Origin of the sequence: Paenibacillus sp. SN-8-1, assembly GCF_050995535.1 — a bacterium.
Lineage (GTDB): Bacteria > Bacillota > Bacilli > Paenibacillales > Paenibacillaceae > Fontibacillus.
Map to the genome: position 1 here is coordinate 3,892,501 of NZ_CP194782.1, position 56,973 is coordinate 3,949,473.

The following is a 56,973-nucleotide window of genomic DNA, read 5'->3' on the forward strand; positions in this document are numbered from 1 at the left end:
GAACACGCCTGTTCCCATATAATTCATCATTAGATAGGCAAAGAAACCCATTTGTGAGTAAACACTTACCATAATCCCTACACCCATAAGTATTCCCATATAAATAAAAAAGTCCGCTGTATTCTTAAATCCTGTACCCTGACTCAGTTTGAGGATTTCTCCTGCAATCAGTGCACAACCCGCTCCTAATGCAAGCGTTGTCCAAAATAAATAAAGCCATCTTTTCAAATTCAATGTCGTATCGCCCCCCACTCCGATTTATTTTACCAACGTTTATGACAAAAAACCATTCCTTTACCGACATAATTCCTTTTTGACGTTCACATACTACCAACAATGATTATTAGAAGGAGGCAAGGAACGGATGAAATGGACGAAATCCCGCCCATTATTGTGTATTGTATGTATGATTATTCTCCCGCTCACAGCATGCGGTTCAGACCAAGGATCCTCCTCTTCTTCGCAAGGTGGGGGCTATAAAGACACTAAGACGATGGTACTTGATATTCTTAAGACGGATGACGGAAAAAAAGCAATCATGGAGGCGCTAAGCTCAGGCAGCCAGGGTAGCAGTGGTGGCGGAAGCAGCAGTGGAGGTGGCGGCAGCGACAGCGGTGGTGGATCAGGCTCAGGTGGTGGTGAAGGCTCAAGCTCCGGAGGAAGTATGGGGATTAAGATGCTACTGGCACCTCAGACTGCTGACCAAGTCCGAACAGCGGTAAAAGATACAATCACTTCTCCTGAGTATAAGAAAGAAATTGAGAAGATCATGACGGATCCAAAATTTGCGGGTGATTTCGCGAAGGTGATCAATTCACAAAGTAAGCAGCTTCACATGCAGCTGATTAAAGATCCAACCTATCAGAAATCGGTTAGTGAAATTATGAAATCCCCGGAAATTTCGAAAATGTTCCTGGATCTCATGAAAACACCGGATTACCGGAAGCAATCCATGACTGTCATGCAGGAATCTATGCAAAGCCCTCTATTCAAGATGGAGGTCATGGATTTGTTAAAAACAGTGGTTCAGGAGCAATTGATACCTAAGGTCGAAAAGCCACCTGGGGGTGAGCAAGGTCAAGGTGGCGGCCAGGGGGACAACCAGTCGAAGCAAAGTAACGGCGGGGGCAGTGGCAAAGGCGGCGGCGGTGGTGGTGGCAGCAGTTAAGTGAGAATGTACAATTTTAAATAAGTATAAAAAACAGACTGGCCCATAGGGTCAGTCTTGTTCACATTTCTGAATGATCTGAGCAGCTACATCTGCATATATTTGCCCTGTATTACTGTTCTCTTTGTATACCGAGGGAGAATAATCCGCTTCTGAAATGTGATTATCCGGTGCTCCAAGTGGGATCTGGGCAAGCAGCTCGCTATGAAGATCCTCCGCTAGCTTGGCTCCACCACCACGCCCGAATATATAGTCACGCTTTCCGCAGCCGGAGCATTCATAATAAGCCATATTCTCTACGACGCCGAGTACCTCATGTTTGGTTTGCACTGCCATTGCTCCCGCTCTTGCAGCTACAAATGCTGCAGTAGCATGAGGGGTTGTTACGATAATCTCCCGGCTCTGCGGCAGCATTTGATGCACATCCAGAGCGATATCGCCTGTACCTGGTGGAAGATCCAGAAGAAGATAATCCAGTTCTCCCCACTTTACGTCGGTCAAGAACTGACGAAGCATCTTTCCAAGCATTGGCCCCCGCCAGATCACCGGGCTATTCTCCTGAATGAAGAAACCCATGGACATTACCTTCACACCATAGCGCTGGACTGGCTTGATCGCTCCGTCCACTACTACAGGCGACTCTTCAATGCCCATCATGTCAGGCACACTGAATCCATATATATCGGCATCAATCAAGCCGACCTTCTTCCCCTTACGGGTAAGAGCTACAGCCAGATTAACGGTTACGGTTGACTTACCTACCCCGCCTTTACCACTGGCTACAGCAATAAAATTCACTTTAGACGCCGGGTCTAGCAAAGGCAAGTCCTCAAGGCCCTCTCCACGCCCTTTAAATCTTTCATCGGAGGACTCGGGCTGTTTGATACCAGCTTCTTCTTTCTCATGCTCTGAGGCTTCTCTGAAGCGGATATGTACATCACCCACACCAGCTGAGGCGAGCCGATCCTTTATTTGGTGCTCAAGCGTAGACTTTATCTCCTCATCCGCCTTAACACACACTACGGTTAGTGAAACGCGGTCTTCCTTTACCATGATATCTCGAATCCACTGCAGCTGGACTAAGCTCGTCTTTGTTGCAGGCTCCACAACTGCAAGCAGCGCTTCCTGTACTTGTTCTCTTGATAACAATATTAGCACCTCGACTTTATTTCAGAGATATATGTCCTAATCATACCCAGTCCATTATACCACTATAAGTCGCCTCCTGCGGAAGAACTAGTTTTCTCTCCTGAACTGTATCTGAGAATGCCTTTATAAATGGATGCGGCTACTTTACGTTGGTACTCCTGCTCAGCCAGCAGCTTCGACTCCACCGGGTGAGACAGGAAACCAACCTCGACAAGTATCGAAGGGATCTTTAACGCTTGCAGTATATAGATGTGATCTGCACTCTTGGCCACCCGGTCTGTATTCTCCAGGTTCCGTCTAAGCTCCTGCTGCACTAAATCGGCCAGGGTTCCACTCTCCACCTGCTTACCCGGGTAGAACGTCTGAGCTCCGCTCCACCGGTCGGAGGGGAAGCTATTCATGTGAATGCTGACGAACATTTTGGCTTCCTTCTCCTCAATAAAACGAAGCCGCTGCTGAAGATCCTCAGTCTTTCGCTTACTATATCCCTTGGTGCTAGGACTCGCAAGATCCTTGTCTTCTTCTCTCGTCATGACCACAACGGCCCCGGCCTGCTGCAGATAGTCACGCAAATAGAGCGCTACAGCCAGGTTAATATCCTTCTCGATTAACCCCTGCTTGCTTACAGCCCCGCCATCTACTCCGCCATGCCCGGCATCCAGAGCGATAACCTGACCCGCCAGCGGAAGCCCCCAATAGTTCCAAACCTTGGAGGAGGATGGCACCTCATAAGCTGTTATTCCAATTACCACTGCAAGCAGAGCAAGTCCAATCAGGGCTCTCTTAATATGACTTAACTGGATCCAGACCGTAACCTGATTCTTCTCTTGTCTCATCAAAAAAGTCCACCTCCGTACCTATAAATGATTCTAATCATCTATATGGGACGAGGTGGACAAATATAACCTTAGGAATTGACGTGTTCTTTCATACCTTCAATCAGTACCTGGGCTACTTCAGGACGTGTGAACTCAGGTGGAGGGCAAACCCCTTCACGCAGAAGTCCGCGTACTTTCGTTCCCGAGAGAGTCATATGATCTTCTTTCGGATGCGGGCAGGTCTTGCTTGAAGCCATATTCCCGCAGGTTGTGCAGAAAAAGCTGTGCTCGAAGAACAGCGGAGAAATACCGAGCTCATCAGCAGTAAAGTTGGAGAAGATCTGCTGAGCTTCGTAGGTTCCGTAGTAGTCACCTACACCAGCATGGTCACGTCCAACGATGAAATGCGTACATCCATAGTTTTTACGAACCATGGCATGGAAGATCGCCTCGCGAGGTCCTGCATAACGCATAGCAGCCGGGAAGACTCCAAGGAATGCTCTGTCTTTTGGATAATAATGCTCGAGAAGCACCAGATAGCTCTTCATCCGTACGTTAGCTGGCACATCATCAGATTTGGTCTCACCTACAAGCGGGTTCAAGAACAAGCCATCTACAATCTCCATAGCACTCTTCTGAATGTACTCATGAGCACGATGTACCGGATTCCGGGTCTGGAAGCCAACAACAGTTCTCCAGCCTTTATCGGCAAATATACGGCGCGTCTCGGATGGAGTGAAGTAAAATTCTTCAAATTTCGCTGGCTTTGGACGATTCAAGACCTGAATAGGTCCTCCAACGTAAGTAGAAGATTTCTCGAAAAGTTTCTTGACTCCAGGATGCTCTGGATCATCAGTCTTGAATACGTTCCTAGCTTCTTCGGCTTGGTCTACCTGATAAATACTTTCGACATCAATCAGACCGTAGGTGACACCGTCTTCACCGATTAAGGCAACTTTGTCCCCAATCTTAAGCGAAGCAGCATCAGTCTCATCGACTGCCAGAGTGATAGGAATACTCCACACTGTGCCGTTCGCGAGACGCATACGACTTACAACTGACTTATAGTCTTCTTCATTAAGGAATCCGGTCAGTGGGGAGAAAGCGCCCACTCCAATCAGATCAAGATCAGATATAGCCCAAGAGCTGATCGTTAGAGATTTAAGCTCCTTAGCAGTCTGTAAAAGCTTGTCCCGTTCATCACCCTCTACAACACGTTGTACGAGGGTGCCTCCATGTGGCAAAATCGCTGTCATGACATTCTCTCCTGTTCTATTATTTATGAAGTCCACATTCTGTTTTCTCGGAATTAGACCAACGGCCTGCACGTGGATCTTCACCCGGCATTACAGCACGTGTGCAATATTCGCATCCGATACTTGGATAGTTCTGATCATGAAGCGGGTTATATAGAACATTATTTTCACGGATATAATTCCATACGTCTTCTGTGGTCCAGTCAGCAATAGGATTGAATTTGATCAGACCGAATTTGTAGTCGTATTCCACTTTCTTGGCATTAGCCCGAGTAGGAGCTTGGTCACGGCGAATCCCTGTAATCCAAGCATCATAGTTAGACAGAACGCGAGTCAGCGGCTCTACTTTGCGGATATTACAGCAGGCATTTGGATCGCTAAGCCACAATTGGTCCCCATGCTGTGCAGCCTGTTCTTCAGGTGTCAATTTCGGTGACACACGCACAAAATCGATGTTATATTTCTCCGCCATCTTGTCACGAGTCTCATAAGTTTCTTTGAAATGGAAGTCGGTATCCAGATAAAAAATGTCCGCTGTAGTGCTGATCTTACGCAGCATATCCACGATAACTACATCTTCTGCGCCGAAGCTGCAGGCAAAGGTGATATTAGGAAAAGTCTCAACAGCCCAAGAGATAATCTCTTGAGGAGTAGCCGTTTCCAGCTCCTCTGCTTTGATCTTCACCAGATCTTCTTTCTCCATCAAGTTCATATTGTGTACCCCCAATTTGTTGTAATAAAGAAATAAAGCAATAAAGTCCAACTAAACGAATAAGAATTACTGTTAATAGTATAAATCACTTGAATTTGATGTCAATGGCTTAGCAAGAATTCGGATATAAATCTAATCAGAAATTGACTTATGTCTGTCAAAAAGATAAACACCTCCTCTAAATCATATACACTACGACTTAGGGAGGTGTCTTTGATAATCCTTTATAACTTCGTATGAAGGGTCCTACAACTTATGAATAAGGTTATACATCACTTGGGAAGCCTCCGCCCGAGTTGCCTGCTTCTTAGGTGCAAAGGTATCCGCAGAGCGTCCTTTAAGCAGTCCTTCCTTCACCGCAGTACCCACGTAATCCTGGGCCCAGGTACTAATATCCTTGCTATCCTTGAATGAAACCGACCCTGACCCGCTATTCTTACCGGCAGCGATGTTGTAAGCTTTGACGATCATTACGCTCATTTCTTCGCGGGTAATTTTCTTGTCAGGACCAAACTGAGTCTGGCTAATACCGTTAACCAGCCCGTTACTGTATGCTGCCGCAATGGCATCCGCATACCAGCTGCCTTGGCTCACATCATCTAACTGAACCGTCTTCGTGGGCTTCAGGTTCAGCTGTCTAACGAGCATTGCCGCGAACTCGGCGCGGGTAATCTCTTTTTCCGGAGCAAAGCTTGTATCGGTAACCCCATTCACAACGTGCTTGGCTGTGAGTTCCTTAATGACCTGGTTAGCCCAATGACCCGCCGCCACATCACTATAGGTTTTATCATAAGCGAAGACACCATATTTACTAAAATGGGTAACCTCGGCGGTCATTGTATTCCCTGTAATCTTCCCGCCAATGTACTGCATACTTCCGCTATCTGGAATGTAATACACACCAAGCAACGCTTGATTCGCTTGTCCAGTTAACTGAAAGGTTAATACGATCGGTTTGGAGAATTGATCCAATCTGGTCGACTTCCCACTGCTGTCTTTAGCCGCGAGAGTTAGTTCCAGGATCGGACTGGCAGGCTGTACCGTTCCGCCATTTGTGCTGTTCGCTTTTGAAATTTGACCTGCCTGCTCTGAAGAAAGCTGATTAATCTGTAAAGATATTTGTGAATCGTTCTGCTTATCTGACGGAAGCAGCTTGGTAATACTCTCCACTACTTCTTTCGGGATTACCAGTGAAGCTACTCCAAAATTAAGCTGGACATTGCTGTCTCCTGCAAGCTGGCTCAGATTACCCGGCAGCAGAATTTCTGTGCTGGATTGGTTCTGCGGAATGCTGACATTTACACTGAGCAGTCCATTCTGAGGCTTAGGCAGATCTGCCGGCTTAATGACCACTGAACTTGGAGCCGGATTCGGCTGAGGTGTTGTTGTTCCTCCCGTACTTGGAGTACTTGGAGTACCGCTGCCATTGTTGCCTCCGTTATTGCCGCCGTTGTTGCCGCCATTACCTGAACTATAAATATTCGTAATTCTGCCTTGTAAACTAGAAGTAATCACGCCACCTTTGAACTTTTTAACAATGTAATTATAGAATGCATCTAAATCGTTCACTGTTGTACCTGTAGTAATATCTTTTCCTTCGGTAAGAACCTTATAATTGTCTCCACCTGCAGCCATAAAGTTATTCACAGTTATAGTATAAGATGTTTTATCATCAATCGGCGTCCCGTCCTCTTTGGTGAGAACTGTAACTCTTTGCTCTAATGGTCTTCTAAAATCAGCTGTGTACTTCAACCCTGAGATTTGGAGAGTTTTGAAATTATCGCTGCCATCCGCATTCTTACCCCACTGCTGTTTAAGAAGTGTTTTTATTTGGGCTCCAGTCACTTGAAGCTTCACTAGGGAATTACCAAACGGTTGAATTTTGGCCAAGTCCGAGAAGATGATTTCCCCTTTCGGAAGATCCGCACGAATTCCCCCTGGGTTCATGAAAGCGAAGTCTGTTCCCATTGTATCCCGCATAGCATCCGCAATTAAGTTCCCAAGTGCCGACTCAGCATTGTAAGCATCCGTTTTGGTGATAGCCGCTGCAGTAGTACCCACAGGCTTTGTAAGCTCCGGATGTCTGGCAAGTGCATCATTAACAAGCTTGGTAACCTGAGGGTCCGGGGTGATCCCTTCCTGCTTCACGTCCACAACATCCGCCTGTTTCTTAACAATATCATGTGTCTTAGGGTCAATCTCCAAATCAACATCAGCATATGCGGTTCCATATGAATAAGCTTGTACAATCAGCTTGTTGTTGACAACTGCATTCACCTTGGCATGATTGTCTCCCGCAAAAATAACATCGACATCCGGATCGACAGCATTAGCCAAATCTACAGCCTCGCCAGTAGTAACACCATTCTTAGTACTAGCCGGGTCATGGGCAAGCACTACGATTGCATGCACTCCTTGATCCTGCAGTTCTTTTACAGCTGCATTAACTACCGGGGCCTGTTCCACCAGCTTCACCCCTGCTAGCGCACTAGGAGATACTTTCGTAACTGTTGCCATTGTTACTACACCGATAAATCCAACCTTCTCCCCGCCAATTTCCTTAATAACATAGGGTTTAACAATAGGCGCATAGGTATCATCAGTTGCTGAAGGAGATTTATATAGTGCATTGGCATTAATGTAGTCAAAATTCGCTTTGTTAAATACCACTTCCGGTTTAACCGGATCTGCTCCCCCGTTCACTTGAGCGAGGAGTGCAGGAACACCCTGGTCAAATTCATGATTGCCTAGTGTACCTACATCGAATTTCATCATGTTCAAGAAATCCATCGTAGGCTTGTCCCGCTCTAGGGAGGATACTGGTGCGCTTGCACCAACGGAATCTCCATTATGAACCAGAAGTGTATTCGGGTTGGTCGCTCTAGCTTTATTCAAATAGGCAGCCAGGTAATCGGCTCTACCCACATTTCCAGCACCATAATTAGAAGTCGTATCAAGCTGCCCGTGGAAGTCATTAATACCCAGGATCTGAACCTTCACATTAGAACCCGGATCTACTGGAGGCGTTCTCCCTGTCAGTGAAAGTGAGTAGATCCCAAATCCCTTATCATCTGTCTTGTTCGTGTATTTAATATTAGGATTGTTATCCAAGTATTTCACTGCATCAGGAGAAGTTGTAAAAGTTACATTCACCTTGTCATTCACTGGCAGGATCGACCAGTTGTTATCTGCAGCCGGGTCAATGTCTTTATGCTCCGTGATATAGTTCATAAGAATTTGACGGTTCTCATCTGCCGAGTCAACAACTAATTCAGCACCCTTTAAGCCAGGGAAATTCCCCCCACCACCAGCGCGATAGTTGTTCGTCACTACGATGAATTCCTGGTTAGGATCGATGTCCTTGCCACCATATTTGAGATTCATAATTCGGCTTGAATCTGCATTATTGGTGCTGCCATCTGCATTGTATTTAGCCGGCTTGGTTACATCAACCTGATAAGTTACCCCATCAATGATGTCAAAGTTAAACACGGCGAACTTCGGATTTAGTAGTGACTGTTCCTCTGTCTTGGCAGGATCGATCTGATTGAACATTCCCGCCGACATCTCGAGCCACTCTTTTATCGCCCTGCCTTTGATTTTAACAGCTTTTAACGTGTTATCGTAGAGATACAAGTCACTTGCGCTCTTAATCGCAATCGGGCCTTTAGCGATATCCGTGTACTCGGCTGGACCGTTTCTACCCGCTTTAAAAGGCGCTCCTACGGATAGGATCGGCAGATCTTTATATTGAGGTACATTTTTACTGATGTAGTCCTTAACAAACCATTCCTGTGCTTTAGTCACGATCTGTACAGAAGGATCATCCTTCACTAATGCGAAATAACTATAAATCGGTGCCGAGGTCTCTCCAATTGGTCCGTTCGCATATTGTATCGTTGCCTCATGTTCTGGCTTAACCGCCTCCTCAATTGCAGGATCAGCGTCCACTAGAGGCTTCTTATTCACCTTATCATAGATTTCTCTGTTAGAAGATTGCGAGTTGGATACTTTCCAATGACCCTCAGCATCCTTAGTAAGCGTTAGATCAATAATGCCAAGCTCAGCACCACCGTAACCGGCTTGTACCGCTGCTACACCATTAATTGTACCTTTTACATTATCCACACCTGCAACCGGATTGCCACTAGCGTCTTTAAAAATAACATCCAATGACTTGTTGTCCCCTGTAGGGAATACCTTATGGGTATGGGAGAAGGTAATCGCATCAATCCCTTTCACTTTACTCAAAGGAAGGATTGCATTCTCAGCCATGGTGTTGGCCTCAGCACTTGCATCAAAACCTGAGTGTGTAAGAGCGATAACGATATCGGCTCCATTGGCCTTCATCTCGGGGACGAATTTCTCAGCAGTAGCTACAATATCTTTTGTAGTCACTTTACCTTCAAGGTTGCCTTTGTCCCAGTCCATAATTTGTGGAGTAACTAAGCCAAGCACCCCGACTTTGACAGTCTGTTGGTCACCATTCTCATCGACATAGGATTTATCTAAGATCTTGTATGGAGTAAAGTTGTTCTCATCATTGTCCGGGTTATTATCATGATCATCAACGTACACATTGGCGTTCACATATGGGAACTTTGCTCCCTTAATCGACTTGTCCAGAAAATCAAGGCCATAATTGAATTCGTGATTACCAAACGTAGCGATGTCGTAGCCCATCAAATTCATAGCTTTATATACAGGGTGAACTGCATCGGCTTCTTTCAGCTGATCTACCTTAGCCATGTAGGTTCCAAGTGGAGTTCCTTGAATCAAATCACCATTGTCGACAAGCAGTGTGTTCTTTACTTCTTCACGCGCCTTCTTAACTAAGGTAGCTGTTTTGACCAATCCTACTGTAGGTGAAACCTGGTCCTTATAATAATCATATGACATTAGATTCGTATGAATATCGGTTGTTTCCATGATTCTTAACTTAAGTTCAGAATTATCAGCGGAAGTAGTATCTACAGATGGAGTATTACCTGGATCCTGATTGGTTGAAAGGGATGCGGCAGGTAATGTCTGCTCAGATGACGAGATTCCAGAATCAGAAGCAGCAGCCGCATAGATCTGTCCCGCCAAAAATTGGCTTGATAATACACAGACAGCAAGTGTGCTGGTTGCTGCCTTTCTGAATCCTTTTCGAAAATTGAATTCCATTCCTTGTTTTCCACCCTTCTAGATTACTGTTACTTGGGGGACTTATCCCCTATTATTAATTTAATTTTTGTATGTTAACTGGGTTCACTTTAATTGTTTGTTTAAGTAGTTATGTAAGTAAAATTAAGTAGTTTATTTAAAATATGACAAAAAAGCCACTGTTATGATCAAGTCAGTGGCCGTAAAAATAATTATACATCTAAGCTTCATATAACAAAGAAAGCCCCTGACCAAATGGCCAAGGGCTTTGCTGTTGATTAACGTTTCGAGAACTGTGGAGCGCGACGAGCGGCTTTGAGACCGTATTTCTTACGCTCTTTCATACGAGGGTCACGAGTCAGGAATCCTGCTTTTTTCAAAGCTGGACGGAACTCAGGGTCTGCTTTAAGCAGAGCACGGGAGATACCATGACGGATCGCACCCGCTTGACCAGAAATACCGCCACCATGTGCAATAACGATTACATCATAGTTAGTCAGTGTTTCAGTCAGGTTCAGAGGTTGTTTAACGATGAGTTTGAGTGTTTCCAAACCGAAATATTCATTGATATCACGTTTATTGATGACAATGCGTCCTTCACCCGGTACAAGGCGAACACGAGCTACCGAATGTTTACGACGACCTGTCCCATAGTATTGTACTTGTGCCATGAAACTGTCCTCCCTTTTAATTATCCGCGAAGTTCGTAAACTTCAGGTTTTTGTGCTGCATGTGGATGTTCAGTGCCAGCGTATGCTTTCAGTCTCAGCTTCATTTTCTCACCTTGGCGAGTTTTAGGAAGCATGCCGTGAACAGCAGATTCAATCATACGTTCAGGTCTAGTTTTCAGGAGATCCTGAGCAACTGTCACTTTCAAACCACCTGGGTGCAGGGAGTGACGATAGTATTTCTTATTCTCCAGTTTCTTACCTGTCAAATGAATCTTCTCAGCGTTGATAACGATAACGAAATCGCCAGAGTCAACGTGAGGTGTGAATTGTGGCTTGTGCTTGCCGCGGATTAGAGCAGCAGCTTCACTTGCCAGACGGCCCAAAGTTTTGCCTTCAGCATCAATAATGTGCCAATTGCGCTCTACTTCATTTGGCTTAGCCATATAGGTGGTACGCATGAAAAGATCCTCCTTCATTCTCGTCCGAAATCTAAGTTTCTATGATACAAATGTTCAGCTGTGAAGCTTATCATTCCATCATATATATCTTCGTTCGTTGTTAGTTGTTGTAGTTAGTAAAGCTATAAAAACTTGTTTTGGTGGCTTTCTTGATTGGGGGCTGTGGGATAGCCGTCAAGAAAACACAAACTTTATTTTACAGCATACAACTTTATTAAGCAAGTGGTTTTTCTAAAACTAAGTACATGTTTTCGCAAAATTATTCAGGTTAATCAAATAAGTCTCCGAACACATCAAAAACGGACTTTTTCTTCTTAGAATGTCCATAGTTCTTGTGACTTCCCTGCTGTGGATAATGCGAATTATGACGGTCATTGCTATGCTCAGATCTATAGTTATTCTCGCGAGGATTGCGATACTGTTCCCGATTACGTTCGCCGTACCATTCATCAAAAGCTGGACGTGCCTCATTGACCTGACTCATCAGCTTATCCAGCTCTCCTCTATCCAGCCAAACCCCTTTGCAGCTCGGACAAACATCAATCAGAACACTATTCTTCTCCACTTCTCTCAACTGTACATTATCGCAGATTGGACAAAGCATATGAATTCCCTCCTAGAGTAGACGCATTATATCCTTCTAAATACGTCCAAGGCATTCTCCAGGTTTCACTCGGGGGAATTAGCCCCATCCTCCTCTTCATCCAAGGCAAAAGAAGGCGGCTGTGGCTTGTCCTCCAAAAAGTTGTACTCTACATTCCAGAGCATTAATCCTTTGCTCTCTGCCGTAGGTCCAGCGCTACTCCGATCTCTAGCCTGCAGAATCCCCTGAATGTCGCGAGGATTACGCTTGCCTTCTCCCACTTGAAGAAGTGTACCCACAATAATCCGCACCATGTGCTGCAGGAACCCATTACCAGTGATGAAGAGTTCGATGACCCCCTGATCTCTGGGATGACCCTCGCGGCACTTCGATCTATCTACTTCGATATGAGCTTCATATATGGTCCGCACATGATTCTGCTTGGTAGAGTGACGCGAAGCGAAAGATGTATAGTCGAATGTTCCAACCAAATACGCCAAAGCCTCCTTCATAGCACCAATGTCCAGAATGCCAGGGTGATGCAGTTGAAGATGACGATGGAACACATCCGGAAATTGATTTGCGTTTATCGTGTAGCGATAGGTTTTTCTCTTGGCTGAATGACGGGAGTGAAAGTTCGGCTTCACTTCCCTAGCCTCGAGAATAACAATGTCTTTGGGAAGTCGGCCATTTAGAGCAAGACACCAGCGTTCAAGAGGAATAGCTGAATGTGTGTGAAAATTAAATACCTGCCGATAGGCATGTACACCGGCATCCGTTCTACCTGAACCAATAACCTTGATCTTCTCTCCTGTTAGTTGACGTATTGCTTCTTCCAAATGATCCTGAATGGTGTTCCCATCAGGCTGCGATTGAAAACCGTAATAATTCGTCCCCTCAAAGCTGACAGTCATACAGAGATTGCGCAAATAAAAACCCTCCTTAGTCCCCCAAGGGGGATTCCAAAGGGCTGCGCCCTCTGGACACCTATTAAAGGATGGTGATCCTTAAAACCAATTTTCACAACCACTTTCACAACCCTCCCAAACCCTCCCTTGCCTAAGGGAGGGCCCCAAGGGCTCTGCCCTCTGGACACCCTGGTGAGTGACTAAAGAGTAACAGAGATGGAGTTTGGCAAGTGCGTGCTTGGATTCGCTTGTCGTCCCCTCTGGGGACCCGCTTGGTTTAGTGGTGCCTAGTTACAAGCTGGATTGTGGCGGTGAGAGGCTTTGTTTGCGCGGGAAGAGCCGCATAGTGCAACGAGCCGCTTGCCGTCCCTACGGGACCCGCTCCACTTCTTCGAGTTCACTCCCAAGCTTGCCCCTCGGGAGGTCGGGTCCGCAGGACGCGCTGAGCGAGAGGTGCTCTTCCTTCTCGAGAAGGCCCGCGTAGGTTACTCCCTGGAGGTCGTGGCCGGTAAGGTCACGCTGAGCTGGGAGCCACACGCTCCCTGAACTCACCCTCAAGACTTGCCCCTCGGGAAGTCGGGTCCGTAGGACGCGCTGACCGAGAGGTGAGCTCTTCCTTCTCGAGAAGGCCCGCGTAGGTTACTCCCTGGAGGTCGTGGCCGGTAGGCCACGCTGAGCTGGGAGCCATACGCTCCCTGAACTCACCCTCAAGACTTGCCCCTCGGGAAGTCGGGTCCGTAGGACGCGCTGACCGGGAGGGGCTCTTCCTTCTCGAGAAGGCCCGCGTAGGTTACTCCCTGGAGGTCGTGGCCGGTAAGGTCACGCTGAGCTGGGAGCCACACGCTCCCTGAACTCACCCTCAAGACTTGCCCCTCGGAAAGTCGGGTCCGTAGGACGCGCTGACCGGGAGGTGAGCTCTTCCTTCTCGAGAAGGCCCTCTTAGGTTACTCCCTGGAGGTCGTGGCCGGTAGGCCACGCTGAGCTGGGAGCCATACGCTCCCTGAACTTGCCCCCAAGACTTGCCCCTCGGGAAGTCGGGTCCGCAGGACGCGCTGACCGAGAGGTGCTCTTCCTTCTCGAGAAGGCCCGCGTAGGTTACTCCCTGGAGGTCGTGGCCGGTAGGTCACGATGAGCTGGGAGGCTCCCCTCCAGATTAGCCCCAGACAAACTAAAACTCTCTGGAAGCTGGGTCCGCAGGGCCCGCTGACAGAGAGTAACTTAGCTTCGGAGCTACACTTGTACAACATAGGAGCAGCTCTATAATAGAGCAAACCCCGCGCAAACCAGAAGGCTCGCCCGGGGCTGAAAGCCGCGGGAATGAGCCGGGCTCCACCGCGAAAGTCGCTCTCTATGAGTATCCCTAATCCATCCACAAGAAACTTGCGGGTGTCCAGAGGGCTGCCGCCCTTTGGGGTCCCCCTATTAGGGGGATTTAGGGGGTAATCTCAAAATTTATGCGCGGTCTACCAGTTCCAAGTAAACCATAGGTGCGCCGTCACCACGACGAGGTCCCAGTTTCAGGATACGAGTGTATCCGCCTGGACGCTCAGAGTAACGAGTTGCGATTTCCGAGAACAGTTTTTGGATTGCATCCTGTTTACCATCAACGGATTCGCGGCGTACAAACGCAGCCACTTGACGACGAGCGTGCAAATCACCACGTTTTGCTTTCGTAATCAGTTTTTCCGCAATAGAGCGAACTTCTTTCGCTTTTGCTTCAGTAGTTTGGATACGTTCATACAAGAACAAATCTGTTACCAAATCGCGGAACAATGCTTTACGAGCGCTGGAATCACGTCCCAATTTTTGATAAGCCATGTTTTTCCCCTCCTTTGCTAAACGCTAGTAGGCTATTCTTCTGTACGGAGTCCCAAACCAAGTTCCTCAAGCTTCTCTTGAACTTCTTCCAAAGATTTGCGTCCGAGGTTACGGACTTTCATCATATCTTCTTCAGTCTTCGTGGTCAGCTCTTGTACTGTGTTAATACCAGCACGTTTGAGGCAGTTATAAGAACGAACGGAAAGATCAAGCTCTTCTATCGTCATTTCAAGCACTTTTTCTTTTTTGTCTTCTTCTTTCTCAACCATGATTTCAGCGTCCTTCGCTTCATCCGTGAGGCCCACGAACAAGAAAAGGTGCTCGGTCAAAATCTTAGCGCCGAGGCTAACCGCTTCTTCCGGTCTAATACTTCCATCAGTCCATACTTCAAGCGTAAGCTTGTCATAGTTGGTTACTTGACCAACACGCGTGTTCTCAATGGAGTAATTGACACGGGAAATCGGAGTATAGATAGAATCAACAGGTATCACACCAATCGGTTGATCGTCGCGCTTGTTCTTATCTGCTTGAACATAACCACGGCCACGATTGGCAAAGATACGCATGTGGAGTCTGGAACCCGGTGCCAGGGTCGCAATGTGAAGTTCTGGATTCAGAATCTCCACATCACTATCTGCACGGATATCACCTGCAGTGATTGCTCCATCGCCATCAGCATCAATCTCGAGAACTTTCTCCTCGTCAGAATGAATCTTCAGGGAAAGAGCCTTCAAGTTCAGAATGATTTCCGTAACGTCTTCCATAACACCTGGGATCGTAGCGAACTCATGCAGAACACCATCGATTTGAACCGAGGTTACCGCTGCACCTGGAAGCGAGGAGAGCAAAATCCGGCGTAAAGAGTTGCCGAGAGTTGTTCCATAACCACGCTCAAGTGGTTCCACTATAAATTTACCATAGGTGCCTTCCACGTTAACGTCTACGGTCTCAATTTTTGGCTTTTCGATTTCTATCACTGCAATACCCTCCTTCGAAACGTCGTTTCTTCTGAAACTGTCACCTTTTTGTGAGTCTATCATGTAGTATGCCTAAACAACCATTCTTACCAAGTTGCGACGGGGTTATACCACACTAGAGGTTGACTTCATTAGACACGACGACGTTTTGGAGGACGGCATCCATTATGCGGCACTGGAGTAACGTCTTTAATCATGTTAACTTCGAGTCCTGCAGCTTGAAGCGAGCGGATTGCAGCTTCGCGGCCGGCGCCAGGACCTTTAACCATGACTTCAACGGACTTCATTCCATGCTCCATTGCAGCTTTAGCAGCGGTTTCCGCAGCCATTTGAGCGGCAAAAGGAGTCGATTTACGAGAACCTTTGAACCCTTGACCACCAGAACTTGCCCAAGAGATCGCGTTACCGTGTGGATCCGTAATAGTAACGATCGTATTGTTGAAAGTGGAGCGAATGTGCGCCACGCCAGATTCGATATTTTTACGGTCACGACGTTTAGTACGTACGACTTTTTTCGGTTTAGCCATTGTCTGTTATCCCTCCTTCTTATTTCTTCTTGTTCGCTACAGTACGACGAGGTCCCTTACGAGTACGGGCATTCGTTTTAGTACGTTGTCCACGAACCGGCAATCCACGACGGTGACGAACACCGCGGTAACAACCGATCTCGATAAGACGTTTGATATTTAAAGAAATTTCACGACGCAGGTCACCTTCTACTTTAACCGTTTTGTCGATAGATTCCCGGAGTTTGCTTACTTCGTCTTCTGTCAAATCCCGAACGCGAGTGTTCGGGCTGATGCCTGTTGTGCTCAAAATTTTCTGGGAAGTCGTTTTACCGATTCCGAAAATGTAAGTCAAGGCGATCTCAACGCGTTTATCACGTGGCAAATCCACACCAGCTATACGAGCCATTTTACGCTACACCCCCTTCTTAACCTTGTCTTTGTTTGTGTTTCGGATTTTCGCAAATAACCATTACATTGCCTTTACGACGAATGACTTTGCATTTTTCGCAAATTGGCTTTACAGAAGGTCTTACCTTCATATCAATTACCTCCTAAAAGTTTTACCTGAGTAAAACTAATTTCGAAAGCATACGGCTGGTTTTGTCTAGCAAAACCCACCTCCAAAGTTGTTAACATGGTTTACATTAATTCACATTAATAAAACCCAACTTTGCTATCATACCACGAAACTATACTCATGCGGTATGGAATCTATTTACGGTAAGTTATACGACCCTTAGTTAAGTCATAAGGTGATAACTGTATAACCACTTTGTCCCCTGTCAGAATACGGATAAAGTGCATCCGCAGCTTACCAGAAACATGAGCTAGAATCTGATGACCGTTCTCAAGCTCAACCTTAAAAGTAGCATTCGGCAACGGCTCAATGACCGTACCTTCAACTTCAATGACATCTTCTTTAGCCATAAGTCAGTCTCCTTTCTCTTCAGCTTTGGTTGCGGTGAATTGAACAAACGTACTTACCGCATGACGCAATTTTCCGTTTGTTACCCGACCACTTTCACTTAAACTATTAACAACTTCGCTGCTAATCAAGTCCTGAAATTCTAAATGCTGAATGTTCTTCCGTTTTGCCTGATCAAACTTTCGTTTGTTCCCATCAGCGATCCGGACAAACTTGTCATCCAGAAGCTCTACAACAACTCCGATCCCTCCAGCATCCTTGCCTTTGAGAATTCTTACGATTTGACCGATCTGCGGGTCTGTGCGGTGTGTCAAAGGGTTCACCTACGCATCCAGTTTCGTAAAAATTTCGAGGCCGTCAGCTGTGACAGCAACCGTATGCTCAAAATGAGCACACCAGGAACCATCAACTGTGACAACCGTCCAATTATCTTCCAGCGTCTTGACATAACGCTTTCCAATATTGACCATCGGCTCTATTGCAAGCACCATCCCAGGCTTGAGCCTAGGACCACGATCGGGAACTCCGTAGTTTGGAATCTGAGGTTCTTCATGGAGCTTGGCTCCAATCCCATGACCTACATACTCTCTGACAACAGAAAAGCCTGCATCTTCAATCACTTTTTGAATCGCATGCGATATTGTAAATAAGCGGACATCCGGTTTAACAAGTTCAAGACCGGCATACAGGGAACGCTCCGTTACATCAAGAAGCTTTTGAACTTCGTCAGTAATTTTACCTACTGGATAAGTCCACGCCGAGTCACCGTGGTAACCCTTGTATTCCGCTCCGATGTCAAGACTGATGATGTCGCCTTCGTTTAATTTACGCTTGCCGGGGAATCCATGAACCAGCTCTTCGTTAGTCGAAGCGCATATGCTGTAAGGAAAACCATTATAGTTTTTAAAAGATGGCACTGCATTTTGACTCCGAATGTACTTGTCAGCGATTTGATCAAGTTCTCCCGTCGTAATACCGGGCTCGATCGCTTGTGCCAAGATCCGGTGCGTTTCCGCAACGATCCGCCCTGCTTCTCTCATAAAGCCAAGTTCCGTTTCGGATTTACAAATGATCATTCAGCTAACCTCTCATTAAAGATACGATCTCTTTGGATACCGTATCGATTTCCAGTTCACCATCGACTTCACGAAGCAAACCTTGTTGTTCATAAAAGTTAAGGAGCGGTGCTGTTTTGGTGATATATTCGTCCAGTCGTGTTCCTACGCTCTCTTCGTTATCATCAGAACGTTGGTACAATTCACCGCCGCATTTATCGCATACACCTTCCTGTTTAGGAGGATTAAAGAGCACATGATAGGTAGATCCACAAGATTTGCAAATACGTCGTCCTGTGAGACGAGCCAGCAGCTTGTCACGATCTACTTTCAGGTTGACCACATGATCCAGTTTGCGGCCCAGTTCAGTAAGCAGTTGGTCCAGCGCTTCCGCTTGCGAAAGGGTTCTTGGAAAACCATCCAGTAAAAAACCTTTTTCGCAATCGGACTGCTGAAGACGCTCACGAACGATGCCGACTGTCACATCATCAGGTACCAGCAGGCCTTGATCAATGTATTCTTTAGCTTTAATCCCAACGGGAGTTCCTTGTTTGATCGCTAGACGAAATGCATCGCCTGTTGAAATATGAGGAATGCCGAATTCACCAATAATGACTTCTGCTTGTGTTCCTTTTCCTGCCCCAGGAGGCCCCATAATTAAGATGTTCACGTCTGCCACTCCCTCCATAACTAGCTTGAGTGCAAGAACATAACAATAGGTGCCGGTTCGAGTCTAGAAGAGCCCGGCCGGAACCTATCGCCTACTTATTAATAAACCCTTTGTAGTGGCGCTTCATCAATTGGCTTTCGATCGTCTTCATCGTATCCAGTGCAACACCGACTACGATAAGAAGAGATGTACCTCCAATTTGAATTGAGCTAGGTAATCCAGCCCATGTGCCCAAGGCTATCGGAAGCAGTGAAATAAGTGCCAAGAAGATTGCACCGGTCATAGTCAAACGTGTCATTACACGTGTGAGGTAAGTGGCCGTTGTTTTCCCTGGACGAACTCCCGGAATATAACCTCCGTTCTTCTTCATCTGATCCGCCATTTGAGTTGGATTCATTTGAACAAAGGTATAGAAGAACGTAAAACCAATAATCATTATGACATACAGCACCATAGCAAGCGGTGCGCCCTTTTGCATGGAGAAATTGTCAATGATCCACTTAGCCCAAGCATGCGTTGACCAGAAACCAGCAATGATAGATGGGAACTGGAGGAGAGACACAGCGAAGATAACAGGGATAACGCCAGCCGCATTGATTTTCAATGGGATATGCGTATTTTGTCCGCCATACATCTTGTTGCCAACCACCCGTTTCGCATACTGCACCGGGATCTTGCGGATCGCCTGTTGGATGTAGATAACACCGACAATAATCAACACTACAACCAAGGCAATGATTATAAATTTAGTGATATTCATGAAGGTTTGACCTTCAGCAATGAAATCAGAGTTAATCAAACTTTGAATGTGACCCGGAATACCTGCAATGATACTCGCAAAGATAATCAGCGAAATACCATTACCAATTCCCTTCTCCGTGATTTGCTCACCCAGCCACATCAGGAATGCAGTTCCTGCTGTTAGCACGATTGCAATCAAGGCATAGTCCGCAAATGTAGCATTTGGAACCATTTGAGTGCCGTAGAGTCGGTTGAATCCGATCGACATTGCAAAAGCTTGAATCACACCCAGCACAATCGTCAAGTAACGTGTGAGCTGTGCTGATTTCTTTTTCCCCATCTCACCCTGTTTGGCCCATTCCGCAAGCTTTGGAACGACATCCATAGACAGGAGCTGAACGATGATGGAAGCCGTGATATATGGATAGATCCCGAGCGCAAGTATTGAAAACTGTTTCAATGCGCCGCCCGAGAACGTGTTCAGGAGACCGAACAGTGCATTACCTGCTTGATTTGTTGCCGTGAACACATCCGTGTTAACACCCGGAACCGGTACAAATGTACCAATCCGGTATATCAAGAAAATAAACAGAGTAAACAAAATTCGGTTGCGTAAATCCTTCACATTCCATATATTCTTGAGGGTTTTAAACATTAGATCACCTCGGTTTTACCGCCGGCAGCCTCGATCTTCTCTACCGCAGATTGAGAGAACTTATTTGCTTTTACAGACAATTTCACTGTAACTTCACCGTTGCCAAGAATCTTGATTCCGCTCTTAGCGTTCTTCACGATACCTTGTTCAAACAACAGTTCAGGAGTAACTTCCGTATCCGCCGCAAAGTTGTTAAGTTCCTCGATGTTCACAATCGCATACTCTTTACGGGTTGGGTTAACAAAACCACGTTTTGGCAAGCGACGATAGAGCGGGTTTTGTCCGCCTTCGAAGCCCGGACGAACACCACCGCCGGAACGAGCGTTTTGACCTTTGTGACCACGTCCAGATGTTTTACCCATACCACTGCTGGTACCGCGACCTACGCGTTTGCGTTCTTTGCGGGAACCAGGAGCTGGGGAAAGCTCATGTAACTTCATCGTTCGTTGCACCTCCTTCATAATTGTAAGCTGAATCTATATGTCTTAGTCTTGAATTTCTTGTACAGATACCAAGTGAGTCACTTTGTTAACCATACCACGAATAGCTGGGTTGTCATTGTGAACTACTTGTTGATTGATTTTGCGAAGTCCCAAAGTGTTAACGGTTGTACGTTGGTCTTCTGGACGGCCAATCAAACTCCGTACGAGGGTAATTTGAAGTTTTGCCATTTAGATTCCCTCCTTAACCGAGAAGTTCTTCGACGGTTTTACCGCGCAATTTCGCAACATCTTCAGCACGTTTCAGACGGGACAAGCCCTCCAAAGTCGCATTGACCATGTTCATGGAATTCGAAGAACCTAGGGATTTTGTCAAAATGTCGCCTACACCAGCAAGTTCAAGAACTGCACGAACTGGTCCACCAGCGATAACTCCGGTACCTTCCGATGCCGGTTTCAAGAGAACGCGGCCGGCACCAAAGTGTCCGGTCACAAGGTGAGGAATCGTCGTTCCAACCAGGGGAACGTGTACCAGATTCTTCTTCGCATCTTCAATACCTTTGCGAATTGCATCTGGAACTTCGCCTGCTTTACCAATACCAGCACCAACCCAGCCATTGCCGTCGCCGACAACTACCAGTGCACTGAAACTAAAACGACGTCCGCCCTTTACAACTTTAGCTACACGATTAATATTTACAACTCTTTCAGTCAGTTCTAAAGCGTTAGGATCTACACGCAAGTCGTTAACCTCCTTTTAGAAATAGTCTTAGAATTCAAGTCCTGCTTCGCGAGCTGCATCAGCCAGCGCTTGAATCCGTCCATGGTACAAGTAACCTCCGCGGTCGAATACCACGTTTTTAACGTTTTTATCTTGAGCACGTTTAGCGATGAGTTCTCCAACTTGACGAGCAGACTCAACACTACCTCCGTTTTTAACATTCGGGCTAAGCTCTTTATCAACTGTAGAAGCAGACACAAGAGTTACGCCTGCTACGTCATCGATCAATTGAGCATAGATATGTTTAGAAGAACGGTATACGTTAAGTCTTGGGCGTTCAGCCGTTCCTTGGATTTTTTTACGCACACGCAAGTGTCTTTTCAGACGCGCTTTGTTTTTATCCGCTTTTGTAATCATGACTTCCATTTCACTCCCTTCGGTTTACCATACAAGCTGTTTCAATTCAAGCCGCAATCGGGTTAACTGAATTAAGAAGCTTACTTCTTCTTACCAGCTTTACCTTCTTTACGAATAATACGTTCGCCTTCATACTTGATCCCTTTACCTTTGTAAGGTTCAGGTTCGCGTACGGAACGGATTTTAGCAGCGTATGCACCTACGCGCTCTTTATCAATTCCTTTAACGATGATCTTTGTGTTAGCTGGAACTTCAAATTCGATGCCTGGTTCAGGTGAAATTTCAACCGGGTGGGAGTAACCCACGTTCAGGACGATCTTGTCACCAGATTTGCTTGCACGGTATCCAACCCCAACCAATTCAAGGTTCTTAGAGAAACCGTCGGTTACGCCGCTCACCATGTTGCTAACAACGCTGCGCGTTGTGCCATGAAGGGAACGGTGAAGTTTATTATCGGAAGGACGTTCAACTGTGATTTGGTTCTCTTCCACAGTTACTTTCATGTCCTTATGAAGTTCACGAGTCAAAGTACCTTTAGGTCCTTTTACCGTAATCACGGTGTTATCAACTTTGATATCAACACCACTTGGTACATTTATTGGTTTGCGACCAATACGAGACATTTGCTGCACCTCCTTGTTTTGTGACTTTTATTACCAAACGTAGCAGACAACTTCGCCGCCAGCTTTGGATTGACGAGCTTCTTTGTCGGTCATAACTCCCTTGGATGTGGAGATGATCGCAATACCCAAACCGCCGAGGACACGAGGAACTTCATTGCTCTTCGTGTACACGCGAAGGCCAGGCTTACTGATTCTTTTCAATCCGGAAATAACGCGCTCGTTATTGGATCCGTATTTCAAGAAAATGCGGATAATCCCTTGTTTATTGTCATCGATATATTCTGCATCACGGATAAAACCTTCACGCTTCAAGATTTCAGCGATTTGTTTTTTGATCGTGGATGCAGGCATTTCCACAGTTTCGTGACGCACTACATTCGCGTTACGAATACGTGTAAGCATATCAGCAATTGGATCTGACATAGTCATTCGTGTAAACCTCCTTCCCGTTGTTGATTGTTTACCAGCTTGCTTTTTTCACGCCAGGGATCTGGCCTTTATAAGCTAATTCACGGAAACAAATTCTGCAGATTTTATATTTTTGCAGCACCGAATGTGGACGACCACAACGCTCGCAACGTGTATATGCACGTACTTTAAACTTAGGTGTGCGTTGTTGTTTAACTTTCATCGAAGTTTTTGCCACTTAGCCTGACACCTCCCGAATCGATTCCAAGAATCGAATTTTTCCTTACTTTACAAAAGGCATTCCGAGTTGAGTCAGCAATTCGCGGGACTCTTCATCAGTTTTAGCCGTAGTTACGATAACGATATCCATACCGCGCACTTTGTCAACTTTATCATATTCGATCTCAGGGAAGATCAATTGTTCCTTGAGGCCAAGTGTGTAGTTACCACGTCCGTCAAACGCTTTGTTTGATACACCGTGGAAGTCACGTACACGTGGAAGAGTTACATTGAACAGCTTATCGAGGAAGTAGTACATACGCTCACCGCGAAGTGTTACTTTCACACCGATTGGCATGTTCTCACGAAGTTTAAATCCGGCAATGGATTTCTTCGCACGAGTGATTACTGGCTTTTGACCAGAGATCAACTGCAGATCATTCACCGCAGAATCAAGTACTTTCGAGTTAGACACAGCGTCACCAACTCCCATGTTGATAACTACCTTCTCGATTTTTGGCACTTGCATAACTGTTGTATAGTTAAACTTTTGAACCAAAGCTGGGGACACTTCATTCAAATAACGTTCTTTCAATCTTGCTGCCATGAATCATGGACCTCCTTTCATTCAATGCTGGATTAGTCGATCACTTCTCCGGATTTCTTAGCTACACGAACTTTTTTGCCGTTATCCAATACTTTGTAACCGATACGAGTTACTTTTCCGCTCTTTGGATCGACATGCATAACGTTCGATGCGTGAATCGGAGCTTCTTGTTCAATAATTCCGCCTTGTGGGTTCAGTTGATTTGGCTTTTGGTGTTTCTTAACCATATTAACGCCTTCCACAAGCACACGGTTCTCACGAGGATAAGCAGCGATGACACGGCCTTTTTTACCTTTGTCTTTACCACTAATCACGATAACCGTATCGTCTTTTTTGACGTGCAGTTTATTGTTGTGAGACTCCAGAATCTTTTTCAATCTAGGCATTTGTTACACCTCCCGGTTGCATGGATATAAGGGACTAACTTTATTTAGATAACTTCCGGAGCCAAGGAAACGATTTTCATGAAATCTCTATCACGAAGTTCGCGAGCAACAGGTCCGAAAATACGAGTACCACGTGGGCTCTTGTCATCTTTTACTACTACAGCTGCGTTCTCATCGAATGCGATGTAAGAACCGTCTTTACGGCGTACGGAACGCTTAGTGCGAACTACTACCGCTCTAACCACATCACCTTTTTTGACAACGCCGCCTGGTGTTGCTTGTTTTACAGAGCAAACGATCAAGTCACCGATTTGAGCAGTACGACGACCAGTACCACCCAGAACGCGGATACACATCAATTCCTTCGCACCGGAGTTATCAGCAACATGCAAACGTGTAAATGGTTGAATCATTCTAAGTTCCTCCTTTCAACTTCACTGACAAGTTCAACTAGATAATAACCGCTTGTTCTACGATTTCAGTCAATCTCCAGCGTTTATCTTTGGAAAGTGGGCGAGTTTCTGTGATTTTCACAGTATCACCAATTTTCGCTGTATTGTTCTCATCATGTGCTTTGAATTTCTTAGTGTGCTTAATGCGTTTATGGTACAAATCATGCTTTTTGTAGGTTTCAACAGCTACTACGATGGTTTTATCCATTTTGTCGCTGACGACTTTACCAATTTGAACTTTACGAGTATTACGTTCGCTCATGGTTAGCCTCCTTCCTGATTTCAAGCACTGCTATTGAAGCTGCACTTTGATAATTAGCTAGTTATGCCAAGTGCTCTCTCATGTAAAATGGTTTTAGCACGAGCTATATCCTTACGCACGTCACGGATTCGAGTTGGGTTGTCAAGCTGGCCAGTAGCCAGTTGAAAACGCAGGTTGAAAAGTTCTTCTTTGAATCCAGTGATTTTTTGTTCTATCTCAACAGTGGTTAAGTTGCGAAGTTCATTAGCTTTCATTTGCTTCACCACCCAATTCTTCACGTTTCACAAACTTAGTTTTAACAGGCAGCTTGTGAGCGGCAAGACGCATCGCTTCGCGAGCGATTTCCTCCGATACCCCAGCAAGTTCAAACATGATCTTACCTGGTTTCACAACTGCAACCCATTTTTCAACGTTACCTTTACCACTACCCATACGAACCTCAAGAGGCTTTTGAGTAATAGGCTTATCTGGGAAAATCTTGATCCAAACTTTACCACCACGTTTGATGTAACGCGTCATCGCAATACGAGCTGCTTCGATCTGACGGTTAGTGATCCATGATGGCTCAGTTGCTTGCAGGCCGTATTCACCGAAGTTAAGTTCAGTGCCGCCTTTAGCTTGACCTCTCAAACTACCGCGTTGTTGTTTGCGGTGTTTTACACGTTTAGGTACCAACATGATTAGTTGCCTCCTTCCTGAGCAGCTTGCTTCTTAGCTGGAGGAAGAACCTCTCCACGATAGATCCATACTTTTACGCCGATACGGCCGTAAGTTGTATGTGCTTCAGCTGTGCCATAGTCGATGTCAGCACGAAGTGTATGAAGTGGAACAGTTCCTTCACTGTAGCCTTCTGAACGAGCAATTTCAGCACCGCCAAGACGGCCGCTTACTGCTGTTTTAATCCCTTTAGCACCGGAACGCATAGTTCTTTGAATCGCTTGTTTCAATGCACGACGGAAGGAAACACGACGCTCCAATTGTTGTGCAATGCTTTCTGCTACTAGAATTGCATCCAGTTCAGGGTGTTTGATTTCAGAGATATTGATGTGAACTTTTTTACCGCCTGCAATTTGAGTGATTTCGTTACGAAGGTTCTCAACTTCAGAACCGCCTTTACCGATAACCATACCCGGCTTCGCAGTGTGGATAGTTACATTCACACGGTTAGCTGCTCTCTCGATTTCAACACGAGATACTGCAGATTCTTTCAATTTGCCTTTTAAGTGTTCACGAATTTTAACGTCTTCCATAAGAAGATCACCAAAATCTTTACCTGCATACCATTTAGATTCCCAATCACGGATAATACCTACCCGCAATCCGACGGGATTTACCTTTTGGCCCACACGTTTTCCCTCCTTATTTTTCGGATACCACCAAAGTAATGTGGCTGGTGCGTTTGTTGATCCGGCTTGCACGTCCCATTGCACGTGGACGGAAACGTTTCATTGTCGGACCTTGGTTAACGAAGATTTCCGAAATAACCAATTTATTTACATCCATAGAATAGTTATGTTCAGCATTCGCAATCGCCGAGTTCAAGAGCTTCTCAACTACCGGTGAAGCTGCTTTAGGAGTATGGCGAAGAATGGCGATGGCTTCACCCACTTGTTTGCCGCGGATCAGGTCAACAACGAGTTTAACCTTACGAGCAGCAATACGGATGGATCTTGCATGTGCTTTTGCTTCCATGTTTGTTACCTCCTCTCAAACGAAGAACTCATCTTAACGTCTTGTTTTCTTATCGTCGTCCGTATGTCCTTTGTAGGTACGTGTTGGAGCAAATTCACCCAATTTGTGTCCTACCATGTCTTCCGTTACATATACTGGCACGTGTTTACGTCCATCATATACACCGAAAGTGTGTCCGATAAATTGTGGGAAAATCGTGGAACGACGGGACCATGTTTTAATCACGGTTTTTTTGTTGCTTTCGTTCACTTCATCCACTTTTTTGAGTAGGTAGCCATCGATAAATGGCCCTTTCTTCAAACTGCGACCCATAGCTTGAATCCTCCCTTCATGAAACCATCATAAGTCTCTAATCCGTTAACCGGAGAAGTAATGCGCCTAAGCGTATTACTTCGTGCGACGGCGAACGATGTATTTATCAGAAGCTTTACCTTTTTTACGCGTTTTGTAGCCAAGGGTTGGTTTACCCCAAGGAGACAATGGCGATTTACGACCGATCGGAGCGCGTCCTTCACCACCACCGTGAGGGTGATCGTTAGGGTTCATGACAACACCGCGAACTTCCGGACGTTGTCCGAGCCAGCGACTGCGTCCAGCTTTACCGATTTTCACAAGCTCGTGGTCTCCGTTACCTACGGAACCGATTGTAGCACGGCAAACTTTAAGGAGCTTGCGAACCTCACCGGAAGAAAGACGAACTGTGACATATTTTTCTTCTTTACCAAGAAGTTGAGCTTCAGTACCAGCTGCACGAACAAGCTGTCCGCCTTTACCTGGTTGAAGTTCGATGTTGTGGATAACTGAACCTACTGGAATGTTCTCCATTGGAAGTGAGTTACCAATTTTGATATCAGCTGTAGGACCTGATACTACAACATCATCAACTTTCAAACCTTTAGGAGCGATGATGTAACGTTTCTCACCATCTGCATAGTGGATCAAAGCGATGTTGGAAGTACGGTTCGGGTCATACTCGATTGTAGCAACGCGGCCCGGTATTCCATCTTTGTTCCGTTTGAAGTCGATAATACGATATTTACGTTTGTGTCCACCACCATGGTGACGAACCGTAATTTTACCTTGGTTGTTACGACCAGCAGTTTTGCTTAGTGGTGCAAGCAAGGATTTTTCCGGCACATTTGTAGTGATTTCTTCAAAAGTAGACACGGACATTGCGCGTCTTGCCGGGGAAGTCGGTTTATACTTTTTGATTGGCACTTATGTTCCCTCCTATCTTCAGAAATTTCTTATACCGATTCAAAGAACTCAAGCGGTTTGCTGTCTGCCGTAAGAGTAACGAACGCTTTCTTCCATTCTGGTGTATAACCAAAATGACGTCCGTACCGTTTAGGCTTCGCAGGAACACGCAAAGTGTTAACTTTGTTTACCTTCACGCTGAAGATCGCTTCAATTGCTTGTTTGATCTCAGTCTTATTAGCACGGATATCTACTTCGAATACATATTTTTGTTCACCCATGTATTCAGCCGTACGTTCCGTAATCACTGGACGTTTGATAACATCACGAGGATCCTTCATTACGCGAGCACCTCCTCTACCTTCTGAACTGCTTCTTTCGTAATGATCAGTTTGTCGTACGTAAGTACGTCAAGAACATTGATGCCGTCAGCTGCTACGAATTTTACACCTGGAATGTTACGTGCAGACAGCGCAACTTTATCATCATAGCTAGAAGCTACGATCAAAGCTTTGCGTTCTACTTTCAGGTTATTCAGGATAGCTGCGAATTCCTTTGTCTTCGGCGCTTCAAAGCTCAATTGATCTAGTACGATAATATCGTTATCAACAACTTTCGAAGAAAGCGCGGATTTGATCGCCAAACGACGAACTTTCTTAGGAAGCTTGAATGCATAGCTGCGTGGTGTTGGTCCGAAAACGACACCGCCGCCTACCCATTGTGGTGAACGGATCGAACCTTGACGAGCACGGCCAGTACCTTTTTGTTTCCAAGGCTTACGACCACCGCCGCGTACTTCAGAACGTCCTTTAACTTTGTGAGTACCTTGACGAAGAGATGCACGCTGCATAACAACAGCATCATGAAGAACGTGAACATTCGGCTCGATACCGAATACCGCATCATTCAATTCAACTTCGCCCACTTGGCTGCCACTTACATTAAAAAGTGCTACTTTAGGCATTGATTGTTCCTCCTTTCTTCAGAAGATTATTTCTTCACCGTTTCTTTGATTTTCACGAAACCTTGTTTAGGGCCTGGAATAGAACCCTTCACAAGCAGTACATTACGTTCAACATCGACTTTGATGATTTCAAGTCCTTGAATCGTAACTGTCTCATTACCCAGATGTCCTGGCAGGCGTTTGCCTTTAGGAACACGGTTTGCTTGAATGGAACCCATCGAACCCGGTCTACGATGATAACGGGAACCGTGAGCCATTGGTCCGCGGCTTTGTCCCCAACGTTTGATAACGCCGGCAAAACCTTTACCTTTGGAAATTCCTGTTACGTCAACAAATTCGCCCTCAGCAAAGACATCAGCTTTAACCTCTTGGCCAACCTCATATCCTGCCAAATCAATACCGCGAATCTCGCGAACGTAGCGCTTAGGTGCAGTGTTAGCCTTTTTGGCATGCCCTGCTTCTGGTTTGTTAGCTCTGTTCTCTTTCTTATCAGAGAAACCTAGCTGAACCGCTTCGTAACCATCGTTATCCGCATCCTTTTTCTGCAAAACAACATTGGGGCCTGCTTCAATAACGGTGACTGGAATTACATTACCTTCAGCGGTAAATACTTGAGTCATTCCAAGTTTTTTTCCTAAGATACCTTTCATGTTGACACCTCATTCCCTTTTCTAATCAAATGCATTTTTAGACTTACAGTTTAATTTCGATATCTACACCGGACGGTAGATCCAAGCGCATCAAGGCATCCACAGTTTGTGGAGTCGGATTAACAATATCGATCAAACGTTTATGAGTACGTTGCTCGAATTGCTCCCGAGAATCCTTGTACTTGTGTACCGCACGGAGAATAGTAATGATTTGTTTTTCTGTTGGAAGTGGAATCGGCCCAGATACACCAGCACCTGAACGTTTTGCAGTTTCAACAATTTTCTCAGCGGATTGATCAAGAATTCTATGGTCGTAAGCTTTCAAACGAATACGAATCTTTTGCTTTGCCATTTTTAGTCCCTCCTTCTATCGCCCAATTTATTATCGGACATACTCCGTGAAAATTTTCCAAACACCTGCCTCATGGCAAAGGGGCCGGGTGTGTCGGTAACCTCTCACATCATCGCAACGTCACAGAACAACATGTATTATTATATTAAAAAGATAGGCTCAATGCAAGCCTTATATACAAAAAACTTTAAATCCATTTTGCAGGGAACGAGCCAATGTTCTCCTGACATAAAACAAGAAGGTCCATCTCCAAAGAGACGGACCTTCTCTTCTTTCGGTTACAGTACACTGTTACTCGTTACATCACACTGTTGCTATATTATCAATCAGGCTTAAGGTCGCCTAATTACTTTTGAATTGTTGCTACGGATCCGGCACCTACTGTACGTCCACCTTCACGAATGGAGAACTTAGTTCCTTCTTCAATCGCGATTGGGGAGATCAGGGAAACAGTAACGGTGATGTTATCACCAGGCATTACCATTTCAGTACCTTCTGGCAGGTTGATGATACCAGTTACGTCAGTTGTACGGAAGTAGAACTGTGGACGGTATCCAGTGAAGAATGGCTTATGACGTCCACCTTCATCTTTAGTCAATACGTAGATTTGAGCAGTGAATTCTGTGTGAGGCTTAACAGAACCCGGTTTAGCCAATACTTGGCCACGCTCGATCATGTTACGGTCAACACCACGAAGAAGTGCACCGATGTTGTCACCAGCTTGAGCGGAATCCAGCAATTTGCGGAACATCTCAACGCCTGTTACAACGGATTTCTTAGTTTCTTCAGTGATACCAACGATTTCGATCTCTTCGCCGACTTTAACAGTACCACGCTCTACACGGCCAGTTGCTACTGTACCACGGCCAGTGATGGAGAATACGTCCTCGACAGGCATAAGGAAAGGCTTGTCAGTTTGACGCTCAGGAAGTGGGATGTAAGTGTCGATAGTTTCGAACATTTCAACGATCTTCTTAGCCCATTCGCCATCAGGGTTTTGAAGAGCTTCACGAGCAGAACCACGAGTGATTGGAGTGTCATCACCAGGGAATTCATATTCGTTAAGAAGGTCGCGAACTTCCATTTCAACCAGTTCCAGAAGCTCTTCGTCTTCAACCATGTCACATTTGTTCAAGAACACAACGATGTAAGGCACGCCTACTTGGCGGGACAACAGGATGTGCTCACGAGTTTGTGGCATAGGGCCGTCAGCTGCGGATACAACCAGGATTGCTCCGTCCATTTGTGCAGCACCAGTGATCATGTTTTTAACATAGTCGGCGTGACCTGGGCAGTCAACGTGTGCATAGTGACGTTTGTCAGTTTCATACTCAACGTGTGCAGTTGAGATTGTGATACCGCGCTCGCGCTCTTCTGGAGCTTTATCGATTTGGTCGAATGCTACAGCAGCACCACCATAAGTTTTGGACAATACAGTAGTGATTGCAGCAGTCAGGGTTGTTTTACCATGGTCGACGTGACCGATAGTACCGATATTAACGTGCGGTTTTGTACGTTCGAATTTAGCCTTTGCCATTTTGAACAGTTCCTCCTTAAAATATGGGATTGTTATGTTTTACTGAACGGAGTGCTTCCCTAACGAAAAACACCCGAGCAGCAGTTGAAAATAAATTAATCTGAACCTTTTGCTTTAGAAACAATCTCTTCTTGAATGGATTTCGGTACTTCTTCATAGTGAGAAAGTTCCATCGAGAACACACCGCGACCTTGGGTACCGGAACGGATAGTAGTCGAGAATCCAAACATTTCGGAGAGGGGCACTTTAGCACGGATAATTTGAGCTCCACCGCGGGAATCCATACCTTCGATACGGCCACGACGGGAGTTCAGCATACCCATTGCGTCACCCATGTATTCTTCAGGTACTGTTACTTCAACTTTCATAACAGGCTCAAGAATAACAGGCTTACATTTGTCCGCAGCAGCCTTAAGCGCCATGGAACCAGCAATTTTAAATGCCATTTCGTTGGAGTCAACATCGTGGTAAGAACCATCAACGATAGTTGCTTTTACATCCACGAGAGGGAATCCAGCGATAACACCATTTTTCATTTGCTCTTCGATACCTTGCTGTGCAGGTCCGATATATTCTCTTGGTACCGAACCACCCACAACTTTGCTGTCGAACTGGTTACCAGAACCTGGCTCCAGTGGTTCGAATTCAACCCATACGTGACCGTATTGTCCACGGCCCCCGGATTGACGTACGAACTTACCTTCAACGCGAGCTGGCGCGCGGAAAGTTTCGCGATAAGCAACCTGTGGTGCACCTACGTTGGTCTCCACTTTGAACTCACGACGCATACGGTCAATGATGATGTCCAAGTGAAGCTCACCCATACCTGCCAGGATGGTTTGGCCTGTTTCTTCATTAGTATGCGCACGAAGAGTTGGATCCTCTTCAGTCAGCTTACTAAGAGCAACGCCCAGTTTATCTTGGTCAGCTTTGGTTTTTGGTTCAACGGCGATCTCGATAACTGGTTCTGGGAAGTTCATGGACTCCAGAATTACTGGACTCTTCTCATCACACAGTGTATCACCTGTACCGGTATCTTTCAAACCTACGGCAGCTGCAATGTCACCAGAGTACACTTCACTGATCTCTTGACGGCTGTTCGCGTGCATCTGAAGGATACGTCCAATACGTTCGCGTTTACCTTTCGTTGCATTCAGTACGTATGATCCGGATTGAAGCACACCGGAGTATACACGGAAGAACGTAAGTTTACCAACGTAAGGGTCTGTCATGATTTTAAATGCTAGCGCCGAGAAGCTTTCTTCATCCGAAGATTTACGAACCGCTTCCGTACCATCTTCAAGGTGTCCCTTGATGTCTGGAACGTCAATTGGTGCTGGCAAGTAATCAATAACTGCGTCCAACATCAATTGAACGCCTTTGTTACGATAAGAGGAACCGCAGATCACTGGGAAGATTTTTACTTCTACTACACCTTTACGAAGAGCTGCTTTGATCTCTTCAACAGAGATTTCTTCACCTTCAAGGTATTTCATAGTAAGTTCTTCATCAAGTTCTGCAACTTTCTCAATCAATAACGAACGAAGTTCTTCGACTTGCGCCTTGAACTCTTCAGGAACATCCACCACTTCGATGTTTTGACCCAAATCGTCTTTAAACATGTGAGCTTTTTCTTCAACGATATCAATGATACCTGTGAAGTCGTTCTCTGCACCGATTGGCAGTTGAATTGCAACTGCGTTCGCTTGCAGACGCTCATGCATGTCTTTAACAACGTTAAGGAAGTCAGCACCGATGATGTCCATTTTGTTAACATATGCAATCCGTGGAACGCCGTAACGGTCAGCCTGTCTCCATACAGTTTCAGACTGAGGCTCTACGCCTTCCTTCGCACTGAAAACGCCTACTGCCCCGTCCAATACACGAAGGGAACGTTCAACTTCAACTGTGAAGTCAACGTGTCCCGGGGTATCAATAATATTTACGCGGTGACCCTTCCAAGCAGCGGTAGTAGCGGCGGACGTAATTGTGATCCCGCGCTCCTGCTCTTGCTCCATCCAGTCCATTGTCGCAGCACCTTCGTGAACTTCACCGATTTTGTGCGTACGGCCTGTGTAGAACAAGATCCGTTCTGTAGTCGTGGTTTTACCGGCGTCAATATGCGCCATGATCCCAATATTACGTGTATTTTTCAAGGAGAACTCTCTTGCCATGAATAAAGTCTCCCTTCAAAAATGAAGTTATTAGTTTTGGCCTTATCCTACCAACGATAGTGAGCAAACGCTTTGTTTGCTTCAGCCATTTTGTGCGTATCTTCGCGTTTCTTAACAGAAGCGCCGGTGTTGTTGGATGCATCGATGATCTCAGCAGCCAAACGCTCTTCCATAGTCTTCTCACCGCGGTTACGGGAGTAGTTCACGAGCCAACGTAAACCAAGGGAAGTACGTCTTTCCGGTTTAACTTCGATAGGCACTTGATAGTTCGCACCGCCCACACGGCGAGCTTTAACTTCAAGAACTGGCATAATATTTTTGATCGCTGCTTCAAACACTTCCATTGGGTCGTTACCAGTGCGCTCTTGAATCAGTTTGAACGCATTGTATAGAATGCTTTGAGCAACGCCGCGTTTTCCGTCGAGCATGATGCGGTTGATTAAGCGAGTAACAAGCTTGCTGTTATACACCGGATCTGGCAACACGTCTCTTTTTGTAACTGGACCTTTGCGTGGCATTGATTATCCCCCTTTCAGAAATAGTTCATTCTAGTTTGTAAAATCTTCTTACTTCTTAACTTTAGGACGTTTTGCACCATATTTCGAACGAGCTTGCATACGGTTGTTAACACCTGCTGTATCCAAAGCACCGCGAACGATGTGATAACGTACTCCCGCAAGGTCTTTGACCTTACCACCACGAATCAATACAACACTGTGCTCCTGCAAGTTATGTCCGATACCTGGAATGTAAGCAGTAACCTCCAGACGGTTAGTCAAACGAACACGGGCATATTTACGAAGTGCGGAGTTCGGTTTACGTGGAGTCATAGTACCCACACGAGTGCAAACACCACGTTTTTGAGGAGCGCTCAAATCAGTAGTTTCACGTTTGAGGGCATTGAACCCTTTTTGGAGAGCTGGTGATTTGGACTTCTCAACTTTGGCTTGACGTCCTTTACGAACTAGTTGGTTAATTGTTGGCATGTTGTTGCCACCCCCTTCCTCAAATTTTCATGTCTTTACAAACCTTTTAATTAAGCCCACAGACCCAGGCGGTTCATAAAAGAACAAAGGAAAGTTTCTGCCCCAAGCTTTCACCTGAAACAAAAACGTTTCATACCATTATTGTTTTACTATCGCAGCCACCGCTGCCCCAACTTCAATCCCACATGCCTTACCGAGTTCTTTCATCGTATCGACATAAGTGATCTTGATTGAAGCCTTGTTACAGAGCCCGATGATCTTTGACGTAACACGAGGATCAGCATCTTGTGCGATGTAAACCTCTTCGGCTTGCCCAAGTTCCACTACCTTCGCAGCTTGTTTGGCACCGATCTTGACATGAGCATCCTGTAGTCCTCTATCATTAGACATCTTACGATACCTCCAAAAATACAGGGAATTACCGCTACTCACGCACCTTTGCTATATTAGCATCTGAATTGGGCGATGTCAAGTGTTTATATCATTACAACGGCGGAGAAGTCGCACATTGCTTAGATCCCCAACATGCACTCCTCCGCCATTTCTTGCTTTATAAATCTATTCTACTGATACAGGCTCAAGATTCTCTGAAGAAACATCGCCTTCTTCTTGATCATCAAACTGAACACTGCGATAACGGTTCATTCCCGTACCCGCTGGGATCAGCTTACCGATAATAACATTCTCTTTCAGGCCGAGGAGCTTATCGACTTTACCTTTAATAGCAGCATCGGTAAGTACCCGAGTTGTTTCCTGGAAGGATGCAGCTGACAAGAAGGAGTCTGTTTCAAGAGATGCCTTCGTAATACCCAGTAGAACTGGCTTAGCCACAGCAGGCTCTTTATCCGATAGGATAGCTTCTTTGTTAGCTGTTTCGTATTCGTAGATGTCCACAAATGAACCTGGAAGAAGAGTTGTATCTCCCGCATCAACAATACGAATCTTGCGAAGCATCTGCTTGATCATAACTTCAATGTGCTTATCGTTGATTTCTACACCCTGGTTACGGTATACACGCTGCACTTCTTGCAAAATGTAGTTTTGTACACCGCGAATACCTTTAATGCGCAGAATTTCTTTAGGATCAATCGAACCGTCGGTAAGCTCATCTCCTGCTTCGATCTCTTGGCCTTCGCTTACACGAAGACGAGAACCGTAAGTTACGGAGTAAACTTTAGTCTCTGCTTCGCCTTGGATCTCGATTTCACGGCGATCCTTAGCTTCGCGGATTTCTTTAACTACACCATCAAGTTCACTGATTGTGGCTTGACCTTTCGGATTCCGAGCTTCAAACAGCTCCTGAATACGCGGCAAACCTTGAGTGATATCGTCTCCCGCCACGCCCCCGGTATGGAACGTACGCATCGTGAGCTGGGTTCCCGGCTCCCCGATGGATTGCGCTGCGATGATACCAACTGCTTCACCGATTTCCACGAACTTACCTGTAGCCAAGTTGCGGCCATAGCACTTCTTACAAACACCATGACGGGCACGGCAGCTCAGTACGGAACGGATCTGCAGTTTCTCAACTCCTGCGTTAACGATAGCATTAGCACGATCTGTATCAATGAGCTCGTTACGAGCTACAATGACTTCACCAGTCTCCGGATGCTTGATCGTCTGGAACGAGTAGCGTCCTTCAATACGGTCAAAGAGATCTTCGATGATTTCTTTACCGTCCTGGATACGGGATACGGTAATCCCTTTATCGGTTCCACAGTCATCTTCGCGAACGATAACGTCCTGTGCAACGTCAACCAGACGGCGGGTCAAGTAACCTGAGTCAGCTGTACGAAGGGCTGTATCCGCCAGACCTTTACGCGCTCCGTGAGTCGAGATAAAGTACTCGAGGACTGTCAGACCTTCACGGAAGTTCGCTTTGATCGGAAGTTCATAGATACGTCCGGATGGTGTCGCCATCAGACCCCGCATACCGCCCAGCTGAGTGATCTGCGATTTGTTACCCCGTGCTTTGGAGTCAACCATGAGCATGATGGAGTTGAAACGATCCATCGATTTCATGAGAACATCCGTAAGCTGATCCTTGGATTTGGACCAGATATCAATAACACGGTCATACCGTTCTTCATCCGTAATCAAGCCGCGGCGATACTGGTTGGTAACCACACGTACTTTTTCATCGGATTCACGCATGATGGTTGCTTTTTCTTCTGGCACCACAACGTCGGACACGGCAATACTTACACCGGCGCGTGTGGAATATGTGAAGCCAAGCTGTTTGATTCTATCCAAAATCACAGACGTTTCTGTCGTGTGATAGGTCTCGAAGCAGCGTGCGATAATCGATCCCAGGTATTCCTTACCCACTGCGCTGGCAATAGCCGGATCGTTGATCCGCTCAGCCAGGTCGGCACCCTTCTCATGAACGAAGTAGCGATCCGGTGTACCATTGAACAGGTTATCCCGGGTAGCTTCGTTAATGTAAGGGAAGCTGGATGGGAAGATTTCATTGAAAATGATTTTCCCGACTGTTGTTACCAGCAATGCTTTTTGCTGTTCAGGTGTGAAGCCGTCTTTATTCAAAGCTTTAGCCGGAATAACTACACGCGCATGTAGAGATGCTGCTCCACGCTGATAAGCGGACACAGCTTCGTTCACGCTTCCTAGAATCATTCCTGAGCCTTTAGCCTTGTTATCATCCATAGTCAGATAGAAGGATCCAAGGACCATATCCTGAGATGGAGTAACAACCGGCTTACCGTCTTTCGGGTTAAGAATGTTACCCGATGCCAGCATCAAGATACGAGCTTCTGCTTGCGCTTCAGCTGACAGAGGAACGTGTACCGCCATTTGGTCACCGTCAAAGTCGGCATTGTATGCCGTACATACGAGTGGGTGAAGACGAATGGCGCGTCCTTCTACCAAGATAGGCTCGAACGCTTGAATACCAAGGCGGTGAAGCGTCGGTGCGCGGTTCAGAAGAACCGGATGCTCCTTGATGACTTCTTCCAATACGTCCCATACTTCAGGGCTGACACGTTCTACTTTGCGCTTCGCGCTCTTGATGTTATGAGCAAGCCCTTTGTTGACAAGCTCTTTCATCACGAACGGTTTGAACAATTCGAGTGCCATTTCCTTAGGCAGACCGCATTGGTACATTTTCAGGTAAGGACCTACCACGATAACGGAACGACCAGAGTAGTCAACCCGTTTACCGAGCAAGTTCTGACGGAAGCGTCCTTGCTTACCTTTCAGCATGTGGCTGAGAGATTTGAGCGGTCGGTTACCCGGACCAGTTACAGGACGACCACGACGGCCGTTATCGATCAAAGCGTCCACCGCTTCTTGAAGCATCCGTTTCTCGTTTTGAACGATAATATCGGGTGCTCCCAGATCCAGAAGGCGTTTCAACCGGTTGTTCCGGTTGATTACGCGGCGGTACAGATCGTTAAGGTCAGACGTTGCAAAACGTCCACCATCAAGCTGAACCATCGGACGAAGTTCCGGAGGGATGACCGGAAGCACGTCCAGAATCATCCATTCCGGCTCATTGCCAGAGTTGCGGAAGGCTTCGATTACTTCAAGACGTTTGATTGCACGGTTACGACGCTGACCTTGAGCAGTACGCAGTTCTTCCTTGAGGAAATCAAGCTCTTTCTCCACGTCGATATCCTGAAGAAGCTTCTTCACAGCTTCGGCACCCATACCGGCCTGGAAGCCGTAGCCGTATTTCTCACGGTAGCTGCGGTATTCCTTCTCGGACAGGAGCTGCTTTTTCTCAAGCGGCGTATCGCCAGGATCTGTTACAACATATGATGCAAAATAGATAATCTCTTCCAGTGATCTAGGGGACATATCCAAGGCCAAACCCATACGGCTTGGAATCCCTTTGAAATACCATATATGAGAAACTGGAGCAGCCAGCTCGATGTGACCCATGCGTTCACGTCGTACTTTCGCACGCGTTACTTCAACGCCGCAGCGATCGCAGACAACGCCTTTGTAACGCACGCGTTTGTATTTACCGCAGTGACATTCCCAGTCTTTTGTAGGACCGAAAATTTTCTCGCAGAAGAGCCCTTCTTTCTCCGGCTTCAGCGTACGATAGTTAATCGTCTCCGGTTTCTTCACTTCTCCGCGGGACCAAGAACGAATTTTATCTGGGGAAGCAAGCCCAATTTTCATAAACTCGAAATTGTTGACGTCCAACAAAGAGCATCCCTCCTTAACCAAATCCTGATTTGTAATGCTATTCTACGCCGACCTCAGAGCCTTCCAGGTTCAAACTAAGTTTGTCGCCTGCAGCATCCTCTTCATCGTCTATTTCTCTCATTTCGATCTCTTCTTCATTTTCACTCAGGATTTTCACGTCCATACCCAAGCTTTGAAGCTCTTTGATCAATACTTTGAAGGATTCAGGAACACCTGGCTCCGGCACATTCTCACCTTTGACAATGGATTCGTAGGTTTTAACCCGGCCCACCACGTCATCGGATTTAACGGTCAGAATCTCCTGAAGTGTATAAGCGGCACCATATGCTTCAAGCGCCCAAACCTCCATCTCCCCGAAACGCTGTCCACCAAACTGAGCTTTACCACCCAGAGGCTGTTGAGTAACGAGAGAGTAAGGACCTGTAGAGCGGGCATGGATCTTATCGTCAACCATGTGAGCGAGTTTGATCATGTGCATGACGCCTACTGTAACTTCACGTTCAAATCTGTCACCTGTGCGGCCATCGTACAGAACGGTTTTACCATTACGCTGCATACCTGCTTCTTCCATGGTATCGAACACATCGTACTCGTTCGCTCCATCAAAGACTGGTGTTGCTACGTGGATACCGAGCTGCATAGCGGCCATACCCAAGTGAATTTCAAGTACCTGCCCGATGTTCATCCGCGATGGTACCCCGAGCGGGTTAAGAACAACCTGCACTGGTGTTCCGTCAGGCATGAACGGCATATCTTCTTCCGGCAAAATACGCGCTACGACACCCTTGTTACCATGTCGACCGGCCATTTTGTCACCTTCGGAAATTTTACGTTTTTGGGCAATATATACACGAACCAGTTGATTAACACCTGGTGGCAGCTCATCCCCGTTCTCACGAGTGAAGACCTTAACATCCACAACGATTCCGTCAGTACCGTGCGGCACGCGCAGGGAAGTATCGCGAACTTCACGAGCCTTCTCACCGAAAATCGCATGAAGCAGGCGTTCTTCCGCAGTCAGTTCAGTAACACCCTTAGGCGTAACTTTACCAACCAGAATATCGCCGGCACCAATCTCGGCACCTACACGAATAATTCCGCGTTCGTCAAGGTTTCTAAGTGCTTCCTCACCTACGTTAGGAATATCGCGTGTAATTTCTTCCGGTCCAAGCTTCGTATCACGCGCTTCGGACTCATACTCCTCAATGTGGATCGATGTATATACATCTTCTTTGACGAGCTTCTCACTAAGGAGAATCGCATCCTCATAGTTGTAACCTTCCCAAGTCATGAAGGCTACGACCACATTGCGGCCCAGTGCCAATTCACCCATCTCTGTAGATGGACCGTCAGCAAGGATATCGCCTTTTTTGACAATATCGCCTCTCTTGACAATCGGGCGCTGGTTAATGCATGTCCCTTGGTTCGAACGCATAAATTTGTGTAATTTATATTTAACAAGGTCGCCTTTAACTTCCTTGCCTTCGACTGTCTCAACGCGGCGGAGCCAAATTTCATTAGCTGCCGAACGCTCGATGATACCGTCATATTTAGCAACTATACATACACCGGAGTCTTTCGCAGACTTGTGTTCCATTCCCGTTCCTACAAGCGGAGCCTTAGGAATTAGAAGCGGTACAGCCTGCCGCTGCATGTTCGATCCCATCAGTGCGCGGTTGGAGTCATCGTTCTCCAAGAAAGGAATCAGTGCGGTAGCGACCGATACCACTTGTTTTGGAGAGATATCCATGTAGTCAACACGATCACTAGGCATAGTCAAAATGTTATCGGACTGCTTGTTATAACGAACAATTACTTGTTCTTCTTTAAAGCTGCCGTCTTCATTCAATTCAACATTGGCCTGTGCGATAACATAGTTGTCTTCTTCATCCGCAGTCAAATATGAGATCTGCTCAGTAACTTTACCCGTCTTCGGATCTACCCAACGGTATGGCGCTTCAATAAAGCCATATTCGTTAATGCGGGCAAATGTGGACAAGGAGTTGATCAGACCGATGTTCGGTCCTTCCGGTGTCTCAATCGGACACATACGGCCATAGTGAGAGTGGTGAACGTCACGCACTTCCATGCCCGCGCGTTCCCGCGTCAAACCACCAGGTCCGAGTGCAGAGAGACGACGCTTATGCGTAAGTTCCGCAAGCGGGTTCGTCTGATCCATGAACTGAGACAACTGGGAGCTTCCGAAAAACTCTTTGATCGAGGCAATAACCGGACGAATGTTGATCAGAGCCTGTGGTGTAATTACATTCGCATCCTGAATGGACATTCTCTCGCGAACCACACGTTCCATACGGGATAAACCGATACGGAATTGGTTCTGCAGCAATTCACCAACAGAGCGCAGACGACGGTTACCCAGATGGTCGATATCATCCGTGCTTCCGATTCCGTGCAGCAGGTTAATGAAATAGCTGATTGAGGAGATAATATCAGCAGGTGTGATGTTCTTCACCGATTTATCAATATCGCGGTTTGCGATGACTTTGACGACTTTACCATCTTCAATTGGCGAGAATACATCAATCGTCTGAAGAGGCACATCCTCAGTCTCAAGCACACCATTAGCTACATGGTAGGTCTTGAAGCCAACACCATCTTCCAGATTCTTAAGGATCTCATCCAGCAAACGGCGATCAACCATTTGACCTGCTTCTGCAATAATCTCACCTGTTGATGTATCAATCAGAGATTCTGCAAGACGTTGGTTAAAGAGACGGTTCTTAATATGAAGCTTTTTGTTGATTTTGTAGCGACCTACGTTCGCAAGATCATAACGCTTCGGATCAAAGAAGCGGGCAACCAGCAAACTTCTTGCATTATCAAGTGTAGGCGGCTCACCTGGACGAAGACGTTCATAAATCTCAATGAGCGCTTTCTCCGTGGAGTCCGTATTGTCTTTATCCAGCGTATTGCGGATATATTCATCGTTACCGAGAAGGTCTAGAATCTCAGCATCTGTACCAAAACCGAGTGCGCGAAGCAATACGGTTACCGGTATTTTACGAGTACGGTCGATCCGGACATAAATAATGTCCTTAGCATCCGTCTCAAGCTCGAGCCATGCACCGCGGTTAGGAATTACCGTCGCCGTGTAAGTCTTCTTGCCGTTCTTATCTATTTTTGTATTGAAATAGACGCTAGGGGAGCGGACCAACTGGCTGACAATAACCCGTTCTGCACCATTGATAATGAAGGTGCCGGTTTCCGTCATCAGCGGGAAATCCCCCATGAACACTTCCTGCTCTTTGACTTCGCCGGTTTCTTTATTAATGAGCCGGACTTTTACTCTAAGTGGTGCAGCATACGTAACGTCACGTTCTTTCGCATCGTCTACCGTATACTTTGGTTCACCAAGACTGTAGTCGATAAATTCCAGAATCAAATTGCCGGTAAAATCCTGTATCGGCGAGATGTCCTGAAACATTTCCCGAAGACCTTCCTCCAAAAACCATTCGTATGATTTTTGTTGGATTTCAATCAGGTTCGGAACCTCGAGTACCTCGTTAATTCGCGCATAACTACGCCGAGTGCGTCGACCATATTGAACAAGATGTCCTGCCAACTTAAACTCACCCCTCATGTCTACTCACTTAAAAATTATTCATTGCGAACCCGTGTTTGTCCCTATATAATAAAGTCCATAGAAACGGATTCATGCACAAATAAAGAAAAGCCCTTATCGAATGCTTTCGAAAAAAGAGCATCATTATTAGTGCCTTTCCTGTCGATGTCCTCATTATCAGTAGACTTGCCAAATTTGGGCATAATATACGTTTGTAGAAGATTAGTGCACCTCTACTCACGAAATTAAACTTGACATTTCAGCAGACTAAAGCCATGTAGGGCATCCTAATACTGACATTTTACAATAATACCACATTCATAAATTCAAGTCAACAGCCTTCTTTGGCTTACTCTCAAAGAATTTTGAAATTCCGGCTTATTTTTTTATAGCCTTAAAGATTCGGTATCCCTTCTCTTTTGTAACTTCCTCCACTTCCCCGAATAAGGATTCCAGCTTTTCTTTTGCTGAAGGCGCTCCCTGCTTCTTCTGGATTACCACCCACAGTGAACCACCTTTATTGAGCCTTTCTGCAGCTCCTTCGAAGATTGCATGTACCGTCATCTTACCTGCACGTATCGGCGGATTCGTCAATATGACATCAAACTTCTCATCACCGAGTTCCTTATAGAGATCACTTTGGATTACCGTTACATTCTTGATTCCATTATTCGAGACGTTCTCTTTGGCCAACTCAACTGCACGTTCATTCACATCAATCAGGGTCACTTTTCCCTTTACAGCCATTCCTGCAGCAGCCATTCCCATCGGGCCGTATCCACAGCCGACATCCAGAACGCTAGCCTCTTCAGGAATTTCCATGGCATCAATCAACACACGGCTTCCGAAATCAATACCTTGCTTGGAAAACACTCCGGCATCGCTCACAAACTTATATGTCTTGCCTCTTAATGTGGCCTCCCAGATCTTGCGGTCATGAGCTGTCTCCGGCTTACTGGAATAATAATGATCGGGCATACTTTCCCTCCAGCTGTTAGATTCGATATTCTATCTTCTATAGTTTCTATATAAATGATACACTCCGGGATTTTCCAGACAAGCACTTATATAAAAACAAACCCCTTGAATATCTTCAAGGGGTTTGTGCGGGAGAAGAAGAATTACTTCACTTCTACAGAAGCGCCTGCTTCTTCCAATTTAGCTTTAACCGCTTCAGCATCTTCTTTAGATACTTTTTCTTTCAATGGTTTTGGAGCGTTGTCAACCAAGTCTTTTGCTTCTTTCAAGCCAAGACCAGTGATTTCGCGAACCACTTTGATTACGTTGATTTTGGAAGCGCCAGCGCTTGTCAAAATTACGTCGAACTCGGATTGCTCAGCAGCTGCTTCGCCACCGCCGCCACCTGCTACAACTACTGGAGCTGCTGCAGTTACGCCGAATTCTTCTTCGATTGCTTTAACGAGATCGTTAAGTTCAAGAACAGTCATACCTTTGATTTCTTCCAAAATTGTTTCTTTACTCATGGTAGAACCTCCGTTATATAATTTTATAGTTTTTTGTTAGATTACTAGATCAAAAAGATCCTTACGCGCTAGCGCCAGTTTCTTCTTTGTCAGCAACGGCTTTAACTGCAAGCGCGAAGTTGCGCACAGGAGCTTGAAGCACGCTGAGGAGCATAGAAAGGAGTCCTTCGCGGGAAGGAAGATCCGCAAGAGCTTTGATTTGGTCAACGCCAACTACACGGCCTTCAACCACGCCACCCTTAATTTCCAGAGCATCATTTTTCTTAGCGAAATCACTAAGAATTTTGGCTGGAGCTACGGCATCATTCGTGCTGAATGCAATTGCTGTAGGACCTGTTAGAACTTGATCAAGTTCTGACAAATCTGCAGCTGCAGTCGCGCGGCGAACGAGCGAGTTCTTCAGCACTTGGAATTCGATACCAGCTTCACGAAGCTGTTTACGAAGTTCAGTTACTTGAGAAACATTCAGACCGCGGTAGTCAGCAACAACAGTTGTTACGCTCTCGCGCAGTTTAGAAGTTACCACATCAACGGCATCTTGTTTTGCTTGAATTACTTTTGCATTTGCCAAACTGTACACCTCCTGTTAGATTTACTGAGCTGTAGGGCTTTGTCCATTCATTGTCCCAGCAGCTCTCCTGCAATAACGGGCCAGCCGTTTATATTAGGAAGTTTTTTTGTTGGGATCAGATCCGTAACGTAAGACGCCCTTGTCAAATGCCCATCAAAAAAGCCTCCGTAGAATCACGAAGGCCTGATAAATCATCATTTACAGAATACTGCAAAGTCCGAATCTCTATCACAACACCTCGGTAGGAAATTAAGCCGCAAGGCACCTACTGTCTACGGTAAGCATATTCACATTTAATTGTTGAAATCAATGCAACCACTTCACTATACCAGAGGGCTTACTATAGAGTCAACCCTGAATTTATTACCATCGGCAATAAATCTTATCTGTAAGATGCAGTGTTTACACGGGCACTTGGTCCCATCGTCGAAGAAATCGCGATGTTCTTCAAGTATACGCCTTTAGCAGCCGCTGGTTTAGCGCGGTTCAATGCATCGATGAGAGTCTTAAGATTCTCATTCAGCTTGTCAGCATCAAAAGATACTTTGCCGATTGGTGCATGAATTTGACCTGCTTTATCAAGACGGTACTCGATTTTACCCGCTTTGATTTCTTGAACCGCCTTAGCTACGTCAAACGTAACTGTTCCCGCTTTAGGGTTTGGCATCAAACCTTTACCCCCGAGAAGACGACCCAATTTACCAACTTCACTCATCATGTCCGGTGTAGCTACGCAAACATCGAACTCGAACCAGCCTTGTTGGATTTTATTAATAACGTCTTGATCGCCTACGTAGTCAGCGCCAGCAGCTTCCGCTTCTTTTGCTTTCTCACCTTTAGCAAATACAAGAACACGTTGAGTTTTACCAGTACCGTGTGGCAATACAACTACACCACGAACAGCTTGGTCTTGTTTACGAGGGTCTACGCCCAAACGTACTGCTGCTTCAACAGTCTCGTCGAATTTAGCAGTAGCCGCCTTCTTAACCAGTTCAACGGCTTCAGCAGGCTCGTAAGTTGCTTCGCTGTCAATCAGCTTAGCAGCTTCAAGGTATTTTTTACCGTGTTTAGCCATTTAAATTTCCTCCTTTGTGGTATTAGCGGATATTCCTCCCACTTGTTAGCCGGACGTATCCGGCAGCATCCAAAGACTAGTCTTGGATTGTGATACCCATACTGCGGGCAGTACCTTCAACCATAAGCATTGCTGCTTCAACGGAAGCTGCGTTAAGGTCAGGCATTTTTTGTTCCGCGATTTGACGTACAGTCGCACGGTTCACAGTTGCTACTTTTTTCTTGTTAGGTTCACCAGAACCCTTCTCGATCTTAGCAGCTACGCGAAGCAATACTGCAGCCGGTGGAGTCTTGGTAATGAAAGTGAAAGAACGATCTTCAAATACCGAAATTTCAACCGGAATGATCAAACCTGCTTGATCGGCAGTACGAGCGTTGAATTCCTTACAGAATGCCATGATGTTGACACCTGCTTGACCCAGCGCTGGACCTACCGGAGGTGCTGGATTCGCTTTCCCCGCAGGAATTTGCAGTTTTACAACTTTAATGATCTTTTTAGCCATGTAAAACACCTCCTTGCACTAATAGTGGTACCCGGGATCAAACTCGTTAATCCCTCCCACAGAAAACCTTAAGAAAACTATAGCTTCTCCACTTGAGTAAAATCAAGTTCAAGCGGGGTTTCCCGTCCAAACATGTTGACGTGAACCTTGACCTTGCTTTTGTCGGTTAGAATTTCTTCTACAGACCCAACAAAATTGGCAAACGGACCAACCTTAATACGTACAGATTCCTTGAGTTCAAACTCAATGACCGGCTTCGGTTCATCCATTCCCATGTGGTTCAGGATCTGTTCTACTTCTTCTGGAAGCAAAGCAGTCGGTTTGGAACCGGAACCTGTCGAGCCGACGAAACCTGTAACTCCCGGTGTATTGCGGACAACATACCAAGAATCGTCAGTCTGGATCATTTCCACCAAGACATAACCAGGGTAAACTTTACGCATAACGGTCTTTTTCTTCCCGTCTTTGTTTACGATTTCTTCTTCCATAGGAACAAGAACCCGGAAAATCTTGTCTTCCATGCCCATAGACTCAACGCGTTTTTCCAAATTGGCTTTGACTTTATTCTCATACCCGGAATAGGTATGAACTACATACCATCTTTTTTCCATATCAAGCCACCTGGGACCCTTCTTAAATAATCGCGTTGATCACAGCGGAAATGCCGATGTCAAGAACCCAAAAATAAATTGCGACAACTACGATTGTACCGAGGACAATCAGCGTATAATTCGTCAGCTCTTTACGATTAGGCCAGCGAACTTTTTTAAGCTCAGCCCAGCTTTCAGAGAAAAAAGAAAACATCGACTTGAAACTACGTTTCATCCGCACCTACACCTCCAAAGACTATCTGGTTTCGCGATGAGGAAATTGCTCGTTACAGAACTTGCAAAATTTCTTCATCTCCATGCGGTCGGGGTGGTTACGCTTGTTTTTCGTTGTCGTGTAGTTTCTTTGTTTGCAGTTCGTACAAGCCAACGTGATAATTACCCGCATGATGTGCACCTCCCGAAGACATTCTTTCTTACAGAAGTCTCTATATTGATCCCGACACAGGGTCGGGCCGTTCAGAGAGACCTAAGGTCGCTCTGCCCAATCTGGAATCCAGGAAATATTAAGCAAATCCCTAAATCTCCTTAATTCAAAAAAAGCAAGCGCGAAATTTGGCCTACCTAAAACACTTTATCATAAGGGTATAGCCGTGTCAATGAAAGAATGGCCTTGTTCCCGTGCGGATCTAGCCTGCTGATATTGTCGATTTCACTCTGAAGCCGCTTTACACTCAAGTCTAAGTATGGACCCCTGGCCCTATCTCTAAACATCCTAATTGTGATTCTATTAAAGTGTATCAAGATAGATTGGGCGTAATCTTAAATTAATAGAAAAAGAAAAAAAGACTCCATCTTGAGTCCTTTCTCTAATTATTGCTATAGTCCGTCACGAACCTCTAAATATCGTTCAAGCTTCCGCTTAACCCGTTGAAGGGCATTATCTATTGATTTCACATGCCGCCTAAGATCGACTGCAATTTCCTGATAAGATCTTCCATCCAGATAAAGCATCAGCACTTTGCGTTCCAAATCGCTGAGAATTTCGGACATCTTATCTTCCAGTCCAACAAACTCTTCTTGATTGATAATAAGTTCTTCAGGATCAGACACCTGTGTACCGCATATTACATCCAGAAGGGTACGATCGGAATCCTCATCATATATAGGCTTGTCCAATGATACGTACGAATTCAATGGAATATGCTTCTGTCTGGTGGCTGTCTTGATCGCAGTTATGATCTGCCTGGTAATACATAGCTCGGCAAAAGCCTTAAAGGAAGCAAGCTTATCACCTTTGAAGTCTCTAATCGATTTATAAAGACCGATCATGCCTTCCTGAATAATATCCTCCCGGTCAGCTCCTATTAGGAAATAGGATCTTGCCTTGGCTCTGACGAAACTGCGATACTTATTGATCAAGTACTCGAGCGCTTCGCTGTCGCCTTCCCGGACTGCCTCGACAATGTCTTCATCACTTTGAATCTCATAGTCAAATTTAATCATTACTTTGAGGTCGACACTCAACACAATCCCTCCGGCTGCAACGCACAGTGCCCCGTCACTTCAATCAAGTATACGATCAGTATATATGATGGGGTGTAACAGCGTCAACCACATAAGTCCTAAATTTTGTAAAGTCGAACTTTGTCAAGAGCTTTTGGAAGCATATCGGAATGCGCCATTCTACTCTCTACGCCAACGTTCGAACATCTTTTTTATTTCAGGACTAAGCTTGCCTCCGAGCGTGTTTCGACTTGAATTTATGCGGTCCTCGGCAATTTTCGACTGAATTTCCTTTTCACTCTGCTCCACCTGGGTTAACAATTCTCTGGCCGGAATTCGCAAGGCACCCTGTCCAAAGATCACATGTTGTTCAACTAGGTCACTAGTCGCAACGTATATCTGGCGGCGCCGGTGACTTAGCTCACGCACAAGCCTCTCTATGCACTCATCGGCGGTTTCCTTTTCACTCGTGAAGTAGACCTGTACCTTGTTTTGTGAAAAAGATTTGCCGAGCCCGGGCACCCGATAAGCATCGAATACAGCGATTACATGCCTGCCGGTATAAGCCTGATAGTCCGCCAGCCGCTCAAGCAGTCTGTCTCTGGCTTCCTGCAGCCCAATTTGGGACAGCTTGGTTAGCTCCGGCCAATCTCCGATCATGTTGTATCCATCTACAAGGAGAACATCCCGCATCTCCCCCATAATAAGCCTATCCCTGACTCTTGCGTCTGTGAAGAGTCTCGTACATAATCACTCCTGCTGCAACAGACGCGTTGAGCGAATTAAGCTTACCAGCCATTGGCAATTTAAGAAGAACGTCACACTTTTCTCGGATCAGCCGGCCCATGCCCTTATTCTCGTTCCCGATCACAATAGCTACAGGCCCGGTGAGTACGCCATTATCATAAATCTCTTCCTTTGCGGTAACATCTGTCCCGACGATCCATACTCCTGCTTCCTTCAACTGCTCAATAGTCTGAGCCAAATTCGTTACACGTGCCACAGGCACATACTCTACTGCACCTGCTGAGGTTTTCGATACGGTTGAAGTTATTGATGCTGAGCGCCGTTTCGGAATGATTACACCATGGACGCCCGTACATTCAGCAGTACGGAGAATCGAACCCAGATTATGGGGATCTTCAATCTCATCTAGCAGAAGTAAAAAAGGGGCTTCTTCCTTCTCCGCCGCCTTCGCGAGAAGGTCTTCCACTTCCGCATACGCGTACGGCGCCACTTGGGCCGCTACGCCTTGGTGTTGTAGATCAGGCACCAGTTGATCCAGCTTCCGTTTATCCACATGCTGAACCACGATCCCATTCTTCTTGGCTTCGGCAATAATAGGCTGCGTCAGATGCTTCTGAGCACCTTCCGCTATCAAAATTTTGTTTATTGTACGGCCGGCGCGCAGCGCCTCAAGCAGGGAATGCTTGCCGCCAATCCAGTCTTCGTTGGTATTGTCCACCTGTATATCCTCCAGAGTAGGATTCCGAGGGGGGCCTCGGGCTCCCATATTTTTTTTCACAACCCTCCCAAACCCTCCCTTGCCTAAGCATATGCTTACGATGTGGTTTTCCCTTTGGGAAAACCTTAGGAGGGCCCCAAGGGCTACGCCCTCTGGACACCCGGAATTGGAATAACGATAGGTGTATATAGAGGCGGGATTTAGCCGCTTGGGTGGGGGGGAGCGCTTGCCGCCCCTTCGGGGCCCGCTTTACTTGGTGCGGAGCTTGGTTACCTGATGTTGTTGGCGAGATGCGCTGGGCTTTGGGCACCCGGGCAGGCTGCGAGCGGTTAGCCGCTTGCCGCCCCCTTGGGGCCCGCTTTACTTTCGGCGCTCCTGCACTTGGCGTGACTGCTGCTGATTGTGCTGTACTGGCCTTGCGTGCTGGGAGGCGCTCTCCCTTACGGGATTCGGCTCACGTCTGCGCGGAGCTCAGGTGCTGCTGTTACGTTGTCCCAGCTAAGACTTCGGACCGGACACCATCAGATCAAGGCCATGGGTGATCAGATATATCATTCGATCCTGTTCGCCACCGTAGTACAAATAACCGATCAGCGCCTCGAACGCGGTGGCGTGACGATAATCGATTACGTTCGCGTTCTTGGGGACGCTGCCGGATTTGGCGTTGCGGCCCTGGCGAACGACGTCATGCTCGGCCTCCGTAAGCTCTGACTCGATCAAAGAGAGCAGCGTGGCTTGAGCCTTTGCGGAGACGAACTTGGTCGACTGCACATGCAGATGATGCGGACGCAGATTAGGGCGCGAAATGACATACTGCCGGACCGCCACTTCAAAGATGGCATCGCCGATATAGGCAAGTGCCAAAGGCGGGAGCAGCCGGGCCGGCTTGGATGACGCATAAGGGAACCAAAGCGGCGCCCCGGAGAGGCCGCCGCTGTTCATATCACCAGTACCTGTCATTTGCGGCGCCACCGCATACCCTGGGGCGTATCCTCAAGTAGGATTCCTTGGGCATCAAGCAGGTCCCGAATTTCATCGGCACGTGCCCAGTTCTTGTTCTTGCGTGCCTCGGCCCGCTCAATAATGAGACGCTCAACATCTTCCGAAGGAAGCTCCGCGCTCTCATCCGTATAGATCCGCAGCACTTTGTTCATCTCATCGAACACTTGCTTTGCGGCGATTAGATCCGCGCTGTTTACAACAGCTTGCTTGAGTAAGCTATTCACTTCGTTCACCCATTCAAATACGGCCGTGATTGCATCCGGTGTATTGAAATCATCCTGCATTTTATCATGAAACAGCTTACGGATATCATCAAGCTTTGCCACCAGCTCAGGTGCTGCTTCGCTGCCCGTGTCTCCAATTGTCTGAAGACGGTGGTTCAAATTGACGACCGCATTGGCGATACGCTCTACGCTCTTCTCGGCTTGTTCCATAGTCTCCTCCGAGAAGTTCAGCGGATTCCGGTAGTGGCTTGAGAGCATAAAGTAGCGAATTGCTTCTCGTTTGTACATATTCCGAAGGTCCTTGACGAGTACGCCATTGCCGAGGGACTTCGACATCTTTTCCCCGCTAATATTAATAAACCCGTTATGCATCCAGTAATTCGCCAGTGGCTTCCCGGTAACAGCCTCAGACTGGGCTACCTCGCATTCATGGTGAGGGAACTGCAAATCTTGTCCGCCCCCGTGAATATCCAGTGTATCACCGAGCAGCTCGCGGGCCATTGCAGAGCATTCGATGTGCCAGCCTGGTCTTCCATCGCCCCAAGGACTGGACCAATAAATTTCGCCCGGCTTGGCCGCTTTCCAGAGGACGAAATCCTGTGGATTCTCTTTACGCTCATCCACATTGATCCGAATACCGAATTGCAGCTCATCGATATTCTGATGGGACAGCTTGCCGTATTCCTCGAATTTGCCAGTACGGTAAAAGACGTCGCCCCCCTGCTCGTAGGCATACCCTCTACGCTCAAGCTCCTTAATAAAATCGATAATCAGGGTCATATTCTCCGTAACCCGCGGGTTGGAGGTCGCCCGGGGAATCCCCAGTCCATCCAGGTCCTTATAGTAAGCTTTAATAAATGTCTCTGCGACCGCAGGGACTGTCGTGCCCATCTCGTCAGCTTTGCGGATCAGCTTATCGTCGACATCCGTAAAGTTCACAACAAAATTCACGTCATATCCCAAAGCCTCTAAATAACTGCGAACCACGTCAAAAAAGATAGCCGGACGCGCATTCCCAATATGAATATAACCGTAAACGGTAGGTCCGCATACATACACCTTGGCTTTGCCCGGTTCCTGGCTGACGAACTTCTCCTTCTTGCGGGTTAGTGTATTGTAGATGTAAAGTGACATACTAACATCCTTTCATTTCTTAAGATACCGGGCGTCTGCACCCGAATCACTTAGCTGTATCGTGTAACCTTATCCCTTGTCTCCGTGGGTTAGTACCTCCGCACGCAGCTCTTCTCGTTCCTTCTTCAAATTTCGGAGCTCCTCTTGAAGCTCCTCAATCTCACGCTGGAGCACCCGCATCGTATCTACAACCGGATCGGGCAGCTGATGGCTGAGCCGGTCCATACGCACGCCTCCCTGCTTAACCACTTTACCCGGAATCCCTACAACGGTGCTGTTCGGAGGCACCTCTTTAAGTACTACAGAGTTGGCTCCAATATTACTCTGGGCACCGACTGTGAAGGAACCCAGAATTTTGGCTCCCGAACCTATAACAACATTATTGCCAATCGTGGGGTGTCTCTTGCCTTTTTCTTTTCCGCTACCGCCAAGAGTTACGCCTTGATAGATAACCACATCATCCCCGATTTCACAGGTCTCTCCAATGACAACGCCCATGCCGTGGTCGATAAACAGCCGATTCCCTATTGTAGCCCCCGGGTGAATCTCGATACCGGTAAAGAAACGGCTGGCCTGGGAAATGATACGGGCCACGGAGAACCACTTTCTCCGGTAAAAGGCATGTGCAATCCGATGACTCCATATGGCATGCAGACCGGAATAGGTGAAGACGACTTCAAACCAGCCCCGTGCCGCGGGATCATTATCAAGTACTGCTTCAATATCTGATCTCATCTTCTTAAACATAAGCTATGCCCTCCTCCCCCGGTAAGTCCCTGTCTATACTAAAAAAGCGCCCCTGCAGCTTTCGCTGCAGAGACGCCTTGCACGCGGTCCCACTCTGCTTAAATACCGTAGTCCTCTGCATAGCAGAGTCCGGCATTTCTCTCAAACGTCCTTAACGGGGACGATACGGCGGAATCTACCCGCGCACTTTAGCGCGCTCAATTCCACAGCTCCCGGGTGCATTTCCGCCAAATGCATTTAGATAACTCTCAGCCTGGCAGCCGCTTAGCCACCGGTTATCTTCTCTGAAAAACACATCAATTAGCGTACTTCTCCCGATCTATGCTTTTGGGTTGTAATCGAAGTTACAGCTGTTCAATAGCTTTCTTCTATATTAACGAAAAGAAATCAAACTGACAAGAATGATTTGTTCTGTCTACGCTCCGCGAATCTGGGATTTAAGACGGTCCAGTACACGATCCTTACCCAAAAGGTAAATGGTCTGGTTCAAATCACGTCCGTGCATTTGTCCGGTGAGGGCCACGCGGATCGGCATAAAGAGTTGTTTGCCTTTGTAGCCTGTCTCTTTTTGCACTTCCTTAATCAGTACAGCCATGCTCGCTGCCGAGAATTCCGGAGCTTGTTCTACTTTGCTAAGGAAGGCCTGGAGTACCTCCGGCACCTGGGGCTCGGATAACACAGCAGCAGCTTCTGTATCCAGCTCCATATGTGTACGGAAGAATAGTTCCGACAGTTCAACGATATCGGAGGCCGATGTCATCTGCTCCTGATAGAGCGCGACAAGCGATTTGGCCCAGCTGAGCTGTTCGTCTGTAAGCTCTGCCGGGAGACGGGACGCCTTCTGCAGCTGCGGGATCGCAAGTGCGGCAATCCGCTCCGGATCTGAGTTCTTGATGTAAGTGTTGTTAATATGAGCCAGCTTGTTCGTATCAAAGACCGCCGGGCTCTTCGAAAGCCGGTTCGCATCGAAAATGGAGATGAGCTCCTCCTGGGAGAAAATCTCTTCCTCCCCTTCCGGTGACCAGCCGAGCAATGCGATAAAGTTAAACATCGCTTCAGGCAAATAGCCGAGCTGATCATACTGCTCAATGAACTGAATTACCGATTCATCCCGCTTGCTCAGCTTCTTGTGATTCTCACCCACGATCAAGGTCATGTGCCCGAATTTTGGCGGCTCCCAGCCAAATGCTTCATAGATCATCAATTGACGCGGTGTGTTGGAAATATGATCTTCCCCGCGAAGCACGTGGGAGATCTTCATGAGGTAATCATCCAGAACAACGGCAAAGTTGTAAGTTGGAATGCCGTCTTTCTTCACAATGACGAAATCTCCGGATATATTTGATTCGAAGGAGATAGGTCCTTTTACCAAATCATCAAAGGCATAGGTCTTGTTCTCCGGAACACGGAACCTGATGCTTGCTACGCGGCCTTCGGCCTCGAATGCCTTCTGCTGCTCTTCAGTCAAGTCGCGGTGTCTGCCGGAGTAGCGGGGCGTCTCCCCTTTGGCGATCTGTTCTTCCCGCTCTTGCTCAAGCTCTTCCTCCGTACAATAGCAGCGGTAAGCTAGACCCTTGTCCAGCAGTTCCTGCCAGTACTGACGATAGATATCAAGTCTCTCCGTCTGACGATACGGGCCGTAATCTCCGCCAACATCGATACTCTCATCCCAGTTAATCCCCAGCCATTTCAGATACTTCAGCTGACTTTCTTCCCCGCCCTCAATATTGCGTTTTACATCGGTATCTTCAATACGAATTATGAATTTGCCGCCTAGGTTGCGGGCGAACAAGTAGTTGAAAAGCGCTGTTCTTGCATTACCAATATGTAAATGACCTGTTGGACTCGGCGCATACCGCACACGAACTTCTGTCATTGAAATCCCCTCCGCGTACTATTTGTTATAATTTCCTCTTCCATCCGTATCCCACGATCATAGCACACCTTTAACAAGGCAGACAACACACTGAGAAGTGATTCCCTCGCCTCGTCCTGTGAAGCCCAGCTGCTCTGTTGTCGTTGCTTTCACATTGACTTGATCAGCCTGAGCACCAAGGGCAGATGCAATCACCTCTACCATTTGAGGAATATACGGAGCCATCTTAGGACGCTGGGCGATAATCGTAGCATCGAGATTCCCGAGCACATATCCTCGGTTCAGCGCCTTCTCCCAGACCTCCTTAAGAAGCTTTAGACTGTCTGCATCCTTGAACTCTGGATCTGTATCGGGAAAATGCCGGCCGATATCCCCTTCCCCGATAGCCCCCAAGATGGCATCGCTGACCGCATGCAGCAGCACATCCGCGTCTGAGTGCCCCAGAAGACCCTTGTCATAAGGAATCGTCACTCCGCCGATGATGCAGGGTCTTCCCTCTACCAGCTGGTGTACGTCAAATCCTTGCCCTACTCTAATCATGTCAACCTCTCCCCATGTTCTCTTTAGTCCTGATGAAATCGGCATAATCCAAGTCCTCAGGCGTAGTAATTTTGATGTTGCTGTAACTGCCTTCAACCACTTTAACAGCTATCCCTATCCGCTCAACCAGCATGGAATCATCCGTCCCTAAGAAACCTTCCTCCATCGCCTTCTCGTGGGCGCGCTGCAGATCAGAATGCCGAAAAGCCTGCGGGGTTTGAATAGCCCACAAGCTGCGGCGATCAGGGGTTGAAGTCACATAGGCCTGATCATTCACCTGCTTGACGGTGTCCTTCACGGGCACAGCCAGGATCGAAGCTCCATCCCGTCTGGCTGCCTCATAGCATGCCGTGACCTGAGCCTCGGTGACGAAGGGTCTTACTCCGTCATGGACGAGAACCCATTCGCAGTCCGTTTCAAGCAGTCCTTTATAAACCGAGTGCTGGCGTTCAGCCCCGCCCGGTATTACTTTTACTGTATGTTCCATTCCATACGCCTTGACCCAATCCTGGCATCTGGCTACATCCTGCTCTCCGGTTACAAGTACGATCTCCTGGATAAAAGGAAGCCGGTCGAACACTTCAAGCGTATGAACGAAGATGGGCTTGTCTTCGAGAAGCAAGTACTGCTTGCTCTCCTTGGTTCCCATCCGGGTCCCCCTGCCGGCAGCCACCACGATGACTGCTGCTTCCCGATTGTTAGATTCCACTGTCATCCCTGCCCCGCAAGTATTATTAGTAAGCTGACTCGTACAGCCTCCCTCATCATACCGTGTTTACTGGGCTTTTTCCAACAGTTTTGGTTTGGCAAAAATCATCCGGCCCGCCGAGGTCTGCAGCACACTGGTCACAAGGACCTCAGTCACTGTGCCAATGTAGTCTCTGCCTCCTTCAACCACAATCATTGTACCATCATCAAGATAAGCTACGCCTTGTCCATGCTCTTTGCCATCCTTGATGACCTGCACCATAATCTCTTCACCAGGAAGAACGACCGGCTTAACCGCATTAGCGAGATCATTAATGTTCAGTACGGATACGCCTTGCAGCTCACAGACCTTGTTCAAATTGAAGTCATTGGTTACAACTTTCCCCTGCAGAACTTTGGCAAGCTTGACCAGCTTGCTGTCCACTTCCGAAATATCCTCGAAGTCTCCTTCATAGATCAGCACCTTAACATCGAGTTCCTTCTGAATTTTGTTCAGAATATCAAGACCACGGCGTCCACGGTTCCGCTTAAGCAGATCCGATGAATCCGCAATATGCTGAAGCTCCTCTAGTACGAATTCTGGAATGACAATGGTTCCCTCAATAAATCCAGTTTTGCAAATATCGGCGATTCGCCCGTCTATGATGACACTCGTGTCCAGGATTTTGTGTTCTTGTGTCCATGTCTCTTCTTCCCGGGCAGAGCCCCATTTCCCCGATTTCCAAAGTGAGGAGAGCTCATCCTTCTTCTCAATACCGACACGCAGACCCATATAACCGCAGAGCCAAGTGAACACCAGCTGAACAGCCTCTCTAAGGCTTCCTAGCCATGACAAACCTGGGTAGACCATTAACGAAAGAAGAAGTCCCGCAGTAAGACCTGCCGTACCCGCAGCCAAATCCCCCATAGGAATTTGGGTTAAAACTTGAATCCCCGCACGAATCCGTCTGGACAAAGTCTCAGCAAATAACGAAAATAGGAACATAAAGAGACTGGCGCCAAGCACTGCAAAAAGCAGATGTCCACCTAATGGGCCCATACCATTCAGCAGGTCTTGCATTGAAGCTGGCAGAAGATCCACCAAATTTTGAGAAGTGTATCCGGACCAAGCCCCAATAAGGCCCACTAGAATTAGAAAAGTTCTCTTTAACATATGTTCCTTCACCTCCTTAATTTTATATCTCGCTCTTTATCCAGTATGATCCATTTTTTGCAGGGGTAATCCAGTGAATAGAACTTTTTTTCCCAAGCCTGGCACAGGGTTGAGTCCTCGCAGGCCCCTAGGCCCTGCGATTTCAGCTTGAAAAGGAATCAAACCGTGGACTATAATGAACTCAATTCATAAAATAAGGTGGATGGAAAATAATGAGCACACTTAGCTTACAGTCTTTTCAAGAACAAGTCTCCGAACTGCTTCTCCGTCACCGCAGTCTGCTGGATGTCCTCTCTAAGAATAGTCAAAGTAACTCATCTGTCATTCGTTCGGTAACCAAATCTGTAACCGAGTGCGGATGCATTGAACTTCATGCA

Annotated in this window: 68 protein-coding genes and 1 other annotated feature (2 of these 69 cut by a window edge); of the genes, 2 read left to right on the forward strand and 66 right to left on the reverse strand. The window is 46.6% G+C overall.

Annotated features, from left to right (window positions below):
• A protein-coding gene (locus ACRRNK_RS19150; protein ID WP_433944222.1) for a KinB-signaling pathway activation protein crosses the window boundary here: on the reverse strand, positions 1-234 show its beginning. 351 nt of this gene lie to the left of the window's left edge; 234 of the gene's 585 nt are visible here — the first part of the coding sequence; its start codon is at positions 232-234; the stop codon falls past the left edge of the window.
• 130 nt (positions 235-364) lie between these two features.
• Between ACRRNK_RS19150 and gerD the strand changes: the two genes are divergently transcribed.
• Complete coding sequence (gene gerD / locus ACRRNK_RS19155) at positions 365-1,168, forward strand: spore germination lipoprotein GerD (RefSeq protein WP_433944223.1); 804 nt, start codon at positions 365-367, stop codon at positions 1,166-1,168.
• Between the two features lie 51 nt (positions 1,169-1,219).
• On the opposite strand, the gene ACRRNK_RS19160 is transcribed toward gerD, so the two are convergent.
• The 65 genes from ACRRNK_RS19160 to ACRRNK_RS19480 form a co-directional block, all read right to left on the reverse strand.
• Entirely contained in the window at positions 1,220-2,317 is a 1,098-nt protein-coding gene (locus ACRRNK_RS19160) for a P-loop NTPase (RefSeq protein ID WP_433944224.1), read from the reverse strand.
• Between the two features lie 62 nt (positions 2,318-2,379).
• Positions 2,380-3,153, reverse strand: coding sequence for an N-acetylmuramoyl-L-alanine amidase CwlD (gene cwlD / locus ACRRNK_RS19165; RefSeq protein WP_433944225.1), 774 nt, complete (start codon positions 3,151-3,153; stop codon positions 2,380-2,382).
• A gap of 71 nt (positions 3,154-3,224) precedes the next feature.
• Complete coding sequence (gene sat, locus ACRRNK_RS19170) at positions 3,225-4,391, reverse strand: sulfate adenylyltransferase (RefSeq protein ID WP_433944226.1); 1,167 nt, start codon at positions 4,389-4,391, stop codon at positions 3,225-3,227.
• A gap of 19 nt (positions 4,392-4,410) precedes the next feature.
• Positions 4,411-5,103 carry a phosphoadenylyl-sulfate reductase gene (locus ACRRNK_RS19175; protein WP_433944227.1) on the reverse strand — a complete coding sequence of 231 codons (693 nt, stop codon included), beginning with the start codon at positions 5,101-5,103 and terminating at the stop codon, positions 4,411-4,413.
• Positions 5,104-5,349: 246 nt separating this feature from the next.
• Positions 5,350-10,269, reverse strand: a complete 4,920-nt coding sequence (locus ACRRNK_RS19180; protein WP_433944228.1) for a bifunctional 2',3'-cyclic-nucleotide 2'-phosphodiesterase/3'-nucleotidase — start codon at positions 10,267-10,269, stop codon at positions 5,350-5,352.
• A gap of 257 nt (positions 10,270-10,526) precedes the next feature.
• Complete coding sequence (gene rpsI, locus ACRRNK_RS19185; protein ID WP_068620356.1) at positions 10,527-10,919, reverse strand: 30S ribosomal protein S9; 393 nt, start codon at positions 10,917-10,919, stop codon at positions 10,527-10,529.
• Between the two features lie 20 nt (positions 10,920-10,939).
• Positions 10,940-11,377, reverse strand: coding sequence for a 50S ribosomal protein L13 (gene rplM, locus ACRRNK_RS19190; protein ID WP_433944229.1), 438 nt, complete (start codon positions 11,375-11,377; stop codon positions 10,940-10,942).
• Between the two features lie 268 nt (positions 11,378-11,645).
• Positions 11,646-11,981 carry a zf-TFIIB domain-containing protein gene (locus tag ACRRNK_RS19195; protein ID WP_433944230.1) on the reverse strand — a complete coding sequence of 112 codons (336 nt, stop codon included), beginning with the start codon at positions 11,979-11,981 and terminating at the stop codon, positions 11,646-11,648.
• Positions 11,982-12,046: 65 nt separating this feature from the next.
• The gene (gene truA, locus ACRRNK_RS19200) at positions 12,047-12,889 is read right to left on the reverse strand and encodes a tRNA pseudouridine(38-40) synthase TruA (RefSeq protein WP_433944231.1); all 843 of its coding nucleotides are present in this window, start codon (positions 12,887-12,889) and stop codon (positions 12,047-12,049) included.
• A gap of 1,431 nt (positions 12,890-14,320) precedes the next feature.
• Positions 14,321-14,686, reverse strand: coding sequence for a 50S ribosomal protein L17 (gene rplQ / locus ACRRNK_RS19205; RefSeq protein WP_433944232.1), 366 nt, complete (start codon positions 14,684-14,686; stop codon positions 14,321-14,323).
• A gap of 32 nt (positions 14,687-14,718) precedes the next feature.
• Positions 14,719-15,663: a DNA-directed RNA polymerase subunit alpha gene (locus tag ACRRNK_RS19210; RefSeq protein WP_127200951.1), complete on the reverse strand. Its 945-nt coding sequence runs from the start codon at positions 15,661-15,663 to the stop codon at positions 14,719-14,721.
• Positions 15,664-15,794: 131 nt separating this feature from the next.
• Positions 15,795-16,190, reverse strand: a complete 396-nt coding sequence (rpsK, locus tag ACRRNK_RS19215) for a 30S ribosomal protein S11 (protein WP_127200950.1) — start codon at positions 16,188-16,190, stop codon at positions 15,795-15,797.
• A gap of 19 nt (positions 16,191-16,209) precedes the next feature.
• A complete protein-coding gene (rpsM, locus tag ACRRNK_RS19220) occupies positions 16,210-16,578 on the reverse strand; it encodes a 30S ribosomal protein S13 (RefSeq protein ID WP_127200949.1) in 369 nt (122 codons plus the stop codon).
• A gap of 19 nt (positions 16,579-16,597) precedes the next feature.
• Positions 16,598-16,711 carry a 50S ribosomal protein L36 gene (rpmJ, locus tag ACRRNK_RS19225; protein ID WP_021296640.1) on the reverse strand — a complete coding sequence of 38 codons (114 nt, stop codon included), beginning with the start codon at positions 16,709-16,711 and terminating at the stop codon, positions 16,598-16,600.
• A gap of 172 nt (positions 16,712-16,883) precedes the next feature.
• The gene (infA, locus tag ACRRNK_RS19230) at positions 16,884-17,099 is read right to left on the reverse strand and encodes a translation initiation factor IF-1 (RefSeq protein WP_028559500.1); all 216 of its coding nucleotides are present in this window, start codon (positions 17,097-17,099) and stop codon (positions 16,884-16,886) included.
• A 3-nt stretch (positions 17,100-17,102) separates the two neighbouring features.
• Positions 17,103-17,411 (reverse strand): KOW motif-containing protein, encoded by a 309-nt coding sequence (locus ACRRNK_RS19235; RefSeq protein ID WP_433946953.1) that lies wholly within the window; start codon positions 17,409-17,411, stop codon positions 17,103-17,105.
• A 9-nt stretch (positions 17,412-17,420) separates the two neighbouring features.
• Positions 17,421-18,173: a type I methionyl aminopeptidase gene (gene map / locus ACRRNK_RS19240; RefSeq protein WP_433944233.1), complete on the reverse strand. Its 753-nt coding sequence runs from the start codon at positions 18,171-18,173 to the stop codon at positions 17,421-17,423.
• Between the two features lie 4 nt (positions 18,174-18,177).
• Complete coding sequence (locus ACRRNK_RS19245; protein WP_433944234.1) at positions 18,178-18,822, reverse strand: adenylate kinase; 645 nt, start codon at positions 18,820-18,822, stop codon at positions 18,178-18,180.
• A gap of 91 nt (positions 18,823-18,913) precedes the next feature.
• Complete coding sequence (gene secY / locus ACRRNK_RS19250; protein WP_433944235.1) at positions 18,914-20,218, reverse strand: preprotein translocase subunit SecY; 1,305 nt, start codon at positions 20,216-20,218, stop codon at positions 18,914-18,916.
• Positions 20,218-20,658, reverse strand: coding sequence for a 50S ribosomal protein L15 (rplO, locus tag ACRRNK_RS19255; RefSeq protein WP_127200944.1), 441 nt, complete (start codon positions 20,656-20,658; stop codon positions 20,218-20,220). Before rplO ends, secY begins: the two co-directional genes overlap by 1 nt.
• A 45-nt stretch (positions 20,659-20,703) precedes the next feature.
• Positions 20,704-20,889 carry a 50S ribosomal protein L30 gene (rpmD, locus tag ACRRNK_RS19260; protein WP_251376315.1) on the reverse strand — a complete coding sequence of 62 codons (186 nt, stop codon included), beginning with the start codon at positions 20,887-20,889 and terminating at the stop codon, positions 20,704-20,706.
• A gap of 13 nt (positions 20,890-20,902) precedes the next feature.
• Positions 20,903-21,400: a 30S ribosomal protein S5 gene (rpsE, locus tag ACRRNK_RS19265; RefSeq protein WP_127200942.1), complete on the reverse strand. Its 498-nt coding sequence runs from the start codon at positions 21,398-21,400 to the stop codon at positions 20,903-20,905.
• A gap of 27 nt (positions 21,401-21,427) precedes the next feature.
• Positions 21,428-21,796, reverse strand: coding sequence for a 50S ribosomal protein L18 (rplR, locus tag ACRRNK_RS19270; protein ID WP_433944236.1), 369 nt, complete (start codon positions 21,794-21,796; stop codon positions 21,428-21,430).
• An 80-nt stretch (positions 21,797-21,876) separates the two neighbouring features.
• Entirely contained in the window at positions 21,877-22,419 is a 543-nt protein-coding gene (gene rplF / locus ACRRNK_RS19275) for a 50S ribosomal protein L6 (protein ID WP_127200940.1), read from the reverse strand.
• Positions 22,420-22,449: 30 nt separating this feature from the next.
• Positions 22,450-22,848 (reverse strand): 30S ribosomal protein S8, encoded by a 399-nt coding sequence (gene rpsH / locus ACRRNK_RS19280; protein ID WP_127200939.1) that lies wholly within the window; start codon positions 22,846-22,848, stop codon positions 22,450-22,452.
• 31 nt (positions 22,849-22,879) lie between these two features.
• Positions 22,880-23,065 carry a type Z 30S ribosomal protein S14 gene (locus ACRRNK_RS19285; RefSeq protein WP_009226651.1) on the reverse strand — a complete coding sequence of 62 codons (186 nt, stop codon included), beginning with the start codon at positions 23,063-23,065 and terminating at the stop codon, positions 22,880-22,882.
• Between the two features lie 45 nt (positions 23,066-23,110).
• Complete coding sequence (rplE, locus tag ACRRNK_RS19290) at positions 23,111-23,653, reverse strand: 50S ribosomal protein L5 (protein WP_127200938.1); 543 nt, start codon at positions 23,651-23,653, stop codon at positions 23,111-23,113.
• A gap of 32 nt (positions 23,654-23,685) precedes the next feature.
• Positions 23,686-24,039: a 50S ribosomal protein L24 gene (rplX, locus tag ACRRNK_RS19295; RefSeq protein WP_082927007.1), complete on the reverse strand. Its 354-nt coding sequence runs from the start codon at positions 24,037-24,039 to the stop codon at positions 23,686-23,688.
• 44 nt (positions 24,040-24,083) lie between these two features.
• Positions 24,084-24,452, reverse strand: coding sequence for a 50S ribosomal protein L14 (gene rplN, locus ACRRNK_RS19300; RefSeq protein ID WP_127200937.1), 369 nt, complete (start codon positions 24,450-24,452; stop codon positions 24,084-24,086).
• Positions 24,453-24,489: 37 nt separating this feature from the next.
• Positions 24,490-24,753, reverse strand: a complete 264-nt coding sequence (rpsQ, locus tag ACRRNK_RS19305; RefSeq protein WP_433944237.1) for a 30S ribosomal protein S17 — start codon at positions 24,751-24,753, stop codon at positions 24,490-24,492.
• A gap of 53 nt (positions 24,754-24,806) precedes the next feature.
• On the reverse strand, positions 24,807-25,007 hold the full coding sequence (gene rpmC / locus ACRRNK_RS19310; RefSeq protein ID WP_127200935.1) for a 50S ribosomal protein L29: 201 nt from the start codon (positions 25,005-25,007) through the stop codon (positions 24,807-24,809).
• Positions 24,997-25,431 (reverse strand): 50S ribosomal protein L16, encoded by a 435-nt coding sequence (rplP, locus tag ACRRNK_RS19315; RefSeq protein ID WP_068620409.1) that lies wholly within the window; start codon positions 25,429-25,431, stop codon positions 24,997-24,999. The genes rpmC and rplP overlap by 11 nt, the downstream gene beginning before the upstream one ends.
• A gap of 2 nt (positions 25,432-25,433) precedes the next feature.
• The gene (rpsC, locus tag ACRRNK_RS19320; RefSeq protein WP_251376318.1) at positions 25,434-26,099 is read right to left on the reverse strand and encodes a 30S ribosomal protein S3; all 666 of its coding nucleotides are present in this window, start codon (positions 26,097-26,099) and stop codon (positions 25,434-25,436) included.
• A 13-nt stretch (positions 26,100-26,112) separates the two neighbouring features.
• Entirely contained in the window at positions 26,113-26,445 is a 333-nt protein-coding gene (gene rplV / locus ACRRNK_RS19325; RefSeq protein WP_068620412.1) for a 50S ribosomal protein L22, read from the reverse strand.
• A 33-nt stretch (positions 26,446-26,478) separates the two neighbouring features.
• Entirely contained in the window at positions 26,479-26,757 is a 279-nt protein-coding gene (rpsS, locus tag ACRRNK_RS19330) for a 30S ribosomal protein S19 (RefSeq protein WP_251376319.1), read from the reverse strand.
• Positions 26,758-26,832: 75 nt separating this feature from the next.
• Positions 26,833-27,663, reverse strand: a complete 831-nt coding sequence (rplB, locus tag ACRRNK_RS19335; RefSeq protein WP_433944238.1) for a 50S ribosomal protein L2 — start codon at positions 27,661-27,663, stop codon at positions 26,833-26,835.
• Positions 27,664-27,692: 29 nt separating this feature from the next.
• Positions 27,693-27,983 (reverse strand): 50S ribosomal protein L23, encoded by a 291-nt coding sequence (rplW, locus tag ACRRNK_RS19340; protein ID WP_127200930.1) that lies wholly within the window; start codon positions 27,981-27,983, stop codon positions 27,693-27,695.
• On the reverse strand, positions 27,983-28,606 hold the full coding sequence (gene rplD, locus ACRRNK_RS19345; protein WP_433944239.1) for a 50S ribosomal protein L4: 624 nt from the start codon (positions 28,604-28,606) through the stop codon (positions 27,983-27,985). Before rplD ends, rplW begins: the two co-directional genes overlap by 1 nt.
• 26 nt (positions 28,607-28,632) lie before the next feature.
• Positions 28,633-29,256 (reverse strand): 50S ribosomal protein L3, encoded by a 624-nt coding sequence (gene rplC / locus ACRRNK_RS19350; RefSeq protein WP_433944240.1) that lies wholly within the window; start codon positions 29,254-29,256, stop codon positions 28,633-28,635.
• A 43-nt stretch (positions 29,257-29,299) separates the two neighbouring features.
• Positions 29,300-29,608 (reverse strand): 30S ribosomal protein S10, encoded by a 309-nt coding sequence (gene rpsJ / locus ACRRNK_RS19355; protein ID WP_017692074.1) that lies wholly within the window; start codon positions 29,606-29,608, stop codon positions 29,300-29,302.
• Between the two features lie 346 nt (positions 29,609-29,954).
• Positions 29,955-31,145: an elongation factor Tu gene (gene tuf / locus ACRRNK_RS19360; RefSeq protein WP_433944241.1), complete on the reverse strand. Its 1,191-nt coding sequence runs from the start codon at positions 31,143-31,145 to the stop codon at positions 29,955-29,957.
• A gap of 95 nt (positions 31,146-31,240) precedes the next feature.
• On the reverse strand, positions 31,241-33,319 hold the full coding sequence (gene fusA, locus ACRRNK_RS19365) for an elongation factor G (RefSeq protein WP_433944242.1): 2,079 nt from the start codon (positions 33,317-33,319) through the stop codon (positions 31,241-31,243).
• A gap of 47 nt (positions 33,320-33,366) precedes the next feature.
• Positions 33,367-33,837 (reverse strand): 30S ribosomal protein S7, encoded by a 471-nt coding sequence (gene rpsG, locus ACRRNK_RS19370; protein ID WP_007432586.1) that lies wholly within the window; start codon positions 33,835-33,837, stop codon positions 33,367-33,369.
• 48 nt (positions 33,838-33,885) lie between these two features.
• Positions 33,886-34,305: a 30S ribosomal protein S12 gene (gene rpsL / locus ACRRNK_RS19375; RefSeq protein ID WP_127200925.1), complete on the reverse strand. Its 420-nt coding sequence runs from the start codon at positions 34,303-34,305 to the stop codon at positions 33,886-33,888.
• Positions 34,306-34,443: 138 nt separating this feature from the next.
• Positions 34,444-34,695 (reverse strand): ribosomal L7Ae/L30e/S12e/Gadd45 family protein, encoded by a 252-nt coding sequence (locus ACRRNK_RS19380; protein ID WP_433944243.1) that lies wholly within the window; start codon positions 34,693-34,695, stop codon positions 34,444-34,446.
• Positions 34,696-34,863: 168 nt separating this feature from the next.
• The gene (rpoC, locus tag ACRRNK_RS19385; RefSeq protein ID WP_433944244.1) at positions 34,864-38,478 is read right to left on the reverse strand and encodes a DNA-directed RNA polymerase subunit beta'; all 3,615 of its coding nucleotides are present in this window, start codon (positions 38,476-38,478) and stop codon (positions 34,864-34,866) included.
• A 37-nt stretch (positions 38,479-38,515) separates the two neighbouring features.
• The gene (rpoB, locus tag ACRRNK_RS19390; protein ID WP_433944245.1) at positions 38,516-42,061 is read right to left on the reverse strand and encodes a DNA-directed RNA polymerase subunit beta; all 3,546 of its coding nucleotides are present in this window, start codon (positions 42,059-42,061) and stop codon (positions 38,516-38,518) included.
• A 378-nt stretch (positions 42,062-42,439) separates the two neighbouring features.
• Complete coding sequence (locus tag ACRRNK_RS19395; RefSeq protein ID WP_433944246.1) at positions 42,440-43,039, reverse strand: class I SAM-dependent methyltransferase; 600 nt, start codon at positions 43,037-43,039, stop codon at positions 42,440-42,442.
• 143 nt (positions 43,040-43,182) lie between these two features.
• Complete coding sequence (gene rplL, locus ACRRNK_RS19400; protein WP_433944247.1) at positions 43,183-43,545, reverse strand: 50S ribosomal protein L7/L12; 363 nt, start codon at positions 43,543-43,545, stop codon at positions 43,183-43,185.
• A 61-nt stretch (positions 43,546-43,606) separates the two neighbouring features.
• Positions 43,607-44,116 carry a 50S ribosomal protein L10 gene (rplJ, locus tag ACRRNK_RS19405; RefSeq protein ID WP_433944248.1) on the reverse strand — a complete coding sequence of 170 codons (510 nt, stop codon included), beginning with the start codon at positions 44,114-44,116 and terminating at the stop codon, positions 43,607-43,609.
• 146 nt (positions 44,117-44,262) lie between these two features.
• Positions 44,263-44,412, reverse strand: a sequence feature (ribosomal protein L10 leader region).
• An 86-nt stretch (positions 44,413-44,498) separates the two neighbouring features.
• Complete coding sequence (rplA, locus tag ACRRNK_RS19410) at positions 44,499-45,191, reverse strand: 50S ribosomal protein L1 (protein ID WP_433944249.1); 693 nt, start codon at positions 45,189-45,191, stop codon at positions 44,499-44,501.
• 76 nt (positions 45,192-45,267) lie between these two features.
• Positions 45,268-45,693: a 50S ribosomal protein L11 gene (gene rplK, locus ACRRNK_RS19415; RefSeq protein ID WP_127200917.1), complete on the reverse strand. Its 426-nt coding sequence runs from the start codon at positions 45,691-45,693 to the stop codon at positions 45,268-45,270.
• Positions 45,694-45,770: 77 nt separating this feature from the next.
• Positions 45,771-46,304 carry a transcription termination/antitermination protein NusG gene (gene nusG / locus ACRRNK_RS19420; protein ID WP_127200916.1) on the reverse strand — a complete coding sequence of 178 codons (534 nt, stop codon included), beginning with the start codon at positions 46,302-46,304 and terminating at the stop codon, positions 45,771-45,773.
• Between the two features lie 22 nt (positions 46,305-46,326).
• Positions 46,327-46,518 (reverse strand): preprotein translocase subunit SecE, encoded by a 192-nt coding sequence (secE, locus tag ACRRNK_RS19425; RefSeq protein ID WP_068620446.1) that lies wholly within the window; start codon positions 46,516-46,518, stop codon positions 46,327-46,329.
• Between the two features lie 21 nt (positions 46,519-46,539).
• Positions 46,540-46,689 (reverse strand): 50S ribosomal protein L33, encoded by a 150-nt coding sequence (rpmG, locus tag ACRRNK_RS19430; RefSeq protein ID WP_127200915.1) that lies wholly within the window; start codon positions 46,687-46,689, stop codon positions 46,540-46,542.
• A gap of 431 nt (positions 46,690-47,120) precedes the next feature.
• Positions 47,121-47,768 (reverse strand): RNA polymerase sporulation sigma factor SigH, encoded by a 648-nt coding sequence (sigH, locus tag ACRRNK_RS19435; RefSeq protein ID WP_433944250.1) that lies wholly within the window; start codon positions 47,766-47,768, stop codon positions 47,121-47,123.
• 159 nt (positions 47,769-47,927) lie between these two features.
• Entirely contained in the window at positions 47,928-48,449 is a 522-nt protein-coding gene (locus tag ACRRNK_RS19440) for an NYN domain-containing protein (protein ID WP_433944251.1), read from the reverse strand.
• Positions 48,450-48,456: 7 nt separating this feature from the next.
• Positions 48,457-49,212 (reverse strand): 23S rRNA (guanosine(2251)-2'-O)-methyltransferase RlmB, encoded by a 756-nt coding sequence (gene rlmB, locus ACRRNK_RS19445; protein ID WP_433944252.1) that lies wholly within the window; start codon positions 49,210-49,212, stop codon positions 48,457-48,459.
• A gap of 498 nt (positions 49,213-49,710) precedes the next feature.
• Positions 49,711-50,172, reverse strand: coding sequence for a Mini-ribonuclease 3 (locus tag ACRRNK_RS19450; RefSeq protein WP_433944253.1), 462 nt, complete (start codon positions 50,170-50,172; stop codon positions 49,711-49,713).
• Positions 50,169-51,572, reverse strand: a complete 1,404-nt coding sequence (cysS, locus tag ACRRNK_RS19455; protein ID WP_433944254.1) for a cysteine--tRNA ligase — start codon at positions 51,570-51,572, stop codon at positions 50,169-50,171. The genes ACRRNK_RS19450 and cysS overlap by 4 nt, the downstream gene beginning before the upstream one ends.
• 69 nt (positions 51,573-51,641) lie before the next feature.
• Positions 51,642-52,319 (reverse strand): serine O-acetyltransferase EpsC, encoded by a 678-nt coding sequence (gene epsC, locus ACRRNK_RS19460; protein ID WP_433944255.1) that lies wholly within the window; start codon positions 52,317-52,319, stop codon positions 51,642-51,644.
• 415 nt (positions 52,320-52,734) lie between these two features.
• A complete protein-coding gene (gene gltX / locus ACRRNK_RS19465; protein WP_433944256.1) occupies positions 52,735-54,195 on the reverse strand; it encodes a glutamate--tRNA ligase in 1,461 nt (486 codons plus the stop codon).
• Between the two features lie 57 nt (positions 54,196-54,252).
• On the reverse strand, positions 54,253-54,735 hold the full coding sequence (gene ispF, locus ACRRNK_RS19470) for a 2-C-methyl-D-erythritol 2,4-cyclodiphosphate synthase (RefSeq protein ID WP_433944257.1): 483 nt from the start codon (positions 54,733-54,735) through the stop codon (positions 54,253-54,255).
• Between the two features lies 1 nt (position 54,736).
• Entirely contained in the window at positions 54,737-55,444 is a 708-nt protein-coding gene (gene ispD, locus ACRRNK_RS19475; RefSeq protein WP_433944258.1) for a 2-C-methyl-D-erythritol 4-phosphate cytidylyltransferase, read from the reverse strand.
• 66 nt (positions 55,445-55,510) lie between these two features.
• A complete protein-coding gene (locus ACRRNK_RS19480) occupies positions 55,511-56,596 on the reverse strand; it encodes a PIN/TRAM domain-containing protein (protein WP_433944259.1) in 1,086 nt (361 codons plus the stop codon).
• A 212-nt stretch (positions 56,597-56,808) separates the two neighbouring features.
• On the opposite strand from ACRRNK_RS19480, the gene ACRRNK_RS19485 reads away from it, so the two are divergent.
• Positions 56,809-56,973: the 5' portion of a DUF1573 domain-containing protein gene (locus ACRRNK_RS19485; protein ID WP_433944260.1), read on the forward strand. The gene runs 231 nt beyond the window's last position; 165 of the gene's 396 nt are visible here — the first part of the coding sequence; the start codon lies at positions 56,809-56,811; its stop codon lies beyond the right edge, outside the window.

Bases quoted from the DNA above. Each gene is read 5' to 3' on its own strand.
- rplF (WP_127200940.1), bottom strand. From the start codon at position 22,419: ATGTCTCGTATTGGTCGCAAACCAATAAATGTACCAAGTGGTGTTGAT.
- secY (WP_433944235.1), bottom strand. From the start codon at position 20,218: ATGTTTAAAACCCTCAAGAATATATGGAATGTGAAGGATTTACGCAAC.
- gerD (WP_433944223.1), top strand. From the start codon at position 365: ATGAAATGGACGAAATCCCGCCCATTATTGTGTATTGTATGTATGATT.
- infA (WP_028559500.1), bottom strand. From the start codon at position 17,099: ATGGCTAAAGAAGATGTCATTGAAGTTGAAGGTACGGTCATTGAGCCG.
- ACRRNK_RS19480 (WP_433944259.1), bottom strand. From the start codon at position 56,596: ATGTTAAAGAGAACTTTTCTAATTCTAGTGGGCCTTATTGGGGCTTGG.
- rpsQ (WP_433944237.1), bottom strand. From the start codon at position 24,753: ATGAGCGAACGTAATACTCGTAAAGTTCAAATTGGTAAAGTCGTCAGC.
- rplM (WP_433944229.1), bottom strand. From the start codon at position 11,377: ATGCGTACCACCTATATGGCTAAGCCAAATGAAGTAGAGCGCAATTGG.
- ACRRNK_RS19395 (WP_433944246.1), bottom strand. From the start codon at position 43,039: ATGCCCGATCATTATTATTCCAGTAAGCCGGAGACAGCTCATGACCGC.
- ACRRNK_RS19440 (WP_433944251.1), bottom strand. From the start codon at position 48,449: ATGGGGGAGATGCGGGATGTTCTCCTTGTAGATGGATACAACATGATC.
- nusG (WP_127200916.1), bottom strand. From the start codon at position 46,304: ATGGAAAAAAGATGGTATGTAGTTCATACCTATTCCGGGTATGAGAAT.
- rplR (WP_433944236.1), bottom strand. From the start codon at position 21,796: ATGATTACAAAAGCGGATAAAAACAAAGCGCGTCTGAAAAGACACTTG.
- rpsL (WP_127200925.1), bottom strand. From the start codon at position 34,305: ATGCCAACAATTAACCAACTAGTTCGTAAAGGACGTCAAGCCAAAGTT.
- ACRRNK_RS19380 (WP_433944243.1), bottom strand. From the start codon at position 34,695: ATGTCTAATGATAGAGGACTACAGGATGCTCATGTCAAGATCGGTGCC.
- rpmC (WP_127200935.1), bottom strand. From the start codon at position 25,007: ATGAAAGCTAATGAACTTCGCAACTTAACCACTGTTGAGATAGAACAA.
- gltX (WP_433944256.1), bottom strand. From the start codon at position 54,195: ATGACAGAAGTTCGTGTGCGGTATGCGCCGAGTCCAACAGGTCATTTA.
- rplC (WP_433944240.1), bottom strand. From the start codon at position 29,256: ATGAAAGGTATCTTAGGAAAAAAACTTGGAATGACTCAAGTATTTACC.
- rpsI (WP_068620356.1), bottom strand. From the start codon at position 10,919: ATGGCACAAGTACAATACTATGGGACAGGTCGTCGTAAACATTCGGTA.
- rplO (WP_127200944.1), bottom strand. From the start codon at position 20,658: ATGAAGTTACATGAGCTTTCCCCAGCTCCTGGTTCCCGCAAAGAACGC.
- secE (WP_068620446.1), bottom strand. From the start codon at position 46,518: ATGAAACGTAGTTTCAAGTCGATGTTTTCTTTTTTCTCTGAAAGCTGG.
- rplL (WP_433944247.1), bottom strand. From the start codon at position 43,545: ATGAGTAAAGAAACAATTTTGGAAGAAATCAAAGGTATGACTGTTCTT.
- rplQ (WP_433944232.1), bottom strand. From the start codon at position 14,686: ATGGCTTATCAAAAATTGGGACGTGATTCCAGCGCTCGTAAAGCATTG.
- tuf (WP_433944241.1), bottom strand. From the start codon at position 31,145: ATGGCAAAGGCTAAATTCGAACGTACAAAACCGCACGTTAATATCGGT.
- rpsJ (WP_017692074.1), bottom strand. From the start codon at position 29,608: ATGGCAAAGCAAAAGATTCGTATTCGTTTGAAAGCTTACGACCATAGA.
- rpmD (WP_251376315.1), bottom strand. From the start codon at position 20,889: ATGGCAAAACTTCAAATTACCCTCGTACGGAGTTTGATTGGCCGTCCA.
- ACRRNK_RS19450 (WP_433944253.1), bottom strand. From the start codon at position 50,172: ATGACAGGTACTGGTGATATGAACAGCGGCGGCCTCTCCGGGGCGCCG.
- rplK (WP_127200917.1), bottom strand. From the start codon at position 45,693: ATGGCTAAAAAGATCATTAAAGTTGTAAAACTGCAAATTCCTGCGGGG.
- rplE (WP_127200938.1), bottom strand. From the start codon at position 23,653: ATGGCAGCAAGATTGAAAGAACGTTATTTGAATGAAGTGTCCCCAGCT.
- sat (WP_433944226.1), bottom strand. From the start codon at position 4,391: ATGACAGCGATTTTGCCACATGGAGGCACCCTCGTACAACGTGTTGTA.
- cysS (WP_433944254.1), bottom strand. From the start codon at position 51,572: ATGTCACTTTACATCTACAATACACTAACCCGCAAGAAGGAGAAGTTC.
- ispF (WP_433944257.1), bottom strand. From the start codon at position 54,735: ATGATTAGAGTAGGGCAAGGATTTGACGTACACCAGCTGGTAGAGGGA.
- rpsK (WP_127200950.1), bottom strand. From the start codon at position 16,190: ATGGCTAAACCGAAAAAAGTCGTACGTACTAAACGTCGTGACCGTAAA.
- rpsS (WP_251376319.1), bottom strand. From the start codon at position 26,757: ATGGGTCGCAGTTTGAAGAAAGGGCCATTTATCGATGGCTACCTACTC.
- cwlD (WP_433944225.1), bottom strand. From the start codon at position 3,153: ATGAGACAAGAGAAGAATCAGGTTACGGTCTGGATCCAGTTAAGTCAT.
- map (WP_433944233.1), bottom strand. From the start codon at position 18,173: ATGATCATTTGTAAATCCGAAACGGAACTTGGCTTTATGAGAGAAGCA.
- rplN (WP_127200937.1), bottom strand. From the start codon at position 24,452: ATGATTCAACCATTTACACGTTTGCATGTTGCTGATAACTCCGGTGCG.
- rplP (WP_068620409.1), bottom strand. From the start codon at position 25,431: ATGTTGGTACCTAAACGTGTAAAACACCGCAAACAACAACGCGGTAGT.
- rplX (WP_082927007.1), bottom strand. From the start codon at position 24,039: ATGCCTAGATTGAAAAAGATTCTGGAGTCTCACAACAATAAACTGCAC.
- rplA (WP_433944249.1), bottom strand. From the start codon at position 45,191: ATGGCTAAACACGGTAAAAAATACCTTGAAGCTGCTAAGCTGATTGAC.
- rpmJ (WP_021296640.1), bottom strand. From the start codon at position 16,711: ATGAAGGTAAGACCTTCTGTAAAGCCAATTTGCGAAAAATGCAAAGTC.
- rpmG (WP_127200915.1), bottom strand. From the start codon at position 46,689: ATGCGGGTAATTATCACGTTGGCTTGTACGAACTGCAAACAAAGAAAC.
- rpsH (WP_127200939.1), bottom strand. From the start codon at position 22,848: ATGACTATGTCAGATCCAATTGCTGATATGCTTACACGTATTCGTAAC.
- rpsM (WP_127200949.1), bottom strand. From the start codon at position 16,578: ATGGCTCGTATAGCTGGTGTGGATTTGCCACGTGATAAACGCGTTGAG.
- ACRRNK_RS19195 (WP_433944230.1), bottom strand. From the start codon at position 11,981: ATGCTTTGTCCAATCTGCGATAATGTACAGTTGAGAGAAGTGGAGAAG.
- rplD (WP_433944239.1), bottom strand. From the start codon at position 28,606: ATGCCTAAAGTAGCACTTTTTAATGTAAGTGGCAGCCAAGTGGGCGAA.
- epsC (WP_433944255.1), bottom strand. From the start codon at position 52,319: ATGTTTAAGAAGATGAGATCAGATATTGAAGCAGTACTTGATAATGAT.
- ACRRNK_RS19175 (WP_433944227.1), bottom strand. From the start codon at position 5,103: ATGAACTTGATGGAGAAAGAAGATCTGGTGAAGATCAAAGCAGAGGAG.
- ACRRNK_RS19180 (WP_433944228.1), bottom strand. From the start codon at position 10,269: ATGGAATTCAATTTTCGAAAAGGATTCAGAAAGGCAGCAACCAGCACA.
- fusA (WP_433944242.1), bottom strand. From the start codon at position 33,319: ATGGCAAGAGAGTTCTCCTTGAAAAATACACGTAATATTGGGATCATG.
- rplV (WP_068620412.1), bottom strand. From the start codon at position 26,445: ATGGAAGCAAAAGCACATGCAAGATCCATCCGTATTGCTGCTCGTAAG.
- rpsG (WP_007432586.1), bottom strand. From the start codon at position 33,837: ATGCCACGCAAAGGTCCAGTTACAAAAAGAGACGTGTTGCCAGATCCG.
- rplW (WP_127200930.1), bottom strand. From the start codon at position 27,983: ATGAAGGATCCTCGTGATGTTATCAAACGTCCAGTGATTACGGAACGT.